General features: G+C 68.9%; 45 protein-coding genes (1 of these 45 running past the window's edge). 22 read left to right on the top strand and 23 right to left on the bottom strand.

Annotated features, from left to right (window positions below; translation table 11 throughout):
• The 3 genes from RJ03_RS13020 to RJ03_RS13010 all read right to left on the bottom strand — a co-directional run.
• Positions 1-1372, bottom strand: partial view of an SEL1-like repeat protein gene (locus RJ03_RS13020; RefSeq protein ID WP_036501641.1) — the 5' portion only. 332 nt of this gene lie to the left of the window's left edge; 1372 of the gene's 1704 nt are visible here — the first part of the coding sequence; its start codon is at positions 1370-1372; its stop codon lies off the left edge, out of view.
• Positions 1373-1907: 535 nt separating this feature from the next.
• Entirely contained in the window at positions 1908-2609 is a 702-nt protein-coding gene (locus tag RJ03_RS13015; RefSeq protein ID WP_036501640.1) for a type 1 glutamine amidotransferase domain-containing protein, read from the bottom strand.
• Between the two features lie 816 nt (positions 2610-3425).
• On the bottom strand, positions 3426-3941 hold the full coding sequence (locus RJ03_RS13010) for a winged helix-turn-helix transcriptional regulator (RefSeq protein WP_036501637.1): 516 nt from the start codon (positions 3939-3941) through the stop codon (positions 3426-3428).
• A gap of 46 nt (positions 3942-3987) precedes the next feature.
• Here RJ03_RS13010 and RJ03_RS13005 point away from each other — a divergent pair, with 46 nt between their 5' ends.
• On the top strand, positions 3988-4425 hold the full coding sequence (locus tag RJ03_RS13005; protein WP_051024635.1) for a nuclear transport factor 2 family protein: 438 nt from the start codon (positions 3988-3990) through the stop codon (positions 4423-4425).
• Between the two features lie 88 nt (positions 4426-4513).
• On the opposite strand, the gene RJ03_RS13000 is transcribed toward RJ03_RS13005, so the two are convergent.
• On the bottom strand, positions 4514-5212 hold the full coding sequence (locus RJ03_RS13000; protein WP_051024634.1) for an Lsr2 family DNA-binding protein: 699 nt from the start codon (positions 5210-5212) through the stop codon (positions 4514-4516).
• A 466-nt stretch (positions 5213-5678) separates the two neighbouring features.
• Here RJ03_RS13000 and RJ03_RS12995 point away from each other — a divergent pair, with 466 nt between their 5' ends.
• On the top strand, positions 5679-6161 hold the full coding sequence (locus RJ03_RS12995; protein ID WP_051024633.1) for an SMI1/KNR4 family protein: 483 nt from the start codon (positions 5679-5681) through the stop codon (positions 6159-6161).
• A gap of 69 nt (positions 6162-6230) precedes the next feature.
• On the opposite strand, the gene RJ03_RS38830 is transcribed toward RJ03_RS12995, so the two are convergent.
• Positions 6231-6359, bottom strand: coding sequence for a hypothetical protein (locus RJ03_RS38830; RefSeq protein ID WP_269750147.1), 129 nt, complete (start codon positions 6357-6359; stop codon positions 6231-6233).
• Positions 6360-6640: 281 nt separating this feature from the next.
• Here RJ03_RS38830 and RJ03_RS12990 point away from each other — a divergent pair, with 281 nt between their 5' ends.
• The 4 genes from RJ03_RS12990 to RJ03_RS39040 all read left to right on the top strand — a co-directional run bounded on the left by RJ03_RS12990 (position 6641) and on the right by RJ03_RS39040 (position 9567).
• Positions 6641-7375, top strand: a complete 735-nt coding sequence (locus tag RJ03_RS12990) for a class I SAM-dependent methyltransferase (RefSeq protein ID WP_051024632.1) — start codon at positions 6641-6643, stop codon at positions 7373-7375.
• 93 nt (positions 7376-7468) lie between these two features.
• A complete protein-coding gene (locus RJ03_RS38825; RefSeq protein WP_281032279.1) occupies positions 7469-7603 on the top strand; it encodes a hypothetical protein in 135 nt (44 codons plus the stop codon).
• Positions 7604-7991: 388 nt separating this feature from the next.
• On the top strand, positions 7992-8381 hold the full coding sequence (locus RJ03_RS35005) for a hypothetical protein (protein WP_157163408.1): 390 nt from the start codon (positions 7992-7994) through the stop codon (positions 8379-8381).
• Positions 8382-9360: 979 nt separating this feature from the next.
• Positions 9361-9567, top strand: a complete 207-nt coding sequence (locus tag RJ03_RS39040; RefSeq protein ID WP_083870794.1) for an ElyC/SanA/YdcF family protein — start codon at positions 9361-9363, stop codon at positions 9565-9567.
• Here the strand turns inward: RJ03_RS39040 and RJ03_RS12970 are convergent.
• The 3 genes from RJ03_RS12970 to RJ03_RS35000 form a co-directional block, all read right to left on the bottom strand.
• Positions 9552-11081 (bottom strand): outer membrane protein assembly factor BamB family protein, encoded by a 1530-nt coding sequence (locus tag RJ03_RS12970; RefSeq protein WP_218000957.1) that lies wholly within the window; start codon positions 11079-11081, stop codon positions 9552-9554. The genes RJ03_RS39040 and RJ03_RS12970 overlap by 16 nt on opposite strands.
• Positions 11082-11182: 101 nt before the next feature.
• Complete coding sequence (locus RJ03_RS37105; protein ID WP_157121567.1) at positions 11183-11344, bottom strand: hypothetical protein; 162 nt, start codon at positions 11342-11344, stop codon at positions 11183-11185.
• Between the two features lie 48 nt (positions 11345-11392).
• Positions 11393-11623: an integrase core domain-containing protein gene (locus tag RJ03_RS35000; RefSeq protein WP_083870792.1), complete on the bottom strand. Its 231-nt coding sequence runs from the start codon at positions 11621-11623 to the stop codon at positions 11393-11395.
• Positions 11624-11963: 340 nt separating this feature from the next.
• On the opposite strand from RJ03_RS35000, the gene RJ03_RS12960 reads away from it, so the two are divergent.
• Complete coding sequence (locus RJ03_RS12960; protein ID WP_036501628.1) at positions 11964-13475, top strand: carboxylesterase/lipase family protein; 1512 nt, start codon at positions 11964-11966, stop codon at positions 13473-13475.
• A gap of 365 nt (positions 13476-13840) precedes the next feature.
• Here the strand turns inward: RJ03_RS12960 and RJ03_RS12955 are convergent, their stop codons facing one another.
• From RJ03_RS12955 to RJ03_RS12920, 8 genes are all read right to left on the bottom strand, one after another.
• The gene (locus RJ03_RS12955; protein WP_036501626.1) at positions 13841-14572 is read right to left on the bottom strand and encodes a cobalt-precorrin-6A reductase; all 732 of its coding nucleotides are present in this window, start codon (positions 14570-14572) and stop codon (positions 13841-13843) included.
• 18 nt (positions 14573-14590) lie between these two features.
• Complete coding sequence (locus RJ03_RS12950) at positions 14591-15199, bottom strand: DUF8020 domain-containing protein (protein ID WP_036501624.1); 609 nt, start codon at positions 15197-15199, stop codon at positions 14591-14593.
• 271 nt (positions 15200-15470) lie between these two features.
• Positions 15471-17063: a precorrin-2 C(20)-methyltransferase gene (locus RJ03_RS12945; protein WP_036501620.1), complete on the bottom strand. Its 1593-nt coding sequence runs from the start codon at positions 17061-17063 to the stop codon at positions 15471-15473.
• Between the two features lie 71 nt (positions 17064-17134).
• Positions 17135-17770: a precorrin-8X methylmutase gene (locus RJ03_RS12940; RefSeq protein WP_036501618.1), complete on the bottom strand. Its 636-nt coding sequence runs from the start codon at positions 17768-17770 to the stop codon at positions 17135-17137.
• A 93-nt stretch (positions 17771-17863) separates the two neighbouring features.
• Positions 17864-18433 (bottom strand): hypothetical protein, encoded by a 570-nt coding sequence (locus RJ03_RS12935; RefSeq protein ID WP_051024636.1) that lies wholly within the window; start codon positions 18431-18433, stop codon positions 17864-17866.
• Between the two features lie 156 nt (positions 18434-18589).
• Positions 18590-19783: a precorrin-3B synthase gene (cobG, locus tag RJ03_RS12930; RefSeq protein ID WP_036501616.1), complete on the bottom strand. Its 1194-nt coding sequence runs from the start codon at positions 19781-19783 to the stop codon at positions 18590-18592.
• Between the two features lie 64 nt (positions 19784-19847).
• Positions 19848-20177: a hypothetical protein gene (locus RJ03_RS37950; protein ID WP_174372296.1), complete on the bottom strand. Its 330-nt coding sequence runs from the start codon at positions 20175-20177 to the stop codon at positions 19848-19850.
• A 4-nt stretch (positions 20178-20181) separates the two neighbouring features.
• Entirely contained in the window at positions 20182-20409 is a 228-nt protein-coding gene (locus RJ03_RS12920; protein ID WP_036501614.1) for a hypothetical protein, read from the bottom strand.
• Between the two features lie 271 nt (positions 20410-20680).
• Here RJ03_RS12920 and cobN point away from each other — a divergent pair, with 271 nt between their 5' ends.
• Entirely contained in the window at positions 20681-24304 is a 3624-nt protein-coding gene (gene cobN / locus RJ03_RS12915) for a cobaltochelatase subunit CobN (RefSeq protein WP_036501612.1), read from the top strand.
• 94 nt (positions 24305-24398) lie between these two features.
• Positions 24399-24788 carry a PPOX class F420-dependent oxidoreductase gene (locus tag RJ03_RS12910; RefSeq protein ID WP_036501611.1) on the top strand — a complete coding sequence of 130 codons (390 nt, stop codon included), beginning with the start codon at positions 24399-24401 and terminating at the stop codon, positions 24786-24788.
• A gap of 11 nt (positions 24789-24799) precedes the next feature.
• Here RJ03_RS12910 and RJ03_RS12905 read toward each other — a convergent pair whose 3' ends face one another.
• Together RJ03_RS12905 and map are read right to left on the bottom strand one after the other, a co-directional pair.
• A complete protein-coding gene (locus tag RJ03_RS12905; protein ID WP_036501609.1) occupies positions 24800-25186 on the bottom strand; it encodes a PPOX class F420-dependent oxidoreductase in 387 nt (128 codons plus the stop codon).
• Positions 25187-25299: 113 nt separating this feature from the next.
• A complete protein-coding gene (gene map / locus RJ03_RS12900; RefSeq protein WP_036501607.1) occupies positions 25300-26067 on the bottom strand; it encodes a type I methionyl aminopeptidase in 768 nt (255 codons plus the stop codon).
• Between the two features lie 77 nt (positions 26068-26144).
• Between map and RJ03_RS12895 the strand changes: the two genes are divergently transcribed.
• On the top strand, positions 26145-26408 hold the full coding sequence (locus tag RJ03_RS12895) for a helix-turn-helix domain-containing protein (RefSeq protein WP_036501604.1): 264 nt from the start codon (positions 26145-26147) through the stop codon (positions 26406-26408).
• A gap of 9 nt (positions 26409-26417) precedes the next feature.
• Here RJ03_RS12895 and RJ03_RS12890 read toward each other — a convergent pair whose 3' ends face one another.
• On the bottom strand, positions 26418-27065 hold the full coding sequence (locus tag RJ03_RS12890) for a TetR/AcrR family transcriptional regulator (protein ID WP_157163407.1): 648 nt from the start codon (positions 27063-27065) through the stop codon (positions 26418-26420).
• Positions 27066-27161: 96 nt separating this feature from the next.
• On the opposite strand from RJ03_RS12890, the gene RJ03_RS12885 reads away from it, so the two are divergent.
• Positions 27162-27668, top strand: coding sequence for a nitroreductase/quinone reductase family protein (locus RJ03_RS12885; protein ID WP_051024627.1), 507 nt, complete (start codon positions 27162-27164; stop codon positions 27666-27668).
• 4 nt (positions 27669-27672) lie between these two features.
• Here RJ03_RS12885 and RJ03_RS12880 read toward each other — a convergent pair whose 3' ends face one another.
• Positions 27673-29058 (bottom strand): metallopeptidase TldD-related protein, encoded by a 1386-nt coding sequence (locus tag RJ03_RS12880; protein ID WP_036501654.1) that lies wholly within the window; start codon positions 29056-29058, stop codon positions 27673-27675.
• Positions 29059-29179: 121 nt separating this feature from the next.
• Positions 29180-30703, bottom strand: a complete 1524-nt coding sequence (locus RJ03_RS12875; RefSeq protein WP_036501602.1) for a TldD/PmbA family protein — start codon at positions 30701-30703, stop codon at positions 29180-29182.
• A 206-nt stretch (positions 30704-30909) separates the two neighbouring features.
• Here RJ03_RS12875 and RJ03_RS12870 point away from each other — a divergent pair, with 206 nt between their 5' ends.
• Positions 30910-31563, top strand: coding sequence for a TetR/AcrR family transcriptional regulator (locus RJ03_RS12870; protein ID WP_083870789.1), 654 nt, complete (start codon positions 30910-30912; stop codon positions 31561-31563).
• Between the two features lie 7 nt (positions 31564-31570).
• Here RJ03_RS12870 and RJ03_RS12865 read toward each other — a convergent pair whose 3' ends face one another.
• Complete coding sequence (locus tag RJ03_RS12865; protein ID WP_036501599.1) at positions 31571-32338, bottom strand: TSUP family transporter; 768 nt, start codon at positions 32336-32338, stop codon at positions 31571-31573.
• An 80-nt stretch (positions 32339-32418) separates the two neighbouring features.
• Here RJ03_RS12865 and RJ03_RS12860 point away from each other — a divergent pair, with 80 nt between their 5' ends.
• From RJ03_RS12860 to RJ03_RS12825, 8 genes are all read left to right on the top strand, one after another.
• Positions 32419-33639, top strand: a complete 1221-nt coding sequence (locus tag RJ03_RS12860; protein ID WP_036501596.1) for a sensor histidine kinase — start codon at positions 32419-32421, stop codon at positions 33637-33639.
• A 31-nt stretch (positions 33640-33670) separates the two neighbouring features.
• Positions 33671-34330: a response regulator gene (locus tag RJ03_RS12855; RefSeq protein WP_036501594.1), complete on the top strand. Its 660-nt coding sequence runs from the start codon at positions 33671-33673 to the stop codon at positions 34328-34330.
• A gap of 85 nt (positions 34331-34415) precedes the next feature.
• Complete coding sequence (locus tag RJ03_RS12850) at positions 34416-34898, top strand: FxsA family protein (protein ID WP_036501592.1); 483 nt, start codon at positions 34416-34418, stop codon at positions 34896-34898.
• 50 nt (positions 34899-34948) lie between these two features.
• Positions 34949-36544: an amidohydrolase gene (locus tag RJ03_RS12845; protein WP_036501590.1), complete on the top strand. Its 1596-nt coding sequence runs from the start codon at positions 34949-34951 to the stop codon at positions 36542-36544.
• A 104-nt stretch (positions 36545-36648) separates the two neighbouring features.
• Positions 36649-38238: an apolipoprotein N-acyltransferase gene (gene lnt, locus RJ03_RS12840; RefSeq protein ID WP_083870796.1), complete on the top strand. Its 1590-nt coding sequence runs from the start codon at positions 36649-36651 to the stop codon at positions 38236-38238.
• A gap of 370 nt (positions 38239-38608) precedes the next feature.
• A complete protein-coding gene (locus RJ03_RS12835) occupies positions 38609-52258 on the top strand; it encodes a non-ribosomal peptide synthetase (RefSeq protein WP_083870788.1) in 13650 nt (4549 codons plus the stop codon).
• Positions 52255-53244, top strand: a complete 990-nt coding sequence (locus RJ03_RS12830; RefSeq protein WP_036501587.1) for a daunorubicin resistance protein DrrA family ABC transporter ATP-binding protein — start codon at positions 52255-52257, stop codon at positions 53242-53244. The genes RJ03_RS12835 and RJ03_RS12830 overlap by 4 nt, the downstream gene beginning before the upstream one ends.
• A 119-nt stretch (positions 53245-53363) precedes the next feature.
• The gene (locus tag RJ03_RS12825; protein WP_036501646.1) at positions 53364-54146 is read left to right on the top strand and encodes an ABC transporter permease; all 783 of its coding nucleotides are present in this window, start codon (positions 53364-53366) and stop codon (positions 54144-54146) included.
• A 63-nt stretch (positions 54147-54209) separates the two neighbouring features.
• Here RJ03_RS12825 and RJ03_RS12820 read toward each other — a convergent pair whose 3' ends face one another.
• Positions 54210-54545 (bottom strand): RNA polymerase-binding protein RbpA, encoded by a 336-nt coding sequence (locus RJ03_RS12820; protein WP_030517018.1) that lies wholly within the window; start codon positions 54543-54545, stop codon positions 54210-54212.
• 205 nt (positions 54546-54750) lie between these two features.
• On the opposite strand from RJ03_RS12820, the gene RJ03_RS38365 reads away from it, so the two are divergent.
• Positions 54751-55077: a hypothetical protein gene (locus RJ03_RS38365; RefSeq protein ID WP_223273776.1), complete on the top strand. Its 327-nt coding sequence runs from the start codon at positions 54751-54753 to the stop codon at positions 55075-55077.
• A gap of 1426 nt (positions 55078-56503) precedes the next feature.
• Positions 56504-57671: prenyltransferase/squalene oxidase repeat-containing protein (locus RJ03_RS12810; protein WP_218000956.1), on the top strand; the 1168-nt coding region annotated here is incomplete at its 3' end.

Genomic DNA, 57671 nt, shown 5'->3' with positions numbered 1-57671 from the left:
GCCAGCGTTTGGACTGCTTCCGATGACCATCCCATTGGCACACGACCCCGAGAGTGAACATCGCGCACGTGTCGCCGGCGTAAGCGGCCCTGCGCAACGCCTCGATCTGGCCGGCGTCGAAGATCTTACGAGGCCCGAGTTCGATACCGGCGGGTTCGATCCCCTGTTCGCGCAGCTTCTGGTACCTGGACTTGGCGTCGGTGTCGCCGGCGTCAGCAGCCCTGCGATACCAGAAGGCCGCCCGGTCCGGCTTATCTTCGTGTTCGTAGAGGTCTGCGAGATTGAACATCGCGCCGCTGTGGAAGTTGTGGGCAGCCTCGAGGTACCAGTGTTCGGCTTGCTGCGAATCGTTATGGGCCCGGAGCAGATTCCCGAGGTTGATCATCGAGCCGGAAAATCCGGCCTCGGCGGCCGTGCGGTACCAGTGCTCGGCCTGTTCGATATCGCCCGCGTGCTCGAACAGGTGGCCCAAGTTGTGCCGCGCGACGGTGCTGCCGGCCTCGACCGCTCGGCGGTACCAGTGCTCGGCCTGGTCGCGGTCGCCGAATCGCGTGAGCAGGGCGCCCAATTCGTTCATCGCGTCGGCGTCGCCGGCCTCGGCCCGCCCACGCAACGCCTCGGCATCGCTGGTTGCCACCTCCGATTGTGCCTGGCCGGCCCCACCATCGTTCTGCGCACGCAGTGCGTTGAGATTCTCCCGAGCCTGCTGGTTCCCGGCGTCGGCGGCCTTACCGAACCAATATGCGGCCTTGTCCCGATCGCCGGCACTCTGGGCCAGGAGCGCAAAGTTGTTCATCGCATCCGGGCCCCCCGTTGCGGCCGCCTTGGCCATCCAGTATTCGAGCTGTTCGCTGTCATCGCCCTGGTACAGGATTGCGAGATTGTTCATCGATGCCCCGTTGCCCGCATCCGCGGCCTGGCGATACCACTTTTTCGCGCGCTCACGATCACCGCGCTGGTCGAACAGCGAACCGAGGCGGTGCATGGCCCAATGGTCGCCATCCTGGGCGGCCACACGATCGCGATATTCCGCCTGTTGCACCTCATCGCCCTGCGCGAGCAGGGGGCCGAGGCGGTCCAAGGCATCGGCACGTCCGGCATCGGCGGCTTCGCGATACCAGTGCTCGGCCTGCTGAGAGTCGTCAGCATCCAGAAACAGCATCCCCAGATTGATCATCGCGCCGGTGTCGCCGGTCTCGTCGACAGCCTTGCGATACCAGTGCTCGGCCTCCGCTCTCTTTCCACCATCGGAGAGCACGACACCGAGATTGGACATCGACCCCGTCCTCCCCGCGTCGACGGCCTTGCGCAACCAGTGCTCGGCCTGGTCGAGGTCACCCTCTGTGCGGAGCAAGATGCCGAGGTGGTTCATGGCATCGGTATCGCCGGTCGCGTCGATGGCCTTGCGATACCAGAACTTCGCCTGTTCCTGATCGCCGTCGACCCGAGGTGGAAGTGCTCCCCGAGATAGAACATCGCATCCACATCCCCGGCCTCGGCCCGAGCGCGCCAACGCTCGACCGCGTCCGAATCACCTTGCGCCACTATCGGGACCTTCCTGCTCACAAACCCAACTCCATCGCACCACCGACTGTTCGGCAGGCGAGTGCCGTCGGCGCATGTTGGCGAACCCGAAAATCCAAGTGCCTACGCACATCTGCTCAGCCAAAATCCCCCCGTTGCAAGTGCCTTCCGAATCCCGACATGCACTATATGACGCGGGCAACCGGGAGCAGAGGGGACCGTACAGACAACGGCGTAACTCCGAATTATGGAGTGGTACTTGATGTCTGACACGACAATGGTCGATGTGGCCGATACCGGGTCGGATTCGGACTGAGCTGCTTGGTCATCGGAGGCAGGATCGGATTGCGCGTTGTGTTTTCGGTCGCGGTGGGTTGGCGTCCCTAATTGAGGATTTCCAGCATCCGCCCTCCCAGAACCGCGGCGGAGTGCGGGTTTTGGCCGGTGACGAGGTTACGGTCCTCGACCATGTAGGGCTCCCAGATGGGGCCACGGCTGTAGTTGACCTTGACCTTCTCTTTCAGGTCCGTTTCCAGCAGCCATGTGGCCCGTGAGGCGAGGCCGACGGCCTCTTCCTCCTCGTTGGAGAAGCCGGTGACGTTGTAGCCCTGGAAGGGCGAGACGCCGTGGATTCTGGTGGCCAGCATCGCGGAGGGCGCGTGGCACACGATGAACAGCGGGTTGCCCGACTCCAGTTGCGCCGTGAGCAGGCGGCCCGCGTCGGCGTCGAACGCCAGGTCGGCCATGGGGCCGTGGCCGCCGGGCAAGTAGACCGCCACGTAGTCCTCCAGGCGTACGTTCGACAGCTGCAGCGGCCGGCGCAGAGCCTCCGCGTCGCGGATGATCGCTTCCAGATCCAGCGCGCCCTGTTCGCCCCCTGCCATCGCGGGGCGCAGGCTCATCATGTCCACGTTCGGCGTGGTGCCGCCGGGAGTGGCGACGACGATTTCGTAGCCCGCGTCGGTGAGCATCTTGTAGGGGTTGGCGAACTCCTCGGCCCAGTAGCCGGTCGCGTACCTCGTTCCGTCCTTGAGCACCCAGTACGTGGCCCCACTCACGATGAACAAGATCTTCGGCTTGGACATGATGCACTCCTCTCGGATCGGCCCCTTCCTTCAGCGTGACACCCGAACCATGGCGGCGCTCGTGCTCGACCGTGAAACGTGGATTCGAGACAGCGACGGGTGCGCGCCTTGCGTTGCCTGTGTGTGAGCCTCCGAGCGGGGTGGCCAGCGGCGTTCGCGGGCGGCCGCGTGGGCATGAGAGCGGCCTGACCGTGTTGTCTCCACACCGGGCCGGACTGCCAGGCGGACAGGGGAGCGGTGAGGCCTGGCTGCCGTTCGATCGTTGCGCCTGTCTGCCATCCACCTGTCGGGAGTGTGGGCTCAGCGTGCTCGTCGAGGACGAGCGCCTGTTTCCAGCCGAGGTTCGCCGCGTCCTGCAGTCGAGGCCCGCTCGGCGAGCACCTGGACAAGCCGTCGCTGTTGCACGGAGTGGTGAACAGTTGGGAGTCAGGCATTGATGTGAGTTCCAAGGGAATCCCGCGAAAGATGGTTTGGTGCGCAATTCCTGACGCCGCCGAAACAGCACCAGTACGAGATTCGTTGCTACATACGCGATCCCGAGGGGCACATCATCGAGGTCGGACAAACGACCGACGCGAGCGGAGACTGGACGCCGTGGTTGCCGTCTTCTCGCAATCATGACGTCGGGCGGTTGTGCTTGCCGGTTGCCGGTGCCCACGGCTCGGCCTCCCGAGCAGGGTATCCGCGGTTGAGTCGAGGCCACGGGACTCGCTTCAACGGGACCTCGTCGGGATGAACCGTTGACCCCGGCTCGTAGCGTGCATCAGCCGCGACCCGTTGTGCGCCAGGAGAAGAACTGCGGCGAACCGACCTCGTTCACGGTGTTGTGCGGTCGCCCGCGGAATTCAGCACGGTCGCGATCAGCGCGGTGCCTTCGCCGGTGCGGCCGCCCGGACCTGGCTGATAGACAACCGATTCCGGCGTCAGCTCGCCGCCGCAGCCGTCGCATGTCACCTTCGCCTCGACTCGATGACCGCACGTGCGATGGTGCAGCACCAGCGGCGGCCCCTCGGTCCCGGACTCCCATTTATCACCCCAAGCCATGAGGGCGAACAGCACCGGAAGCAGTTCCTGACCCTTGTCTGTCAGGTGGTATTCGTATCGGTCGGGCCGCTGCTCGTAGCGGTGACGCCGCAAGACGCCCTGGTCCACCAGCCGCTGCAGTCGCTGGCTCAGCACATTGGTGGCGATACCGAGGTCGCGCTGCAACTCCTCGAAACGCCGCAGGCCCAGTGCCGCATCGCGAAGGATCAGCAGGGTCCACGAGTCTCCGATGATCGACGCCGAACGCGCGATCGAGCACGCGATCTCGTGAAAGTTCGTTCGCCCCATCTTCCAGTCCCTTGCTTTGAGCAAGCTAGCTGCTTACAGTCGTTTTATGTACAACGCCATCGTACGGTTCCTGGTCCGGAGAACGTGGCGCCGCACCGGCTCGGGTGATCACGACGCCGCTGTGGCGATGGCGGCGCCGGACCTGCGATTCCGCTTCCTCGGCGATACCCCGCTCGGTGCCGACCTGCGCGGACCGGAGGCGTTCCGCGATTGGTTTGCCCGCTTCGATCAACTGCTGCCGGGATTGCGCCTGGAATTGGTGGATGTGGTCTCCAGTGGCCCGCCCTGGAGAACGAAGGTCGCGGTCCAGCTGCGGGTGAGTGGAACCCTGGCCGACGGCAGCGGTTACCGCAACACCGCGATGCAGTGGCTCACCCTGCGCTGGGGCAAGCTGGTGGACGATCTGGTCCTGGAAGACACCCTGACTTTGCAACGCGCCCTCGACCGGCAGCAGGCAGACGGGGCGATCGCCCGATCGCTGTGAGGCCGGCGGCAACACGCGATGAACGATCTCTACGCCACCGCCGGCCAGCGGGCGCGGACTCTCGAACTCGAGATCCCCAGGCAGGTGGTCAGTCGGACCGGATGCTCGCGCGCTGCCACGCCTGTGTAATCGCGGTGGGAATGCGCCCTCTGTCGGGTAGGTCGTATCCATTGGCGCGAGCCCACGCACGAATGACGTGGGGATCCACAGTCTGTGCTGCGCCTGAACTATCGAGATCAGTGGCGTGCGAACCTGGCAGCTGCTGCTCGGAATCACGGGAGAAGCTGACACCGTCATCGAGGAGCCCGTCGGGGAACAGTGGCACCTCGATCCGACCGCTGAAGCTGGCGGCGAGGAATGCAACCAAGCTGCCGTCGAAGGTGTACCAGCGCGGCCCGCGGGCTTCGTTGATGGCTACACGCCAGTGGTCGGGATCGTCCGCGGGTTCGGCGATCCAGAAGAGATACTCGCCGTTGTCGGTGACCCCGCAGGCGAACAAGCTGTCCGGGGCGTGCGGCACCGGAAAACGACCAGTGTCACGATCATCGCGCAGTTGCCGGCGCAGAGTTGCCGGCATCGGGCCGAGGAGATTGACCCACTCGGTGGGGCCGTGCGGGTGATAGACCCTCAAGTACTCGCAGAAATTGCCGGGGCCGTACATCGTGGCGAGCTGCTTGTAGTCGGTCGGCAACTTGACACCCAGGGTGCTTTCGACAGCGCCCCAGTCCACTGAGACCGGGTGGGCGGGCGGTGGACAGATCCGCAGCAGGTCCGCGATTGAAGTCATAACGGTTCGACCGTACGGCCAAGCTGTGCGGTCGGCCAGCCGGCTCACAAACTGTCCGAGAAGGCCGTGGGGGCCGACCTGTGAAAAGTCACGTAAAGCGGGCTACTGCAGGCAATTGCTCATCTGCAGCACTTGCTCAGCGCCGGATTCCGCAGAGCTGCCCGGTGGGCTCCGAGCGCGGCCGGACGTACCTTGGCCGCACCCCACCCGGTACCGCGCCCGCGCCCATGATTCGATCGCGGTTCGTGGGGTGCGGGTCGGCTCCGACTCCGAGAAGTTTCCAACCTCGTCCAAACTGACGGCAGCGGCTGGAAGAACCGCGGTCGACGGCAGGACGGGCGTCGACGTTCCCCTCGCGGGAGACTGAGCGTGACCCCCGCATCTCTGAAAGGAATCCGCTGTGTCACATCCCTTGGTGGCCCGCCTGCGTGACGTGCTCCCACCTCCGTCCAGTGGTGGAGACACCGTGGACTGGGAGGAACTCGCCCGGACGGAAGGGCTCGTGCTGCCGTCGGACTACCGGGAGTTCGTCGAGGTGTACGGCGGGGGAGAGATCGACGAGTACCTCGGCATCAGTACTCCTCCGGTGCCCGGGTCGGTGTACGGCGACCTGCTCGACGGGTTCGCGCCGTACCTCCGGCCCGAGGACGAGGCCGAGCTCGCGGTCCACTTCCCCGATGGCGGCCCACTGAAGCTTCTGGTCCTCGGAGGCACGACCGACGGAGATGTGTTGGTCTGGCTGCGCATCGGTGAGCCCGACACGTGGAAGATCGCCGTCTTCCGACGCCAGGCGCTCCATGGAGAAAAGTCCTGGACGGTCTTCGACGGGGGGCTGGTGGAGTTTCTTGTGACGGTTCTCGAGGGGAGAACAACAGCCCCGCTCGAAGCCCGGAAGCTCGCGAGTACGCCCCACCGGTTCCTTGGCTGGCGTGAGGCCGAGAACCCCTGAGCTTGTGTTACTTTCCGCCCTCTGGCCGGTCTGGTGTTCATTACTGCCAACGGCCCTGGATCAGGGACGTCATTTTTCCACCGTCACGTCGAAGCCGAACACATTGCGGGCCAACACGATATTGCGCCGCGTCGCGGCGATCGAGACTTCAGCCGCACCGAACCGCGCTTGCCGCGCCGCTGCACGGGTAGGTGACATGAAGCAGCCCCCTGTGGCGAACTCGGTGGGGAAGGAGGACGGTGGTGCGGACTCTGTGGTCTGGTGGGGCGGAACACGATATCGAGCGGGGCTCGCTCGACACTGTGAACCGTCTCGGGATGGGGACGCTTTCCAGCGTATCCGGGCTCGATGCCCACGCTTCGAGGTCGCCGAAGGCGTACCGCGCGAAGGCATCCCGCAACCGGCCGAGTGAAACCGACGCGGCCGTGCGGTATGCCGGCACAACCCGCGCCGTGCGGTGATTCAGACTGGCCGCCACGATGCTGCCCGCGCCGCTGCGCGCCCTGTTCGGGCTGCGTGTGGTCCGCACCCGGTTCGCTGCGCTGATGGACCGTGACGCGCCCGGGATCTGGAACAGCATCGCCTGCCGCAAGCGGTATCTCGACGATGCCGTCGCGCGGGCGATTGCCGATGGCATCACCCAGATCGTGGTGCTGGGTGCCGGATTCGACACTCGTGCCGCACGGTTCACCGCCTCGTCCGAGGCCACCGCGGTGGAAGTGGACCTGCCCCGTTCCGTCGCGCGTAAGCGGCGCCGGCTCCGCGACAGCCGGGTCGTCCTGGCGCCCATCGACTTCGAGCACGACGACCTGGCCACGGTTCTGACTTCCCGCGGCTACGATCCGGCCCGCCCGGCGATCATCGTCTGGGAGGGCGTCACCCAGTACCTGACGGCCGAGGCGGTGCACGACACCCTGCGGGCCCTCGACAATGCGGCACTCGGCACCCGGCTCGCATTCACCTATGTCCGTCAGGAGTTTCTGGACGGCGCCGAACTCTACGACGCGCCCGGCCTCCGTCGCCGTTTCATCGACACGGGTGTCTGGCGGTTCGGCCTCCGTCCTGCCGAGGTTGCGGAACTGATCTCCCGCTTCGGCTGGCGCGAACACGAGCAGGTCGGTCCGGACGAATACCGCGAGCGTTACCTCGATCCAGCGGGTCGCATCGGACCGGTCTCGCCGGTCGAGCGCTGCGTGGCGGCCGTCAAGAACTGATCGTGTCCGGCAGCGCTGTCCGGAGATGTCAGGAGGCGAGGAGATTCGAATGCCCTAGGGCTTTCTATGCTCAGCAGCCCCAACAGGCATGGGTTGGTTACCGATCTCAGCGATACCGTTGTGCGCGAATTCGGCTTGGCCGCAGGGCTTGTCGACAACAAGACGTGCGCTCTCGATGAGACGTGGTCGGGTCTGCGCTTCGTCGTCCGGCTGGCCGATCGGCACTGAGTCACGGGGACGCTCGAACAGCGCCCCGGTATGAGCTCCCGCCACTGTCGAGGGTCTACCGGCGATCACGACCTGTTGCCGAAGGAACTCGGGCCCTCGGAAACCAAGTAGCGTTGACAGATCGTCTACGTAGATAGATGATACGCGAACGCGTATTAAATCGGTGCTTGCCGATCCCGCGGCCGCCGAAGTGCGCGTGAATCGAGCGAAGGGATCCGGAATGGGCCACTACAACAGCGACGTTCGCGATGTCACCGCTCTCTCTCGAACGGTACGCACGGGCCGGGCAACGTGGGCTCACCACCGTGACTCCGGCCGATCGTTGTCCGCTCTCGTGATCAACAGCCGGTGGAAGCGTGGCCCGGCGTCGAACTCGGGCGGGCCGTTCATGATCAGTCTCACGCAGTACACGCCCCGCTACCTCACGGATGTCGCCGACATCTGGCGCGCTTCGGAAAAGCTCGGTGATCAACTCGCTGAGATCGACGGCGCGGTCGGAGTCATGACATATGTACAACCGGGCCGCCGCCATGTGGGTTCGCTCTCGATCTGGGCCGACGACAACGGGTTGACACAGTTCATCAAGCTGCCGAACCACCTCGAGATCATGAACAAGTACCGGCCGCGGGGTTTGCCGATCAGGTCCGCCAAATGGTGGACGAGCGAATTCCGGATCCACGACGCGCTGAACCACAGTCTGCAGATGCTCGACACGGAGAATGATCGTCGTCGTGTTGTCGGGCCGAAGCTGAAGGATCCGGAGTGCGGCCGCGAGTGACGAAGATCCCCGAGCCTGTCTGCGGCGCAATGGCTCTCGCTGTCCCTGTCCCCAGGTCTTGTGGCGATGCGCAGCGTTCCGGGTGCCCGATCGATACGATCGCAACCGTGGAGCTGATCGGTAAAGTGGAGAGGCGCGAAGTCAAGGTCGTAGCCTCCGCCCCGGCTCGGCCATAGAGATTCACCGGTGAACGCACCCTGATCGCCGCAGCGCTCGGCAACACCGGAGTCGACGCGCCTCCTGCGCAGCGTGGGCGCGGGGGAATGGCGCAACTGATGCAGCGTGTAGAGACCATCGGAGTAGTTCGGCCGCGCGCCGGTACGACAGCCGCGCTCGCCTCGTCGCCGGGGAGATCTCGTTGGTGGCCACCGGCGGCCGGGCTTTACGCGCCAGCCCGGAACCTTGATAGGCCCGCCTGACGGACCGCTCGTCCGAGCGATTCGCCATTGATGGGAAGGGTCGTCGGAGCTGGGCGGCGGTGGTGGGGGATCATCCGTTTCGGATCCTGACCCAGTTTCCTCGGATGGAAAGAGATCGGACATGGACATTCAAAGCATCATCAGCTTGCTGCTCAGTGCGGGCAGCAGTGTTCTCAGCCTCGGAAGCAGCGTGCTGAGCCTCTGACCACTTCGGACGCCCGGCGTTTCCGCGTGCCAGGGCCCGGCCGTGGTGGGAAGCGGGCATTACCGGCGGCCAGACACCGGTTTTCTGGCCATTATGCGAGGCGAGAGAACGACCGATCCGGCGCCAGAGGATGCGGTCGGCCGGCCAGGTCGAGAGGATCAGCCAGCGCCGGCATCGGTTGGACGGCAGTAGCAGATGCAGTCCATCGTTCTGGTCGCTGCGGTCGCGGTCTGTTTCGTGGCGCATCTGATCGCGTTCGGCGGCTACGCACTGATCTACGGCAGCTTGGCGGCTCGTCCCGAAGCCGACGCGGTGGCGCGTTACCTCACCGCGCGCGGCGTCTTCCGGACACGCCATCGTCCGAGAACGGCACTCGCGCAACACCGCCGAGGATCTGCGCAACTGCCTGCGCGAGCTGAACCGGCGCGGTATCGATCCGGAGCAGCTCCGAATCACGGTGGTAACCAGTAACTTTCACGTTCTGCGGACGGCCGGGCTGACCCGCCGCCTCGGTATCGATGCCCAGGTCCTGGTAGGCACGCGCGATCAGGGCAGGCCGTAGGCCAGTAGGACGTTGCCTGGCGCGCCTTGGGTGATCGGGTGCAGGTAGCCGGAGTTTGTGTAGAGCATGCCGTTCGAGATGACCGCGCCGTTGCCGTTGAGCGAGCCGCCGGTGCCTGGCACCAGGTTCACAGTCGTGTAGGCGCCCGACGTGTTGAGGTCCGCGAGGATCGTGCCGGTGTCGGCCGAGAAGACGCGTAGGTGGCCGTCGACACTACCCTCATAGACCAGACCGGGCGTCGCGGATACCGCATTCGGCATGGCCCGACACTGCTGGTCGATCAATTTGATGCCGGGCGGGCACAGGGTGGGCGGGTTCGGGGTGCTCCAGACACGTGAGCCGTCGGCCGGGTTCAGCGCGAACAGAGTGCCCGGACCCGCCTGGTAGGTGGCCACGTACAGGCGTTTGCCGTCGTAGGCTGCGCCCCACTGGATACCTTGCAGCGACTCGGCGCCCTGCACCGGCAGGGGGGTGGATGGAGACGACAGCTGGGATTGCCAGATGATCGCGCCGTTCGTGGCGTCGAGCAGATGGTAGATGCCGCTCTTCTGACCCGCGCCGACGACTCTGCGGCCGTTGATGGTGAAAATGTTCGGCTGAGTGCCGAAGTCGTAGTCGTGACCGGGATTCGGGCAGTTCCCTCCGGCCGGTGGTATCAGGCAGCGGACGTTCCACGTGTCGTTCGGGGTCATCTGATGGTTCCAACGGACCGCCCCGCTCCCCAGGTCCAGCGCGGCGATCGCTTCCGCTCCGTCGGGCGTGCCGGTGTAGGGATTTCCGGAGGTGTAGTACAGCGTGTTGCTCGTCGGGTCGATGGTGGGTGAGGACCAGATCGCCCCACCGCTGGGCGCCAATGCCGGCGTGCCACCGGTCGGCTCTGAGGGCGGAATCGTGTAGTGCTGCCACTTGATAGCGCCGCTCGCGGCATCGACCGCCACCATGCTGCCTCGAAATGAGCAGCACTGGTAGGCGGGGTTGACCGCTTGGCCCTCCTCCTGACTCGAGGTGCCCACGTAGACCGTGCCGTTGTATACCAACGGCGAGCTGGTAATGATCGCCCATGGGTGCTGGTCGAGTTTGGCGCTCCACCGCTTGGCGCCCGTCGCTGCGTCGAGTGCCCACAGGTTGGCCGAGTTGTCACCGAAGTAGACGATGCCGCCCACGACCGCGATCCCGTCGCGCAACCCGTACGTGGGAAGGTTCCCGAGAGTCGTGTGGGCGTCGAACGACCACTTGGACCGACCGGTCTTGGCGTCGAGAGCGTACAGCTTTCCGTCGCGCCCGCCGACGTAGAGGACACCGCCTACTACTGCGGGCTGACTGGATGCGGCGACGGCGCCTGGGAAGGCGAATGCCCACTTGAGTTTCAACGAACCGACATTGGTGGGCGTGAGAGCGGTTTCGTTCGGATTGTATCGGGAACCGGTCGGATCGAATTGCCACATGGGCCAGTCTCCGCCGGCCGCCGGGGACTGCGCGGAGGCGACGGAGGTGAACAACAGAACAACCGCCACGAGTGGAAACCACACGCGGAGTAGTAGCTTTCGGAGCCTGGCTGGGAACGCGGCGTGACTGGTGGCGTCGGCCTTGCTGTTCACGCTCGTACGTATGTTCATCAGCTGAATCCTTTTGACCACAGCGCGATTTCATCGCCGAAGGTGCACGGTGCGCCGATCCGGCCCCGGCCGGTGTTCGGGAGCAGAGCATGGATGTTGCTGCTGTGCGGCACTTTCCCTCGAATTATTGCCGTCTGAACCCGAATCTGTCCCAGTTCCACGAAATCAGACTGATGTTCCCAGTTTTCGTGGGGTCGCGATACTGGACTTCAGGCCACGGGTTGGATGAACGGTTGCATCATTTCGGACTCGATCGGGGTCCGCATTCCCAGGGCGGAGTGACGACATCGGCGGTTGTGGAAGATCTCGAGGTATTCGAAGATCGCGTTTGCCAGCCCGATCCGCGTCTTCCGTCGCTGCCGGTTCAACAGATCGGTTTGCGTTCTGCCCCAAAGGTATTCGATGACGGCGTCGTCGTAGCAGTCGCCGATCGAGCCCATCGAGGGCACCAGCCCGGACTTACGGGGCCCGGTCGGTGAAGGCCCCGGAGGTGAATTGGACCCCGTGATCGGAATGAATGATCGTCCCGGCCTGTGGTGAGCGGTTTGGCGATGGCCATGCCCAGTGCGTTGGTCACCAGCGCGGCGGTTTGTGTTGAGTCGATCGACCAGCCGACGACCCGAGGGGAGATATCCCACCGGGTTCCGAACCCGAGCGAGTGCTTTCGGGTGACCTCGATCCAATTCGACCGGCACGGCAATCGAATCTGGCCTAAATGGTTTGCGCCGGGTCTTGCGCGCGGGGATGCTCAGCCGGACAGCCATAGATAGGACAAACGAAATGGCCGCATCCCGTAACCAGTCCGAGCCGGAGGTCCGCACGGCGGCCGGCGTGCTGCGCGGGCGCCGGGAGGCGGGGCCGGCGGTCTTCCGCGGCGTCCCGTTTGCCGAACCGCCGGTCGGCGACCTGCGTTTCGCCGCGCCGCAGTCGGTGCGCGGCTGGGACGGGGTGCGACCGGCCGTCGACTACGGCCCGCCGCCTCCGCAGTCCGCCGTGCTAGCGGTGCCTCTGGCCACTGCCGGAGGCGACTGGCTGACGGTCAACGTCTGGACGCCGGAACCGGATCCGGTCTCCGAGCTCCCGGTGATGGTGTGGATTCCCGGTGGTGGATATGCCATGGGCAACTCCGGCCTGCCGCAATACGACGCCGGGCACCTGGCCGCGACCGGAACTGTGGTCGTGACCCTCAACTACCGTCTCGGCATCGAGGGGTTCGCCCAGATCGAGGGCGCCCCGGCCAACCGTGGACTACTCGACCAGGTTGCCGCCCTGGAGTGGGTGCGGGACAACATCCGTGGGTTCGGTGGCGACCCTGAGCGAGTGACTGTCTTCGGGCAGTCGGCGGGTGCGGGATCGGTCGCCGCGCTGCTCGCGATGCCGCGCGCCGCCGGGCTGTTCCGCCGGGCGATCGCACAGAGTGTGCCGGGAACGTTCTTCTCTCCCGAACTGGCCGCCGACCTCACCGCGGCCTTCGCCGCCGAGCTCGGGGTGGCGCCCACGGTGTCCGGGCTCTCGGCGGTGGCCCCGGACCTGCTACCCGCCGCCGGCGACGCGGTCTTCGCCAAAATGGGCCGGTGGCGGGAGCGCTGGGGGCGGATCACTCACCGGCCGATACCGTATGCGCCGGTCGTCGACGGTGATGTGCTGCCCACGACCCCCTGGCGGGCCCTGGCCGAGGGCACCGCCCGCGACGTCGAGCTTCTCGTCGGGCACACACGGGACGAGCATCGGCTGTTCAGCCTGATCGATGGAGTGCTCGGCCAGGTCACCAACGAGCAGACCGAGACCGCGCTGCACGTTCTCGCCGGGCCGGACGGTGCGCGCCGGTATCGCGAGGCGTTCCCGACCGCGGACGATGAGGAGCTCTACGAACTGGTCAACGCCGACTGGTTGTTCCGCATACCGAGCGTCCGGCTCGCCGACGCGCAGGTCGCAGGCGGCGGCCGAGCCCACGTCTACGAGCTCACCTGGACTGCCCCGGGCATGGGCGGCGCTCTCGGCGCCTGCCACGGGCTGGACGTGCCGCTCGTTTTCGGCAACCTGGGCAGTGGGGAGACCGCCATGCTGATCGGCGACCCGCCCCCGCCGGCGGCGGCGGAGCTGTCGGCGCGAATGCGCGGGTCATGGACGTCATTCTCGGCGCACGGCGATCCGGGCTGGCCCGCGTACGACGTCGAGCAGCGCCTCACCCAGGTCTTCGATACGCCGTCGACGGTCATCGCCTACCCGGAGGATGTCTCACGGCTGTTGTGGAAAGGCTTCACCTTCCCGGCGCTGCCGCTGCTTCCGTAGTGAAAGTAGCTGCCGCTCGGCCAAGTTCGGACCGCGTCGAGCGCGGCGATCTCGTACCGGTGTTCGGCGCCGAAGCGAGATTGATGCGCGAGACCCGCAGAGAGAATCGGCGGTAACCCATAAGGCGAGAGCCACCAGAATCGTTCGTTTACAGCCGAAGCGGCCGTGGTCGACAACCCTGAGTTCCACCAACTCGCTCAGACAAGGGCTATCCGAATATCTCGCGGCAGGGGGCAGCGGGGGATTTTCGACACCGACGTCGTGTACAGGACGATCGGCAGTCGTGTCAGCCGTGCCTACCGCATGTCCGAGGAATGGATCGATGCCGAACACGAGCACGTGAACAGCCGGCACGGACGACGGCGTCAGCGCGCGTTCAGCCATTCCCACGCCGCCGCAACCGATTCCGCGCACTCGACGCCTTCGGGCACCGGTGGCCGATCGACGACCACGACTGGAATGCCGCACCGACGGGCAGCGGTCAGCTTGGCCGCGGTGAGGTCGCCACCGCTGTCCTTGGTCACCATCACGGAGATGCGATGCTCGCGCAGCAGATCGACCTCCTGTGCCGCGGTGAACGGGCCACGGGCGAGAAGCAGGAGATGTTGCGGCGGAACGGGCCCGGTGGGCGGATCGATGGCCCGGATCAGAAACCACGGCTCACCGAGCGCGGCGAAGGCACCCACGCCCTGGCGGCCGATGGTGAGGAAGACGCGGTCGAAGGCGGTCACGGCGTGGGCGGCGGCGGCCAGATCCGGCACCCGCGACCACCGGTCACCGGGTTGTTCGGACCAGCCCGGCCGGCGCAGGTGCACGATCGGCACCCCGCCCGCTCGTGCCGCATCGGCCGCATGCGAGGAGATGGTGCCGGCGAAGGGATGGGTGGCGTCGACGACCGCGTCGATCGCATTGTCCGCCAGCCATTTCCGTAGCCCCTCGGTGCCACCGAAGCCGCCGATGCGCACCGCGCCGGCAGGCAGGACGGGTTCGCGCACCCGGCCGGCGAGCGAGGAGACGATGTCGAATCCTCGCTCGCCGGAGGCGATATCGGCGAGCTGCCGGGCTTCCCGGGTGCCGCCGAGAATCAGAACCTTCAGTGTCGCAGCACTTCCGGGTCAGTTACCGCTGAAGTAGGCGAAGGCCGAGTCGATCAGCGGCTGGCCGCCCGCGACCAGCAGGCCGATCACACCGCCCAGGACCGCGCCCGGAATCGAGCCGACGCCGATGAAGATCAGGCCGACCAGGAAGCCGATCACCGCGCCGACCGCGGCGCCCAGCGAGGCGTGCTGCAGCTCGGAGAAGAACCAGTCCTGACCGGAGATGTTCTTCACCGACGAGATCGGCTGCCCCTGGGGGGTCAGCGTCAGGCTGGTGCCGTCCTCGTTCACCGCGGCGGCGACGGTGGTGCCGTTGGGCCCCTTGGCCGAGAGCGGGTAGCTCATCACCACGGCGCCCTGGTCGTTGGTCAGGGTGACCGCCGACTTGTCCGAGGTGAGGGCGAACTTGCCACCCGTCACCGTGGTGACGATCTTGTTGCCCATATCGGCGAGTTCGGTGGTGTAGCCGACACCCTGGTCCGTGCCGTGCACGGCCGGGCTCTGCTGGGTCTGAACCTGGCTCGGCGCCGGCGCGGGCGCGGCAGGTTCGGCGTAAGCGGTACCGTAGGCGATGCTCGTCGCCGCGATGGCGATCAGCGAGGTGCCGACAATGTTGGTGAATCTCATCTATTTCCCATCGGATCGATCACCCGACATAACGATCGGATTACGCTGACCCGAAACATTTCCGCAGGTCAGCCGGTTGCCGTCTGTGGGAATCGGATCAGAATCGTTACTCTACCGTCACTTTGGCGATCCAGGTACTCCAGCCACTGGGAGTTGTCGACCGCCTTGCGCCGGAACCCGCGCCCGAAGCTCCCCGCGCCGCTGGAGACGAACGCAGGTCCGCGCGTTCGTGTGCGCTCGGCGTTCGTGGCGGCCGTGTCCGGCTGCCGTCCTACCGGTCGGCCGCGACCGACGCGGTGTTGTCCCGTACTGCCTGCCCGTACCGCCGTGAGGTGAAAACCCGTGTCCCGTGCGGGGTTTCGACGGTGGCGGTGGTGGATGCGCCGATGATGAGCAGCGTGCGCATGTCGACCTCGTCCGGGTTCAGCTCGGCCAGCGTCGTCACGCGCACCGATTCGGTCGGCCCACCGACGTCGCGGCCGAGGACCACCGGTGTGTCCGGGCCGCGGTGTTCGAGGACGAGCTCGCGCAGGGCGCCCACCTGCCACCGTCGCTGGGTGGAGGCCGGGTTGTAGATCGCGATCGCCATATCGGCGGCGGCGACCGCCGAAATGCGTTGTGCCACGGTCTCCCACGGTTTGAGGCGGTCCGAGAGCGAGATCATCGCGAAATCGTGGCCGAGGGGTGCGCCGATGCGGGCGGCGACGGCACTGGCCGCGGTGACGCCGGGCAGCACCCGCACGGGCACGTCACGCCACTGCGGATCCGCGGATTCCTCGACGACCGCGGCGGCCATCGCGAAAACCCCGGGATCGCCGGAGGACACGACCACCACGCGGGCTCCGGATTTCGCCAGATCCAAGGCCATGGCGGCGCGTTCGGATTCGACCCGGTTGTCGCTGAGATGGCGGCGCTGCCCGGGCCGGACCGGCACCCGATTCACGTAGGTGGTGTAGCCGACGATGTCGGTCGCCGCCGCGAGGGCGCGGGTCACCTCGGGCGTGGTCCACTGCGGGGAGCCGGGTCCCAGTCCCACCACCACGACCTCGCCGACCTCGGAGGCGGGGGAGGCGGGCGAATCATCCTGGGCCGCAGCGGGTTCGGCGGTGGTGAACGGTATCTCGGTGGTCGGGGCAGGTCCGGGCACCACGGTGATGGCGAAATACGGCACGTCGGCGTCGGAGACGTCGGCGGCGCGCAGGATCCGCTGCCGCCCGCTGCTGGCGCGTTCCACGTAGTAGGCGTCGTCGAGCCGACCGGCCTTCGACAACGCTTGGCGCACACCGGGATAGGTGCGGCCGAGTTTCATGATCGCCGCGGCGTCGGCGTCGGCGAGGCGTTCGGCGAGCTGATCCGGCGGCATGGTCCCGGGCAGCACCGTCAGCACCTGCTCACCCTCCACCAACGGTGTGCCGAGCGCGGCCGAGGCGGCACTGACCGAGGTGATGCCCGGGATGATCTCCGCGGGGAACCGGTCGGCCAGGCGCCGGTGCATATGCATGTACGAGCTGTAGAACAGTGGATCGCCGGCCGCCAGCAGCGCGACGGTGCGGCCTGCGGACAGGTGGCCGGCCAGCAGGTCGGCGGCGCGTTCGTAGAATTCGTCGATCGCGCCCTGATAGCCGCCCGGATGGTCGGTGGTCTCGGTGGTCACCGGATAGACGAGATGTTCCTCCAGCTGGCCTGGCCGCATATACGGCGCCGCGATCGAGCGCGAGATGCTGCGACCGTGGCGGGCGCTGTGGAAGGCGATGACATCGGCCGATTCGATGATGCGGGCCGCCTTCACCGTCACCAGCTCCGGGTCGCCGGGGCCGAGACCCACACCCCACAGCTTTCCGGGAGCCACACCCTGAGCGCTCATGCCGTGCCCCTCGAGGAATGAGCTGGGGTTCTCCGTGGTTACGCGCGCTGCCTCCTCCGCACCCTGAGCGCTCATTCCTGCTCACTCGCGATCGCGTTGAGGGCGGCGGCGGTGATGGCGCTGCCGCCGCGCCGGCCGTGCACGGTGAGGTATTCGACGCCGCCGTATTCGGCCAGCGCCTGTTTGGATTCGGCGGCGCCGACGAAGCCCACCGGGATTCCCAGCACCGCGGCCGGGCGGGGCGCGCCCGCGTCGAGCATGTCCAGCAGATGGAACAGCGCGGTCGGGGCATTGCCGATCGCGACCACGGCGCCGTCGAGCCGATCGCGCCACAGTTCCAGTGCCGCAGCCGATCTCGTATTGCCCATTTGCTGTGCGAGCTGCGGTACGCGCGGATCGGCGAGCAGGCACAGCACGTCGTTGTCGGCGGGCAGTCGTTTGCGGGTGACGCCGGAGGCGACCATGGTGGCGTCGCACAGGATCGGCGCGCCGGCGCGCAGGGCGGTGCGGGCCGCCGCCACGACCTGCGGGGTGTGGGAGATATCGGTGGTCAGATCGACCTGTCCGCACGCGTGGATCATGCGCACCACCACCTGCGCGACATCGGCCGGGAACGGCGCCAGATCGGCTTCGGCCCGGATCGTCGCGAACGAGCGCCGATAGATCTCGGCCCCGTCGGTGAGGTAGCTGGTACGCACATCGGACATGGGCATCACCCTAGCGGTGGGAATCCGGGCCCCGAGCGGCAGCGTGGGCGAGGCACCGCCGGGTCCGCAACCTCGGGCGCGCGGCCCGCGACCTCAGAACGGCAGCCGGGCCCGCCACGGCGATTGGGCCGGATCGTGCAGGGGATTGGCGAAGACGAGGTAGCGGAACAGGGCCAGCGCCCCGGTGAGCAGTAGCACCGCGAGCGGGACTTCGGCGAGCGCGGCCGTCGCGATCGACACCCGGATGTCGTCGGGTCCGGCGGTCGTCGTGTCGAACCAGGCGTCGGCGAGCAGCAGCACCCCGGTGCCGAAGGCGGGCAGGATGAGCAGTGCCCGACGCCGCCAGCCGAGATAGGCGGTGGTCGTCATCATGACCACCAGCAGAATGTCGAATCCGATCCACACGAGGGACCAGTTGTTCGCGTTGTACTCCGGCGGCAGCGTGAGTCCGAGATAGACCAGCCACGGGATCATCGCGACCGAGCCGCCGACCATCAGCGACAACCGCAGCCCGCGCGCCACGCGCACCCGGCGGGGATTCGGCCGTACCCGGTCCGGCCGCAGGCGCGCGACCAATTCGAGCCGCTGGGCGAGCGAAAGCTCCTCGATCTGCGCATCGGAGAGCAGGGCGGCGGTGGACGGCTGTGGGGCGGACGGGTCCATCGATTCAGTGTGCGCGAACTCCAGGGACGAGGTATAGCGAGTCACCGCGAATCGGAGGGAGTTCGTCCCGATGATCGCACCGTCGGCCGGGGAGGCCGGGCTGCGGGTGGTCGTGGCCGGGCGGGTGCGCGGACGACAGTCGCGGCGGTGTGAGTCTCAGCGATCCGCGCGGGGCCCGGTGATGCGATAACCGCCGGCTTCGGCGACCACCTCGGTCACCGGCCCGGCCGGCCGCCCGCATTGCCGATCGCACCCGGACCAGTGCTGTCGCCCGGCGACGACCACCTGATCGGCCGCGACGCCGGACAGATCCGGGGCCGGGGCGCCGACCGGCAGCACCCGGCCGGTGGCGACGGCGTCGGCCGCATCGGCTCGCACGTCGGTGAGTGATTTCGCGCAGCCCGGCCGCCCGGCGCACGCGGTCACCGCCAGCCACGGCGAGTTCGCGTCGAAGATCAGGCCCATCGGTGCCAGCACCCGAACCACCTGCTCGGCGGTCCACTCGTCCATATCGGCCACGACCAGACTGCGCCAGGGGGTGATCAGAACCGGATGTTCCACCGCCGCGACGAATTCCGCGGTCCGGGCCGGGAGCGCGCCGAGGGGCACCGCCGCCCCGAGCGCGACCCGGTCGTCGGCCTGGGTGAGCCAGCCGATCGGAATATCGTGGCGGGCAACGAAATCCATCGGTTCGGCAATCGGGTCCAGAGCCAGTTCGGCCAGGATCCGAGCCGGGCCGTCGGCAACCTCGCGCAGCCGCCACTGTTCGCCGCGCACCCGCTGGAAGCTGTGTGCGGCCGCCAGCATCGTGTCCACCGCCCGGTCCGCGCCGATGCGCGCGCCCGAATCGCGCCCGGCCAGAACCAGCGCGAACTCGGCCTCATCGGTGGCGTGGACGCCGATATCGCCGCCGAGGCCACTGATGTCGCCGCGGCCGTCGTCGAGGGTGAACAGCACGCGCCCGGGTAGTGCGGCCAATTGCGGGGCCGCCCGCAGCCCCGCGTCGAGTTGCGCGGCCAGCGGATGCACATCGCTCCAGCCGCCCGACCGGCCCGACAGCGGCGAGGCCACGATGTTGCGCACCCGTTCGTGGGTGGGTGCCGGCAGCAGATCGGCGTGCTCGAGGCGCTCGGCCAGTGCTGCGGCGTCGTGCATCTGCCGCAACTGCACATTGCCGCGCGAGGTCAGTTCGATGCTGCCGTTACCGAGCTCGTCGGCCGCCGCGGCCAGCGCGCGCAGTTGGTCGGGGGTGATCGCGCCGCCGGGCAGCCGGATCCGGGCCAGCGGACCGTCGGCGGCCTGATGCAGGCGCAGGACACCGGGGCAGGAGTCGGGAGCGGAGCGCGTCATGATGGTCCCAGCCTACGAGCCGGGCCTGCCCGGGATGCGGCCGGTGCGTCCGAGGCCGGGCTGGTCAATGACCGCGGCGCAGGCGCAGCCGGTGACGCGCGGCGTGCGGCGCGTGGGACGGTTCGAGTGTGACGCCCGGCCAGGAGGAATCCCACAGGAGGCTCGGGCCGGTGTGGTGGGTGGTCCGGTCGTAATAGGCGGTCGCGCCGAACAGGCTGATACCGCCGACGAAGGCGCCCGCGCAGACAGCACCCGCGACGAGGGCCCAGCCGAGATGTCCGCTGCCGGCGGCGGTCAGCCCCATCGCCAGGGTGCCGAAGCCGATCAGAACGCAGAAGTAGCTGGTCCAGGCGACCATACGGTTGCGCCGCACCCAAGGCGGGGTGGCGGGCATGGGATCACCGGTCCTTCGGAGTATCCCTGTCGCGGGCGCTGATCACGGCCTTCCACAGCTGATCGTCGACGTAACTGTCCGACAACAGGTGTGGGTTGTCGTGGCGCTCGAGATGGTCGCGGCGGACAGTGGACTCGAAGACCAGCAGCCCGAAGATCGCGACCGCCGCGCAGGCGCCGGCGGCGACGAGCAACAGCCCGCCGTGGCCGCCCGCTGCAGCGGCCAGAGCCATTGCTAGCAATGCAACAGCAATCATCATGCATGTAATTCCCGACCAGGCGGCAAAGCGGTTCCGCCTGCTCCATCCCGGTGTGTTCGGCATATTCACAGCGTACGCCGCGGAGTTGGATCGGAAAATACCTGTCACAGCAGTGCGATAGCATCCGGAGGCTCGCCGATACGAGGAAAACCGGTGCAATTCCGGTGCGGTCGCGCCACTGTGACAGTCAGACCCTCCGGGCGGGCGGCCGTATCCATCATGGGCGCGTCACCCGAGGAGAACCGTGATCCTGCTGCTGTCCACATCCGACACAGATCTGCTGTCCGCGCGCGCGAGCGGCGCCGAGTACCGGCTCGCCAACCCGGCCCGGTTGCTGGTGGAGGATCTGCCCGGACTGCTCGACGGCGCCGATCTGATCGTGGTCCGCATCCTGGGCGGCCGCCGCGCCTGGGAGGACGGCCTGGACGCGCTGCGTGCCAGCGGGATTCCGCTGGTCGCCCTGGGCGGCGAGATGGCGCCCGATGCCGAGCTGATGGAGTGCTCGACGGTCCCGGGTGGAGTCGCCGCGGACGCGCACAACTATCTCGCCGCGGGCGGGCCGGGCAATCTGCTGCAGCTGCACAACTTCCTGTCCGACACGGTGCTGCTGACCGGTCACGGCTTCGAGCCGCCGGTGCAGCTGCCCTCCTGGGGTGAACTCGACCGGGCCCCGAAGACGTTGTCCGGCAACGATTCCCGCCTCGCCGACGCGCCGACGGTGGCCGTGCTGTACTACCGCGCCCAGCATCTGGCCGGGAATACGGCCTACGTCGAGTCGCTGTGCCGCGCGCTGGAACAGGCCGGCGCCCGTCCGCTGCCGCTGTACTGCGCGTCGCTGCGCAATGCCGAACCGGACCTGCTCGACACGCTGCGTCGCGCCGACGCGCTGGTGGTGACCGTGCTGGCCGCGGGCGGCACCAAACCCGCGACCGCCGCCGCCGGCGGTGACGACGAGGCCTGGGATATCGGCGCGCTCGCCGACCTGGATGTGCCGATCCTGCAGGGCCTGTGCCTGACCAGCGGCCGGGACCAGTGGGCGGACAACGACGACGGGCTCTCGCCACTGGACGTCGCCACCCAGGTCGCGGTGCCGGAATTCGACGGGCGGATCATCACGGTGCCGTTCTCGTTCAAAGAGTTCGACGCCGACGGTCTGTCGACCTATGTGCCCGACCCGGAGCGGGCGGCGCGGGTCGCGGGCATCGCGGTGCGCCACGCGCGGCTGCGGCATCTGCCCGTGGCGCAGCGGCGGATCGCGCTGATGCTGTCGGCGTATCCCACCAAGCATGCCCGCATCGGCAATGCCGTCGGGCTGGACACGCCCGCGAGTGCGATCCGGCTGCTGACCGAGATGCGTACGGCCGGTTACGATCTCGGCGCGGCAGGTGAGGTGCCGGGGCTCGAGGAGCGCGACGGCGACGCGCTCATCCACGCGTTGATCGCCGCCGGTGGCCAGGATCAGGACTGGCTCAGCGCGGAACAGTTGGAGGGCAACCCGATTCGCATCGGCGCCCGGCAGTACACGGCCTGGTTCGACACCCTGCCCGAGGAACTGCGTACCGCGGTCGTGGCGGCGTGGGGGCCGCCGCCGGGCGAGTTGTTCGTCGACCGCTCCGCCGATCCGGACGGTGAAATCGTCATCGCCGCACTGCGTTTCGGCAACATCGTGCTGCTGGTGCAGCCGCCGCGCGGCTTCGGCGAGAATCCGGTCGCGATCTACCACGATCCGGATCTGCCGCCCAGCCACCACTATCTGGCGGTGTACCGGTGGTTGTCCGCGGCGGCCGACGAGGGCGGGTTCGGCGCCGACGCGATGGTGCACCTGGGCAAACACGGCAATCTGGAATGGCTGCCGGGCAAGACGCTGGGCATGTCGGCGGCCTGCGGCACCGATGCCGCCCTCGGCGATCTGCCGCTGATCTATCCGTTCCTGGTCAACGACCCAGGCGAGGGCACCCAGGCCAAGCGCCGCGCCCACGCCACACTGGTCGACCATCTCATTCCCCCGATGGCGCGCGCGGAGACCTACGGCGATATCGCGCGCCTGGAACAACTGCTCGACGAGCACGCCAACATCTCGGCGCTGGATCCGGCCAAACTGCCCGCGATCCGCCAGCAGATCTGGACCCTGATGCGAGCCGCGAAGATGGACCACGACCTGGGCCTGGAAGAGCGGCCGGACGAGGACACCTTCGACGACATGCTGCTGCACGTCGACGGCTGGCTGTGCGAGATCAAGGATGTGCAGATCCGCGACGGCCTGCACATCCTGGGCCAGGCCCCCGCCGGAGAGGGCGAACTGGATCTGGTGCTGGCCATGTTGCGCGCGCGCCAGCTGTGGGGCGGCGAAGTCGCGGTGCCGGGGCTGCGCGAGGCGCTGGGGCTCGACGAATCCGGGGAGGAATCACGCGAGCGCGTCGACGTCGTCGAGCAGCGCGCCCGGCAGCTGCTGGCCGCACTGCAGGCGGCGCAGTGGTCGCCGGAGGCGGTCGGGGAGCTGGTGGCCCGCTACGAACCCGATGCTCCGGACACCCTCGCCGCCGTCTTGCGGTTCGCCGCATCCGAGGTCGTGCCCCGGCTGCGGCAGACCGGAGTCGAGATCGAGCGGATTCTGCACGCCCTGAACGGCGGTTTCATCCCGGCGGGCCCGAGCGGCTCGCCGCTGCGCGGACTGATCAACGTCTTGCCGACCGGGCGGAACTTCTATTCCGTGGATCCGAAGGCGGTGCCGTCGCGGCTGGCGTGGGAGACCGGGCAGGCGATGGCGGATTCGCTGCTGGAGCGCTACCGCGCCGACCACGGCGACTACCCGCGCTCGGTCGGGCTCTCGGTGTGGGGCACCTCGGCCATGCGGACCGCCGGTGACGATATCGCCGAGGTGTTCGCGCTGCTGGGTGTGCGGCCGGTGTGGGACGAGGCGAGCCGCCGCGTCACCCGCCTGGAGGTGATCGACCTGGCCGAACTCGGCCGCCCGCGCATCGACGTCACCGTCCGGATCTCCGGCTTCTTCCGCGACGCTTTCCCGCACGTGCTGGCGCTGCTCGACGACGCGGTGCGGCTGGTCGCCGAGCTGGACGAGCCGGCGGAGTCGAATTACGTTCGCGCGCATACCGATTCGGATCTGGCCGAGCACGGTGACCGCCGTCGTGCCACCACCCGGATCTTCGGCTCCAAACCCGGCACCTACGGCGCCGGCCTGCTGCAGCTGATCGACTCCAAGAGCTGGCGCACCGACGACGATCTGGCCCAGGTGTACACCACCTGGGGCGGCTACGCCTACGGCCGGGATCTGGACGGCGCGCCGGCCGCCGACGATATGCGCGCCGCCTACCGGCGCATCGCGGTCGCGGCCAAGAACACCGACACCCGCGAGCACGACATCGCCGATTCCGACGACTACTTCCAGTACCACGGCGGTATGGTCGCCGCCGTCCGCGCGCTGACCGGCAAGAATCCCGAGGCCTACATCGGCGATTCGACGCGTCCCGACGCGGTGCGCACCCGCACCCTCTCCGAGGAGACCACCCGGGTGTTCCGCTCCCGCGTGGTCAATCCGCGCTGGCTGGAGGCGATGCGCCGCCACGGCTACAAGGGTGCGTTCGAGATGGCCGCGACGGTCGACTACCTGTTCGGCTATGACGCCACCACCAATGTCGTCGCCGACTGGATGTACGAAAAGCTCTCGGAGAGCTACGTATTCGATGATGTGAACCGCAAGTTCATGACCGAGTCGAATCCGTGGGCACTGCACGGTATCGCCGAACGACTGCTCGAGGCCGCCGAACGCAAACTGTGGGAGGCGCCGCAGCCGGAAACGCTCGACCGGCTGCGGCAGATCTACCTCGAAACCGAGGGCGAACTGGAGTAACGCGACCCGGTGCGGCCGCTACGTCGGCGGGCGCACCGGATCCTGCGCCGCGCGGCGGATGTGCGAGGCGCGAGTTCGGCCCTACCGTGGGGATATGACCTGGAACGAACTCGCACAGCAGAAGTACGTCCTGCTCACCACCTACAAGAAGGACGGCACGCCGGTCGGGGCCCCGGTCTGGGTGGCTCCCGACGGCGACCGGCTGGTGGTCTGGACCAATCCGAAGACCTGGAAGGTGAAACGGCTGCGCCGCAATGCCGCGGTGACGGTCCAGGCCTGCGACGCCCGCGGCCGCACATCCGGATCGCCGGTGAGCGCCGGCACGGCGCGCATCCTCGATGCGGACGGGACCGAACGGGTCCGCGATCTCGTGGCCCACAAATACGGCGTGATCGGCACGGTGCTGATCCGCGGGCACAAGCTGATCTTCGGGAAGGATCGCTCGGTCGGGCTGGCGATCACCGCCGAACCGGCGGGGGAGTAATCGTCGCCGAATCAGGCCGGGGCAGCGGTGATTTCGATGCCGATCGTGCCCTTGCGGCCGCGCCGCAGCACGCTGCCGGTGACGATCAGCCAGCCCATGAGCGAGTACTTGCGCTTGATCAGCTGCCGGGTCCGGTCGCTGTCCTGCTCGTCGAGCACGCGGGCGGTGCCGCGCACGATCTCTCCGTGCGGCTTGCCGGATACGCTGCACGGCTGCAGGGTGACGTCCGGATTGCGCCGCACCCGCTTGACCTTCCACGCGGCGGTCTCGGTCCAGACGTACAACTTGGCATCGTCGAGCGCCGCCCACACCGGGGTCGCGACCGGCGTGCCGTCCTTCTTGTAGGTGGTGAGCAGAACGTAGTTCGCGGTACCCGCGGGCCCGAAAGGATTGTCCACGACTGCCGAGCCTAATCGGTCGAGCCCGGAGGCGGCAGCGCAGCGCCACCACGGAGGGCTCCCCGATCGAGCTCCGAACGACACTGCCCGATCGGTCGGAAGACCGATGTGAATCATGCCGTGTGCGTGAGGATTCGAGGGCCCTCGTCGGTGATGGCGACCGTATGTTCGGAATGTGCGGTGCGCGAGCCGTCGGCGGAGCGGATCGTCCACCCGTCCGGATCGGTGATGATGCGGTCGGTGGTGCGGGCGAACCAGGGTTCGATCGCGATGGTCAGGCCGGGAACGAGCCGCATGCCGCGCCCGGCGCGTCCGGCGTTGGGGATGTGCGGATCCTCGTGCATGGTGCGGCCGAGCCCGTGACCGCCGAATTCGGTGTTGACGGGGTAGCCGTACCGCCGCGCGACCGCCGCGATGGCCGCGGAGATGTCGCCGAGCCGCCCACCCGGCCGCGCGACCTCGACGGCGGCGGCCAACGCCTCCTCGGTGGCGGTGACCAGCCGGGCGTCCTCGGGATCGGCGGTGCCGACGATGGTGCTGACCGCGGCGTCGGCGACCCAGCCGTCGACCGAGACCGCCAGATCCATGGTCAGCACATCACCGTCGCGCAGCCGGTAGTCGTAGGGCAGGCCGTGCAGGACCGCGTCGTTGACCGACAGGCAGACGGTGTTGCGGAACGGGCCGCGCCCGAACGAGGGCGCGTAGTCCCAGTAGCACGACACCGCTCCACGTTCCCGGATGCGCTGCCGCACATGCTTTTCCAGATCGAGCAGGTTCACCCCGACCTCGGCTTTCTCCCGCAGCTCCGCGAGCACCTGGGCGACGAAGCGTCCGGCCACGCCCATCCGCTCGATCTCGGCGGCTGTCTTCAGTTCGACCATGAAACCTCCCTGGAATCGGTATTTATATACCGACTCTAACCGTAGCGGTATTTGAATACCAGCTCTATGCTGAGGGCATGGTTCGACTTCCGCTGACCCCGGCCCAGGTGGAGGCCGGTCGCCGCCTGGGTGCGCATCTGCGTGCGGCCCGAGGCGATAGAGACCCCGCGGAGATCGCCCGGGCGGCCGGCATCTCGCCGGAGACACTGCGCAAGATCGAATCCGGCCGGCTGCCCAGCCCGGCGTTCGGCACCGTCGTCGGACTCTCCGGTGCGCTGGGAATTCCGTTGCAGGAGTTGGCCGAGGTCTGGCAGTCCGCACGCCTCAGCGCCTCGGCCTGACGGTCCCGATCAGTTCTCCTCGACGCGGAACAGGGGCAGGGCAGTGTCGGCGATCGCCTCCGGGGAGGGGAGTGCGGCGCGTGCCTCCGGCGGGCTCATTCGCGACTGGAGTGCCCGCTGATGTGCCGCGCCCACCACCAGCAGGGCCGCGGTGCGTGGTTCGGCGACGATGCGGTGGCGGGCCGAGAGGTGTCCGATCACCACATCCAGGGCGCGATGCGGGCCCAGATCGAAGTCGCGGCTGCGTTCGGAGTAGACCGCGCGCAATTCGGCATCGGATTCGATCGCCGCGATGACGGGGAGCGCGGCGCGGAAGAAGTCCTCCAGCACGGTCACCAGGCGCACGAGATCGGTTCGCAGATCGGGCGATTCGGCCTCGTCCACCGAATGTGCGGGATCGGCGAGCATATCCTTCAGCGGCCGCAGGTGATGCTGGATCACCGCTTGGAGCAGACCGGTGCGATCGCCGAAGTGGTAGAAGATGCTCGATTCGGCGACCCCGGCGCGAGTGGCGATCTCCTTGGTGGTGAGCCGCGCGACCCCGGAGTTCGTGAGGACTTCCTGTGCGGCCGCGATCACGGCCTCCCGCACCCCGCTGCGCGGCCGCCCTCGGGTGCGTGCGGGTGGTTCGGTGGGCTCGGTGTGCTGGCGGGGCACCACATCTTCCTTCCGATCGGACGTGCTCTTGCAGTATGCCGCAACCCGTCGTATTTTCTGAGTAGGCACTCGAAAATATTGATCGGAGCTGTCGTCATGTCCACTTCCAGCACACCTCCCTCCGCCGGCACCCCGGCCGCCGAGTCGGCGGGCCGCGGCCGGTTGCGCATGCAGACGGCGGTCGACGCCGCCATGCGCGCGCTGCTGCGGTCGCCCCTGCATCGCCTGCTCAGCGCGAAATTGATGATCGTCACCGTGGTCGGCCGCAAAACCGGCCGTGTCTACGCGAATCCGGTCGGCTATGCCGAATCCGACGGCGCGCTGCTGGTCGGCACGGCGGCGGGCTGGCGGCGCAATCTGCGGCCGGGCGAACCGGTGCGGATCACCTGGCGCGGCCGGGAGCGGCTCGCGGACTGGGAGGTGATCTCCGGCGAAGACGAGATCGCCGAGCCCTACCGCGTCATCCTCACCCAGAACCCGACGCACGGCCGCTTCGCCGGCATCGGCCTCGACGCCGACGGCAATGTCGACCGGGAACAACTGCGCGCCGCGATCGGCCGCGGCACGGTGGTCGTGCGGCTGCGGCCGCAATCGATGCGCTGAGCGCTCAGGTCGCCTGGCTGACCGAGGACATGTGGAAGTCGGGGATACGCATCGGCGGCATGGCCGTGCGGGTGAACCAGTCCTTCCATTCGCGCGGCAGTGTGATCTCGGTGGCGCCGACCTCGGTGGCGCGGCGCAGCAGATCCAGCGGGCTCTCGTTGAAGCGGAAGTTGTTCACCGCGGCGGTGACCGCGCCGTCCTCCACCAGATACACGCCGTCGCGGGTCAGGCCCGTCTGCAAGAGGGTGGCCGGATCGACCTCACGGATGTACCACAGGCAGGTCAGCAGCAGACCGCGCTCGGTGGTGGCGATCATCTGCTCGAGCGTGCGATCCGTCCCGCCGCTGAGCAGCAGATTCTCACCGGCCACCGTGACGGGAGCGTCGTACTGCGCGGCCACGGCGCGTGGATAGATCAGCGACTCGATCACTCCCTCGCGCAGCCAGTCGACGCGACCGGCCGACAGGCCGTTGTCGAAGATCGAGGACGTCTCCGACGAGGCCGCGGTCGCCACGAACGGCCGGTACTCCAATCCGGCGGCGGCCGGGTCCGAGTACAACGTCAGCGGCAGGTCGGTGAGGCGCTCGCCGACGCGGGTGCCGCCGGCCCGGGCGAATGCGGTGTGTCCCTCGTGGGCGCCGCGCCCGTCCATCGACCACAGCATCGGAATGAGCAGATCCGCCACCGCCGAGGGCGGTAGCAGGGTGGGGTAGCGGCCGGCCGGCAGTTCGACCCGGCGGGCGCACCAGTCCAGGCGCCGGCTCAGCTCGGCCAGCAGTGCGGTGACGCCGATATCGGCGAAGTCGGCGGTCGGCGCGCCCACCCAGGCGCTGGCCGGATCGTTGTCGCCGCGTTTGCCGTTGATCTCGATGGATCCGGTGGGCTCGGTCCACCGGCGGCGGATACCGGTCGACGTGCCCAGCCAGGTGGTGTGCAGCTGATGATGGGCGAAACCGTAGAGCCGGTCGGCGCCGGCGAATCCGACCGCGAGCTCACCGGCGAGTCCGGTGAACACCTCGATACCGGTTTCGCGCACCGGGCCCGACCACTCCGAATCCGGTTGCGCGCCCGCGTTTTCCGGGTCCAGCAGCGGCATCGCGTCGGCGGCGGGCTCGGCGGTGCGAGCCGCCTCTTCGGCACTGCGCACCACTGCCTCGATCTCGGCGGGGTCCACGCTCGTGGAACCGACACTGCCCACCCGCGCCGAGCGCGGGCCCTCGCGCAGGATCGACACCACCGCCCAGGACCGCGACACCGACGACCCGTTGGTGGTCATGGAATTACCGGCCCAGCGCAGCGAGGCCTCCGACGCGTCGGTGACGATGACGATCGTCTCGTCCGCGCGTGCGACGGCCAGCGCCCGCTCCACGACCTCCGCGCCGTGCATCATCGTCACCGACCGGCCTCCCGTGTTGTCTGCGAATTCCGAACCGTGGCCGTTCACCCTGCCTCCTGTGTCTTGCGGGACACCCGCACCCGGTCGGCAGGATGAGTGGCTGCGCGAGTGTTACTCACCCTGCCTCCTGGCGGGTGTTGAGGATGTTCACCCCACGCACCAGCACCGACGGGCACCCGTGCGATACCGCCGCGACCTGGCCGGGCTGGGCCTTACCGCAGTTGAACGCCCCGCCCAGGACCCAGGTCGACGGGCCGCCGACGGCTTCCATCGCGCCCCAGAAGTCGGTGGTGGTGGCCTGGTAGGCGACATCGCGCAGCTGTCCGGCCAGCTCCCCGTTGCGGATCCGGAAGAAACGCTGCCCGGTGAACTGGAAGTTGTAGCGCTGCATGTCGATCGACCAGGATCGGTCACCGACGATGTAGATGCCGTCTTCGACGCGCGAGATCAGCTCGGCGGTGCTGGTATCGGTCTGCGGATCGGGCTGCAGCGACACGTTGGCCATGCGCTGAATCGGCACGTGGTGGGCGGAATCGGCGTAGGAGCAGCCGTTGGACCGGGGCACCCCGAGACGTGGCGCGAAGACCCGGTCGAGCTGATAGCCGACCAGGGTGCCGTCTCGCACCAGATCCCAGCGTTGCCCGGCCACCCCCTCGTCGTCGTAGCCGACCGTCGCCAGGCCGTGCTCCTGGGTCCGGTCGCCGGTGACGTGCATGATCGGGGTGCCGTAGCGCAGCGTCCCGAGCTTGTCGGGGGTGGCGAAGGAGGTTCCGGCGTAGGCCGATTCGTAGCCGATCGCGCGATCGTATTCGGTGGCGTGACCGATGGATTCGTGAATCGTCAGCCACAGATTGGTCGGATCGATCACCAGGTCGGTGGGACCCGGCGTCACCGAGGGCGCGGCGACCTTCTCGGCCAGCCACTGCGGTATCCGGGCCAATTCGTCGCCCCAGTCCCAGACTCCGTCGGCGCCGGTGACGTACTCCCATCCGCGCCCTGCGGGGGCGGCGAGCGTTCGCATGGTCTCGAAACCGCCCGTCGCCGCGTCGACGGTGATCGCCTCGAGTTGCGGATGCAGCCGCACCCGCTGCTGAGTGATCGTGGAACCCGCGGTGTCGGCGTAGTAGGTCTGCTCCTTGACCTGCAGCACCGAGGCCGTGACGTGATCGATGCCCGTGGCCGAGGACAGGCGCTGCGAATAGTCCTGCAGCAGCGCGACCTTCTCCGGCGTCGGCACGGTGAACTGGTCCACGTCGTAGGGCGAGACCCAGGTGGCGTCGCGGTAGACCGGTTCGTCGGCGAGTTCGACCCGCTCGCGGTTGAGCGCCCGCACGGTGGCCGCGACCGTGACCGCGCGCTGGGCCACCGCCACGGCGGTCGCGGACGTCAGCTCGCAGTGCGAGGCGAAACCCCAGGTGCCGTCGACGATCACCCGGACCGCGAAGCCCAGGTCGACGGCGTTGTCGACGGACTCGACCCGGCCGTCGCGCAATCGGATCGATTGCGTCACCAGCCGGTGCACCCGCAGATCGGCGTGTTCGGCGCCGGCCGCGCGTGCCGCCGTCAGCGCCGCGTCGGTCAGGGCGGCCAGCGGTAGCGCGCGGAACTGTTCGTCCACGGTCGCGGATGCGATGCTCACCCGGCCTACGCTAATTGCTGACCGCCGACCGGGCCAACAGATTCGCCGACGGGTGCGGCGAAACACTCCGGGCCCCAATGCGACACGCCGTGCAAGTGTGCAGCTGATGCAAACATGCACGAAATGCGGTGTGGCACGGACTGAAACGCGCGCGAAACGCGCAGCCTGCCGCAGGTTGCGGCACCGATGGCGTACTGTCTGCCCGCGTGCCGCCATCCGCACTCCGTGACCGCAAGCGGGAACGCACCCGCCGCTCCCTCCTCGAGGCTGCCGCCGACCTGTTCGAATCGCGCGGCTACGAGGCGACCACCGTCGCCGATATCGCCGCGACCGCCGAGGTGGGTACCAGAACATTCTTCAACTACTTCGAGAGCAAAGAGGAACTGCTCTTCCCCGAACCCGACGAACGCGTGACCGCGGCGGTGGCCGCGATCGCGAGCCGCCGCAGTGACGAACGGCCCGTCGAGGTGCTGCTGCGCGCGCTGCGTGCCGCCGGCGACAATCCCGGTGACCACCTCGGCGACGATCTCGCGGCCCGAATCGCGGTGTTGCGCGCCCAGGTCTCGCGCACCGTTCCCGCCGTGAGCGGCCGGGCCGCACACGCCCAGCTGGCCGCGCAGCAGGAGATCGCGCGGCGGCTGCGCGACGCGTTCCCCGACGAATTGGACGAGGTCGGCGCGGCCGCGCTGGTCGGCGCCGTCGTCGGCGCGGTGTCGGGCGCGCTGACCGTGCTGTTCTCCGGCCGCCACGCGATCGAGGACGGGGAGCGACTGCATCGCACCATTCGCGAGACCACGTCGCGGGTGCTGGCGCCCTGGCTCTCGGCCGGGCGGCATCTGACCGCGGAGGCGCGCTGCTGAGCGCGGCTCAGCCGAACTGCTGCCAGCCGAGGCGAATGACCATCGCGGTCACCACGACCAGCAGCACCGCGCGCACGAACCCGGCGCCGCGGGCGAGCGCCATCCGCGAACCCACCACGGACCCCGCGATATTCGCCACCGCCATGCCCAGGCCCACCGACCAGATGATGTGCCCGGTGGCGGCGAGCAGAATCAGCGCGCCGAGATTGGAACCGCAGTTGATCACCTTCGCCATGGCTGCGGCGCGCACGAACTCGGTACCCAGCAGGGTGGCGAAGGAGATGATCAGGAAGGTGCCGGTGCCGGGACCGACCAGCCCGTCGTAACCGCCGATCAATCCGGCCGACAGGCCCACCACCAGGATCGTGCGGCGCCGGGTCGGCGGGTGGGTGGCCATCGTCACCCCGATCGAGGGCCGTGTCGCCACCACGATCGCAACACCGATCAGCACCGCCATCACGATCGGGATGAAATAGCGCCGGTCGATCAGCGCCACCGCGGCCGAACCGGCGGCCGCCGCGCACGCCGCGATCACCGCTCCCGACAGCATCAGCGGCCGGTTCATCGGCACCCGGCGCGCGAAAGTCAGGGCGGCGGCGCTGGTTCCGGCGAATGCGGCGATCTTGTTCGTGCCCAGGGCGGTCTGGGGGGCCAGCGTCGGCGCCACCAGCAGCAGGGTCGGCAGAATGATCAGCCCGCCGCCGCCCACCACGGCATCCACCCAGCCCGCGACCGTGGCCGCGGGCAGCAGCACCGCCCAATCAGCCACATCCACGTCGGCGACACAATCAGAGTTCGCGACGTGCGGCAAATCGTGGCGCCCGAGACTGCGGTGGGGCCACCTAGGCTGAGCGGGTGCGCCGATTCAGTCTGTGGCTCCGTGGCAAACCCATGGTCGCCGATTCCATCCTCGCGGCCGCACTGGTGCTGCTCGATCTGCTCACGCTCGGCGGCAAGGATCACGCGATCGTCTATCTGATCCTCGGCCTGCTCGTACCGGTGCCGGTGATCTGGCGGCGCAGCTATCCGCGGGCCAGCGCGGTCGCGCTGCTGGTGTTGTCGATCACGACCAGCGCGGTGAGCGTGGTGCTGCACGAGGATCTGCAGCCCCCGGCGCTGCTGGCGGTCGGCGTCGCGCTCTACACGCTCGTCGCGTACGTGGGCCGGCGTGAGGGGCTGCTGTATCTCGTCGGCCTCGCGGTGGACGGGGCGTTCTCCCTGGCCGTGGTCGACCAGTCGGTGCCGATCGTCATCGGCTTCCTCATCATGTTCTACGCGCTGTGCTGGACCCTCGCGGAATTCCTCGGCGCCCGCCACGCCTATGACGCCGAGGTCGCGGCCCGGCTCGCCGTCGCCGACTACGACCGCGAACGCAGCGCCCACGACGCGGTCTCGACCGAACGCACCCGCATCGCCCGCGAACTCCACGATGTGGTCGCGCACGCGGTCAGCGTCATCATCGTGCAGGCCGACGGGGCGAAATACGCGCTGCGCCGCGATCCGGAGATCGCCGAACAGGCATTGGCCACCATCGCCGCGACCGGCCGCGAGGCGCTGCGCGAACTGCGCCGCACCGTCGAACTGTTGCGCACCGAACACGCCCCGGAACAGCTACCGCAGCACGGCACCGCCGGGCTGGCGAAGGTGGTGGAGATGATGCGCAACGCCGGGCTCGCCGTGGAATTGGAACTCACCGGGGAACTCGACGACGTCGCGCCCGAGGTGAGCCTCGGCATGCACCGCATCGTGCAGGAATCGCTGACCAACACCTTCCGCCACGCCGGCCCCGACCCGCAGGCGTGGGTGCGGGTGCGCCGGCGCGATGCGGACGTGCTGGTCGAGGTCCTCGACCGGGGCGATGCCGGACCGGCCGCGACCGGGTCCACCGTGGCGGCGAAGGCGCCTGTCGTGGATGACACCGCACTGCGCAACGGCATCGCCGGCAGCGGCCTCGGACTGGTCGGGATGCGGGAGCGGATCGCGGTGCTCGGCGGCACCCTCGAGGTGGGACGACGCCCCGAGGGCGGCTGGCGCGTCTGCGCCACCATTCCCCTGCAGCGCGAACTACCCGACTGACCGGGGGAGGAGTCCCGGTTAGATTGGTGCGGTGCCGATCACCGTACTCGTCGTCGACGACCAGGAACTCATGCGCGCCGGACTGAAGATGGTGCTGGGCGCGCACCCGGACGTCGACGTGGTCGCCGAGGCCGACAACGGCGCGACCGCCGTGCGCCTGGCCGGTGAACTGGCCCCCGACGTGGTGCTGATGGATGTGCGGATGCCCGTGGTCGACGGCGTCGCCGCGACCGCCCAGATCCTCGAATCGGGTTGCGGCAGCCGGGTTCTGGTGATGACCACCTTCGACCTCGACGAACACGCGCTCGGCGCGCTGCGCGCCGGAGCCAGTGGCTTCCTGCTCAAGGACACCCCGCCCGAGGATCTGATCTCCGCGATCCGCAGCGTCGCGGCCGGCGACGCCGTGGTCTCGCCGAAGGTGACCAAACGGCTGCTGAACCGGTTGATCGCCGCCGACCCCGCCCGCGTGCGCGACCCGTCGGTGCTCGACGTGCTCACCGCGCGCGAACGCGAGGTGCTCGAACAGATCGCCGCCGGGCGCTCCAACGCCGAGATCGCCGCCGAGCTGTATCTGTCGGAGGCCACGGTGAAGACGCACGTCGGCCGGGTGCTGACCAAGCTGGGATTGCGCGACCGGGTGCAGGCGGTCGTGCTGGCCTATGAAACCGGGCTGGTCACACCGGGTACCTGACCCAGGTCTGGGGCGATATGCCCGGATCGGGAGAAAATCGGAGCCGTCGCGCGTTGGGCAGGGTAGATCGTGGAAAGGATCGCCGATGCCCGCCCTGTTGTTCGCCCTCTATCTCGTTGTCGAGATCGCGGCGCTGGTCGTGGTCGGCCACCTCATCGGTGCCGTGCCGACCATTCTGCTGCTCATCGCCGGATCCGCGCTCGGGCTGATCCTGGTGCGTTCTCAGGGCCGCCGGGTCTTCCAGCAGTTCCGCCGGGCCAGGCGCGGCGAAATCGCCCCGAGTACCGCCGTCGCCGACGGCGCGCTGGTCGGGGTGGGCGCGCTGCTGATGTTCGTTCCCGGTCTGGTCACCTCGGTGTTCGGACTGCTGCTGCTCCTGCCCACCCGCGCACTGCTGCGACCGCTGGTCTCGGCCGCGGCGCTGCGGCGCATCGATCGGCTGACCATGGCCACCGGATATCGCGGCGTGGTGGTGGAACCCTCCGGTGAGGTCGTCGACGGCGTGGTCGTCGAGCAGTACTACGACGACGGTCAGGGCCCCGCGCGGCGCATGATCGAGCCCCGCTGACCGACCCGCACTGATCGCATGCCGCCGGCCGTGCGGCACACTGGTCACCCGTGAGTACCCAGTTGCTGGTCGGCGGCCGAATCTACAGTTCCAGTTCCCCCGATGCGACCGCGATGGCGGTCACCGACGGCACCGTGGTCTGGCTGGGCGCCGAACGTCCCGGCCGCGCCCTGCATCCCGACGCCGAAATCATCGATCTGGACGGCGCTTTCGTCGCCCCGGCCTTCGTCGATCCGCACGTGCACGTCACCGCGCTGGGCCTGCAACTGACGGGTCTGGATCTGTCCCAGGCGAATTCGCTCGCCCAGTGCCTGGATCTGGTGCGCGAGTACGCCGCCACGCATTCCGGAACGATCATCGGCGACGGCTGGGACGAGACCCGCTGGCCCGAGGGACGCCCGCCCACGGTCGAGGAGATCGACGCCGCGGCCGGGCCCGGCCGCGCGGTCTATCTGTCCCGTGTGGACGCCCATTCCGCCGTCGCCTCGACCGCGCTGCTCGACGCGGTGGCCGCCGTTCGCGCGGCCGCCGGATACACCGCCGGCGTACCGCTTCGCGCCGACGCGCATCACCTCGTCCGCGAGGCCGCTCTCGACGGTCTCGACGGCGCTCAGCGCGACCGGGCCCGGGCCACCGCACTCGATTACGCGGCCGCGCACGGTGTGGTCGCCGTTCACGAATGCGCGGGCCCGCGGATCTCCGGACGCACCGATGTGCGCGAATTGCTGGAATTCGAGCACGGTGTGCAGGTGCGGGCGTATTGGGGCGAGGCCGTCACCTCCGCCGAGGAGGCGCGGGCGCTGGTCGGCGAACTCGGCGTGCACGGGCTCGCCGGGGACCTGTTCGTCGACGGCTCGTTCGGCTCCCACACCGCCTGGCTGCGCGAACCGTATGCCGACCGCGACACCACCGGCGTCTCCTACCTCGACGCCGCGGCGATCGCCGCCCACGTCCGGGCCTGCACCGAGGCGGGAATCCAGGCCGGATTCCACGCCATCGGCGACGCCGCCGTCGACGCGGTGGTCGAGGGCTTCGCCCGCGTCGCCGGCGAACTCGGCGCACCGGCGGTGGCCACCCGCGGCCACCGCCTCGAACACGCCGAACTGCTCGATGCCGCCCAGATCGCGAAACTGGCCGAATTCGGTGTGATCGCCAGTGTGCAACCGGGATTCGACGCCGCCTGGGGTGGCGCCGAGGGAATGTACGCCAGCCGGCTGGGCGCCGAACGCGCCGCGGCCACCAACCCGTTCGCGGCGATGGCCGCCGCCGGCATCTCCCTGGCCATCAGCTCCGACGCCCCGGTGACGGCGCTGAACCCGTGGGAGGCCGTCCGCGCGGCCGCGAACCACCGCACCCCGGGACACCACATCTCCCCGCGCGCGGCCTTCGCCGCCGCCACCCGTGGCGCGTGGCGAGCAGGCGGCGTGCGCGACGGCATCGCCGGCACGCTGGTGCCCGGCGCTCCGGCCGACTATGCGATATGGGACACAACGGAATTGGTGGTCGCCGCCGCCTCGGACACGGTGCAACGCTGGTCCACCGATCCGCGCTCCCGCGTGCCCGGCCTGCCGTCCTTGGACGCGGGCGCCGAACTCCCGCGTTGCCTGCGCACCGTCCGTGACGGAGTGACCATCTACGCCGCGTGATGCCGGCAGTACCCGTCGGCGGGCATCACGCGACGGGGTGTCGTGGTCTCGGCCCGGAGCCCGGCACGGGCCGGTGCGTGGTATCCCAGTAGGCTGGCGCGGTGCTGGGCGTGACGTGGCGGGTGTGGGGAAGGATCGGGGCCGCTGTCGTCGCCGGGCTGTTGGTCTTCGCGAGTTTTCCGCCCCGCACCTGCTGGTATCTCGCGCCGATCGGCATCGCGATCCTGACCCTGGTCGTGCGCGATGCGACGAGGTTGCGCGGCGGATTCGGCTACGGACTGCTGGCGGGGCTCGCGTTCTTCCTGCCGCTGCTGCCGTGGACCGGCATCTACGTCGGCCCGGTGCCGTGGCTGGCGCTCTCGGCCGCGTGCGCGATCTATGTCGGGCTGTTCGGGCTGCTGTCGCGGCTGGTGGGCGCCCTGCCGGGCTGGCCGGTGTGGGTGGCCTTGATGTGGACGCTCACCGAATGGGGACGCTCCAGCTTTCCGTTCGGCGGATTCCCGTGGGGCCGGCTCGCTTTCGGGCAGGCCGACGGCTGGTATCTGCCGCTGGCCTGGCTCGGCGGTGCGCCGGTGGTGAGCTTCGCGGTCGCCCTGACCGGAACCGTCCTGGCGGCCCTGCTGCTTAGGTTGCGTCCCCGGGCAACCGCACGTCGTACCGTCGTAATTATCACTCTCGCAACGGTTGTGGCTATTATCCCGATTACCGGAGTGATCCTCCGGACCGCGCTGCCCGCCCCGGACGACGGAGACCGGTCGATCACGGTCGCCGCTATCCAGGGCAGCGTGCCGCGGCTGGGCCTGGACTTCAACGCCCAGCGCCGCGCCGTGCTGGACAATCACATTCGCCGTACCGAGGAACTGGCCCGCGCGGTCGCCGCCGGCACCGCCGCTCAGCCGGATGTGGTGATCTGGCCGGAGAATTCCTCCGATATCGACCCGCTGCGCAATTCCGACGCCTACGACGAGATCACCGCGGCCTCCCGCGACATCCACGCCCCGATCCTGGTGGGCGCCGTCCTCGTCAACGACGACCGCACCACCACCAATTCGGTGATCGTGTGGGACGCCGACGGGCCGGGAGAGCGCCACGACAAGAAGATCATCCAGCCCTTCGGCGAATATCTGCCCTACCGCGGCTTCTTCCGCCACTTCTCCAGCTACGCCGACCGCGCCGGCTACTTCGTGCCCGGCCACGGAGACGGTGTCGTGCACGCCCGGCCGGCGAGCGGTGGCCCGATGGTCGCGATCGGCGTGGCGACCTGCTACGAGGTCGCCTTCGACCGGGCTTTCGAGGATTCGCTGCGCGCCGGTGCGCAACTGCTGACCGTTCCCACCAACAACGCCACCTTCGGCGACAGCGATATGACCTATCAGCAGCTGGCCATGTCGCGGGTGCGGGCCGTCGAACACGGCCGGGCACTGGTGGTCGCCGCGACCACCGGGGTGAGTGCCGTCGTCACCGCCGACGGGGTGGTGCGGCAGCACACCGGAAAATTCGTGCCCGCCGCACTCGAGGCGACGCTGCCGTTGCGCAGCGACACGACACCCGCGACCGCGATGGGTCCCCTCCCGGAACGCATGTTGTGTATTCTTGCTGCGGCCGTCGCCCTGGTCGCGGCTATCCGGCGGCGAACGATGCGCTCGGCGCATCGGACCGATGAGGACGTCACCGGCGACCCGGCATTCGACTGACGGCCGCCGCAGTTCTCCCGGACAATCACACATCGCGGGTACCCGCGAATCGAAATTTCTCACACTCCGTCGATTCCGGGCCGCCCATCCGCATTCGCCGCTCGGTTGCACATCCGGTTACCGTGTGCTGCCGATCTTGTCCTCGACGGGCGATCAGCACTGAACGGCTGCGGTTTGCGGTGAAATAGCTATCCAATTGCTTCATCTGCCTGTGGCGTTCGAGGCCGAAGATCACGACATCGTTACCAGTCCGGCCGCAACGGGGCTCCGAATCATAGGGCGTGGATCACGTCCTCCCGCTGGCGCGCGCTTTTCCGCCCGCGGATGGGGACCGGGGAGTTGCGTATACAGCGGCAGAACGGAGTGATGAATGAGTTCATTGGCCACCGATCGTGTCGACCAATGTGCTTCCGGCGAATTCTCAGCACAACCCTTCGCTCTGTCACCGGCGCAAACCGCCCTGTGGTACGCGCAGCGGATTCGACCCGATGTGCCACTGACCATCGCTCAGTATGTGGAAATTCACGGTGATCTCGACGTGGGCCGGCTGCTCTACTCGATCGAGCGGTTCGGCGCGGAAACCCAGGTGGGGCAGTTGCGCGTCGTGGAGATCGACGGTGTGCCGCAGCAGGTGGTGGATTCGGCGCATCGGCCCGGCTGGGCTCGGATCGATCTGCGCAAGGAGCCCGATCCCCGCGCGGCGGCGCTGCGGTGGATGAACGAGCACGCCAGCAGCCCGATCGATATCGAACACGAGCCGCTGACCATCAACGTCGTCCTGCGCGTCGGTGACCAGGACTACATCTGGTATTGCCGCGCCCACCACATCGTCATCGACGGCTACGGCGCCATGAACGCGCTCACCCGCACCGCCGAGATCTACACCGCGCTGGAGAACCACACCGAGCCCTCGGTCTCGCGGGCCACCCCGCTGGCGGAGATCTACGCGGGGGAGTCGCGGTATCGGGAGTCGAGCCGCTTTCGCGCCGATCAGGAGTACTGGCGTGAGCAGCTCGTGGGGGTGGGCGAGCCGCTGACACTGTCGTCGTCGGGGATCGCCTCGTCCATGCCCGATCCGGGCCGGCGCATCGCGGCGGCCGTGCTCGACGCCGACACCGAGACCGAACTCACCACTGCCGCCACCACATTCGACTCGCAGAATTCGGCGCTGGTGGTCGCGGCGCTGGCGGGGTACGTGCGCGCGGTGACCGGCACATCCGATGTGGTGCTGAGCCTGCCGATGTCCGCGCGGACCACGGTCGCGCTGCGCCGTTCCGCGGGCGTCGTGTCCAACGTGGTGCCGATCCGGGTGCGATTCGACGCCGGCACCACGGTCGCCGATGTCGTCAAGGCGACCGAACTGCAGATCACCGGCGCCCTGCGGCACCAGCGCTACCGCCACGACGACATCAGACGTGACTGCGGCTATTCGCGCGATGCCCGCGGCTTCTTCGGGCCGATGGTCAACATCATGCTGTTCCACAGCGAACTGAACTTCGGCAGCTTCGTCGGCTCGCTCAACGTGCTGTCCACCGGCCCGGTCGAGGATCTGTCGATCAACCTCTACAACGGCGAGGGCGGGCGCATCCACGTCGATTTCGAGGCCAATCCGCAGCTCTACGGCGCGGCCGAGCTGACCCGCCACCACGAGCGGTTCCTCGCCTACCTGAACCGCTTCCTCACCGCCGATCCGGCCGAGCCGATCGCGGCGGTACCGGTGATCACCGAGGCCGAACGCGACGAGGTGCTGCGGCAGTGGAATGCGACCGCGGTGCCGGAGCAGCCGGGCACGCTCGCCGATCGTTTCGGTGCCCAGGCGCGGGCCACGCCGAACGCGATCGCACTCGAATACGACGGCGACACACTGACTTACGAACAGCTACGCCGGCGCGCGGACCGGCTGGCGCGCATGCTGATCGCCCGCGGCGCCGGACCCGACACGGTCGTGGGCCTGGCCATGCGGCGCAGTCTCGACCTGGTGGTCGGCATGTACGCGATCGTGCGCGCGGGGGCGGCCTATCTGCCGATCGACCCCGATCATCCGGCCGAGCGCACCGCGCACATCCTCGAACAGGCCGCGCCGCTGTGCGTGCTGACCGCGGCCCGGGACGAGGTCGACCTCCCCGTCGACGTCGCGGTGATCGACGTACAACAGCTCGACCCGGCCGATTCCGGCGCCGAACCACCGATCACCGACGCCGACCGGCGCGCACCGCTGCGCCGCGACCACCTGGCATACGTGATCTTCACCTCCGGCTCGACCGGTAAGCCCAAGGGCGTCGGCATCACCCACGCCGCCATTGTGAACCGCCTGGCGTGGATGCAGCACCGCTATCCGCTCGACGACAGCGACACCGTCCTGCAGAAGACCCCCGCGACCTTCGACGTGTCGGTGTGGGAGTTCTTCTGGCCGTTGCAGATCGGCGCGCGGCTGGTGATCGCCGCACCGGACGGCCACCGCGATCCGGCCTATCTCGCGCGCGTCATCGCCGAAAAGGGTGTGACCACAGCCCATTTCGTGCCGTCGATGCTGTCGGTGTTCGTCACCGACACCGATGTGCGCGACTGCGACGGCCTGCGCCGGGTGTTCTGCAGCGGTGAGGCGCTGCCCGCGGCGACCGTGCGCGATTTCCACGCCGCCGTTCCCGGCGCGCGGCGGGCCGGATCCCCGGCATCGGACGGTGGGGCGCAGCTGCACAACCTGTACGGCCCCACCGAGGCGGCCGTCGACGTCACCTACTGGGCGTGCGCGCCGGAGAACGACGTCGTCCCGATCGGCGCGCCGGTCTGGAACACCCAGGTCTACGTCCTCGACGAGACCCTACGGCCGGTCGCGCCCGGTGTGATCGGCGAACTGTATCTGGCCGGCGTGCAGCTGGCCCGCGGCTACCTGGGCCGCCCCGGCCTGACCGCCGACCGCTTCGTCGCCAATCCGTTCACGCCCGGCGAGCGCATGTATCGCACGGGCGATCTGGTGCGCTGGCGGATGGATCCGATTCCGCCGGCGACCGGCGCCGACCAGCTGCCCGCGGTCCTGGAATACTTGGGACGCAGTGACTTTCAGGTCAAGATCCGCGGCCAGCGCATCGAACTCGGTGAGGTCGAGGCGGCGCTGCTGGCCGACGAGCGGATCGCCCGCGCGGTCTGCGTCGCCCACACCACCCCGGCCGGTGACGAGCTGGTCGGCTATGTGGTCGCCGCGCCGGGGCGCAACGTCGACAGCGTCGCGCTGATCGCCGAGCTGCGCGGTGTGCTGCCCGGGTACATGGTGCCCACCGTGGTCGTCGTGCTCGACGAACTGCCGTTGAGCGCCAACGGAAAAATCGACCGCAAGGCCCTGCCGGCACCGGAGGCGCCCGCGCGCCGCGGCGGCGACAGCATCGTCGAGCCCCGCACGGCCACCGAACGTCAGCTGGCCGCCCTGGTCACCGAGGTCCTCGGCTGCGAGAGTCTGGGTGTCGAGGACAGCTTCTTCGACCTCGGCGGCAATTCCCTGTCCGCCGCACGGGCCGTGGCGCGGATCAACGCCGCCTTCGGCTCCGGGCTGACCATCCGGGATCTGTTCGAATCGCCGACGGTCGCCCAGCTCGCCGAGCGGATCGGCGCGCACGGCGTCGACCGGTCCTCCCCGAAACTGGTGGCAGGCCCACGGCCGCAACACATTCCGCTCTCGCTCGCGCAGCAGCGGCTGTGGATTCTCAACCGTTTCGCCGAACACGCCGGCGCCTACAACATGCCGCTGGCCGTCGAGCTGACCGGACCGCTCGAGGTCGAGGTGCTGCGCGCCGCACTGCTCGACGTGCTCGAACGGCACGAGAGCCTGCGCACCACCTTTCCCGATTCGCCGACCGGCCCGGTCCAGGTGATCCACCCGGCCGACGACATCCCGCTGAACCTCGAGCCGATCGACGCCACCGGTGCCGACGCGCTGGCGCTGGCCACCGAATACGCCGGATACGGCTTCGATCTGCGCAGCCAGGCGCCGATCCGGGTGGCGCTGTACGCCACCGGGCCCGACGAACACGTCTTCCTCGTCGTCCTGCACCACATCTGCGGTGACGGCTGGTCGGTGGCGCCGCTGGCTCGCGATCTGATGGGTGCGGTCGCCGCGCGCACCACCGGACAGGCCCCGCACTGGGCGCCGCTGCCGGTGCAGTACGCCGACTTCGCGCTTTGGCAGCGTGAACTGCTGGGCGACGAGACCGATCCCACCAGCGCGCTGGCGCGGCAGCTGGCCTACTGGCGCACAGCCCTGGCCGAACTGCCCGATCAGCTGGACCTGCCGCTGGATCGCCCGCGCCCGCGTCAGCGCGACACCGCCGGTGGCCGAGTCGAATTCACGATTCCGGCCGAAACCCGGCGCGCGGTGGCCGAGGTGGCCGCCGAACGCGGCGTCAGCACGTTCATGATCATGCACGCCGCCCTGGCGAGCCTGCTCTCGCGTCTGTGCAACACCACCGATATCGCCATCGGCACCCCGATCGCCGGGCGCTCCGATCCGGCGCTCGACGATCTGGTCGGCATGTTCGTCAACACCCTGGTGCTGCGCACCGAGGTCGACCCCGCCACCGGGTTCGACCGCATGCTCGATCGCGTCCGCGAAACCGATCTCGATGCCTTCGCCAATGCCGATGTGCCGTTCGAGCGGCTGGTCGAGGTCGTCAACCCGTCCCGTGACGCCGGCCGCCACCCGCTGTTCCAGGTGATGTTGTCCTACGAGAACTCGCCCGAACTGCGGGTCGACCTGCCCGGTCTCAGTGCCCGGGTGCTGCCGATGGATGTCGGCGTCGCGAAATTCGATCTGCAACTCATCGTCCACGACAGCGATGCCGCCGATGCCGAGGACGGCCCGCTGTGCGCCGAATTCGGTTACGCCGCCGATGTTTTCGACCATGCCACGGTGCAGGCGGTGGCCCGGCGTTTCGTCCGGCTGCTCGACGCCGCGGTCGTCGCGCCGGAGACCGCGGTCGGTGATCTGCCGATACTCGACGCCCGCGAAATCGGCAATCTGGTGCCGATCGCCGGTGCGCCGGGCGTGCCGCCGCTGAGCCTGGCGCGGCTGCTGCACGAGACCGCGGAGCGGGTCCCGGATCTGGTCGCGGTCCGATACCTGGGCCGCGACACCACCTACCGGGAGATCGACGAGGCCTCCAACCGGCTGGCCCGGGTGCTGATCGAACACGGCGCCGGACCGGAGGTGGTGGTCGCGATCGCGCTGCCGCGCAGCCTGGCCTCGATCACCGCGATCTGGGCGGTCGCCAAGACCGGCGCGGCGTATGTGCCGGTCGACCCCGGCTATCCCGCCGAACGCATCGAGCACATGCTCAGCGATTCCGGTGCGATGCTCGGTCTGACCGACGCCCGCAGTCACGCCGACCTGCCGGAACGGCCGATGCACCGCGGCCGGCACCGCAAACAGGGCGCCGACTGGCTGCTGCTGGATTCCCCCGTCCTCACCCATGCCCTGGCGCGGGTCTCGTCCGCGCCGGTCACCGACCGGGATCGTCTTCTGCCGCTGCGCATTTCGCATCCGGCGTATCTGATCTACACCTCCGGTTCGACGGGCAAACCCAAGGCGGTGGTGGTCACCCACGGCGGTATCGCCTCGCTGGCGCACGAGCAGATGCATCTGTTCAAAGTCAACGATATGGCGCGCACGCTGCACTTCTCCTCGCCCTCGTTCGACGCCTCGGTGCTCGAATTGCTGCTGGGCTTCGCCGCGGGTGCCACCATCGTGGTCGCGCCGGCCGGACTGTACGGCGGCGCCGAACTCGCGCGGCTGCTGCGCGACGAGCGGATCACCCACGCGTTCATCACCCCGGCCGCGCTGGCGACCGTATCGCCGGACGGCCTCGACGATCTCGAGGCCGTCATCGTCGGCGGTGACGCGTGCCCCGAGGATCTGGTCCGCACCTGGACCGCCGGACGTCGCATGCACAACATGTACGGGCCGTCCGAGGCGACCGTCGCCGCCACCGCCAGCGACCCGATGGTCGCGGGCCGCCCCGTCCCGATCGGCAAGCCGGTGCGCGGCATGCGGCTGTTCATCCTGGACCACCGGCTGCATCCGGTGCCGCCCGGCGTCGCGGGGGAGTTGTACATCTCCGGACCCGGACTGGCCCGCGGCTACCTCGGCCGCCACGGCCTGACCTCGACCCGGTTCCCGGCGAATCCGCACGGGCGCCGCGGCGAGCGCATGTACCGCACCGGCGATCTCGTGATGACCGACGGGCACGGCGTGCTGCACTTCCTCGGCCGCGCCGACGATCAGGTGAAGATTCGCGGTTTCCGCATCGAACTGCGCGAAATCGACCATGTGCTGCGCGCGCATCCAGGTGTGCGGTTCGCGATGACCGTCGTGCACACCGGGGAGCACGGGGCCGCGCGGCTGGCCTCGTACCTGGCCGCCGACGCCGGCGCCGACATCGACCCGGCCGAGGTGCGCGAGACCGCGCGCCGCCACCTGCCGGCCTATATGGTGCCCGCCGCGATCACGGTGCTGGACCGGGTACCGGTGACTCCGGCCGGCAAGGTCGACCGCAAGGCGCTGCCCGCGCCGGTCTTCACCTCCGCCGGGCCGACCCGCGCACCGGAATCGGAGCTCGAGAAGCGGGTCGCGCAGATCTTCGCGACGGTGCTCGGCCATGCCGTACCGGGCGCCGAGGACAGCTTCTTCGACGCCGGCGGCAACTCGCTGCTCGCGACGCGGCTCACCGCCGCGCTGCACGCCGAATTCGGTGTCGAACTGCCGGTCCGGGCCGTCTTCGAAACGCCCACCGTGGCGGGGGTCGCGGCGCATCTGGAACACGCACCGCGCACGAACCGGGTGGCGCTGACACAGTACGATCCGCGCCCCGCCCGGATTCCGCTGTCGCTGCCGCAGCAGCGCATGTGGTTCCTGAACCGCTACGCACCCGAATCCAGCGCCTACAACATCGCTTTCGCGTTGCGCATCGACGGTGACCCGGATCTGCCCGCGCTGCGTGCCGCATTGGCCGATCTGGTCGATCGGCACGAGGTGCTGCGCACGATCTTCCCCGAGGATCAGGCCGGTCCGTATCAGCTGGTTCTCGACTCCGACCGGTGCCTGCCGGTGCTGGAACCCGTGGTGACCGACGAACGTGGCGCTCAGCCGGCGCTGCGCGACCTGGCCCGGCGCGGATTCGACCTCACCCGGGAGATCCCGTTGCGAATGACGGTGCTGCGCACCGGAATCCGCACCTACCAGCTGGGCGTCGTGGTGCACCACATCGCCGCGGACGGCTGGTCGCTGGGACCGCTCACCACCGATCTGATGGTCGCCTACACCGCGCGCCGCGACGGCGCGGCCCCGGCGTGGGCGCCGCTGCCGGTGCAGTACGCCGATTTCAGTCTGTGGCAACGCGAATGCCTCGGTGACGAATCCGATCCGGCCAGCGCCGCGGCGGTGCAGCTGGGGTTCTGGCGCGACACCCTCGCCGGCCTGCCGGAGGAACTGCCGCTGCCCTACGACCGGCCGCGTCCGGTCGAGCCGACCAACCGTGCGGGCACCGTCCGGATCCGGATGCCGGAGGACCTGCGCGAGCGGCTCGACGAGCTGGCCCGCGCGCAGGGTGTGAGCATGTTCATGGTGCTGCGCTCGGCGCTGGCGGTGGTGCTGCGCATCGTCACCGGCGGCCGCGACATCGTCATCGGCACGCCGGTGGCCGGGCGCGCCGACACCCGCCTCGACGATCTCGTCGGTATGTTCGTCAACACCCTGATGCTGCGCTCGGACGTCGATCCCGACCAGTCCTTCGCCGATCAGCTGCGCGCCGACCGCGACGGTGAACTCTCCGCCATGTCACATGCGGAGCTGCCGTTCGAGCGCATCGTCGAGGAACTCGGCCGCGACAACGGCGGACTCCGGCCGTTGCTGCAGGTCGCGCTCACCGTGCAGGACACCACACCGCCGGCCCTCGAACTGCCGGGGCTGCGGTTGCGGGCCGAGGAGCTCGACATCGCGGTGGCCAAGTTCGATCTCGAACTGCGGGCGCCCGTCGATGCCGGTGACCTCGAAATGATCTACGCCGCAGAGCTTTTCGACGAGGACACGGTGTGCACGCTGGCCGAGCGCCTGCTGCTGGTGCTGGAGTCGGTGAGCGCTGACGCCCACGTCCGGGTGCGCGACATCGATGCGCGCACCGAAATCGAACGCACGCACTTCACCCCGCGCCGCGGCCCGGCCGCCACCCCGCAGTGCAGCCTGGCGAATTACTTCACCGCCACCGCTCACCTGCATCCGCACCGCACCGCGATCCGCAGTGGCGACGACGAGCTCAGCTACGCCGAGCTGGAACGCTGCTCGAATCGGATCGCACGCGCCCTGATCGCCCGCGGCGTCGGCAGCGGCGACCGGGTGGCCGTCGGGCTGACCCGGTCGATCGAATCGGTGGCCGCCGCCCTGGCCGTCACCAAAGCCGGTGCGGCGTTCGTGCCCGTCGATCCGAACTATCCGGCCGACCGCGTCCGGCATATGCTCACCGACTCCGGTTGTGCGCTGGGCATTTCCGTGACCGCCCACAGGGACCGGCTGCGCCGCGCCACCGAGGGCAACGGCGCGGCGCCGGGCACCGAGTGGCTGCTGCTCGATGACGCGGCGCTGCGCTCCGAGCTGGACGCGCAGGACGAGCGCACGATCACCGACGCCGAACGGCGGCGCACGGTGTGGACGACCGACCTGGCCTACCTGATCTACACCTCCGGTTCGACCGGAAAGCCCAAGGGCGTGGCCGTCACGCACGCCGGGCTGTCCAATTTCGCCGACGAGATCCGCGACCGGATGCGCGTCGACCGCGACGCCCGCACCCTGCACTTCGCGAGCCCGAGTTTCGATGCGGCCGTGCTGGATCTGCTGCTGGCGATCGGCGCGGGCGCCACCATGGTGATCTGCCCGCCCGATATCTACGGCGGCGACGAACTGGCCGCGCTGATGGATCGCGAATGCATCAGCCACACCTTCATGACCCCGGCCGCCCTGGCCACCATCGACCATCGGCGCTGGCCGCTGCCACACCTGCGCGCGATCATGGTCGGCGGCGAGGCGCTCGGCACCGATCTGATCGGGCGGTGGGCGCCGGGCCGGTTGCTGTTCAACGGGTACGGCCCGACCGAGACGACCATCGTGGTCACGATCGCCGGACCGATCGCGGTCGGTGACCAGGTGACCATCGGCTCGCTGGTGCGCGGTGTGCATGCCGTGGTGCTCGACGAGCGGCTGCGGCCTGTCCCGGTCGGCGTGCCCGGCGAGTTGTATCTCGGCGGCCAGTCCGTCGCGCGCGGCTACTTCGACCGGCCCGGTCTGAGCGCGGGGCGATTCGTCGCCGACCCGTACGGGCCCGCCGGCGCGCGGATGTATCGCACCGGCGATGTGGTGCGCTGGCGCGCCGACGGCGAGATCGTTTATCTCAGCCGCAGCGACCACCAGGTGAAACTGCGCGGTTTCCGTATCGAGCTCGGCGAGATCACCGAGGTGCTGGCCGCGCACCCGGCGTTGCGCTTCGCCCACACCGAGGTGCGCGAGATCGCCGGTACCCCGCGGATCGTGTCCTACGTCCAGCCCGCCGAGCCCGGCGCCGCCATCGACGTCGAGGCGCTGCGGACCCATGTGGCCGCGCATCTGCCGGCGCATATGGTGCCCGGCAGCGTGACCGTGCTGGACCGGATTCCGCTGACACCGACCGGCAAACTCGACCGCGACGCGCTGCCGGAACCGCAGCAGATCACCACCGCGGCGCGGGAACCGGGCACCGACACCGAACGCCTGGTCGCGCAGGTGATGGCCGATCTGATCGGCGCCGAATCCGTCGGCGCGGACGACAATTTCTTCGAGATCGGCGGAAACTCGCTGCTGGCAACGCAATTGGTGGCCCGGCTGAGCGACGCCACCGGGGTGCGAGTGCAGGTGCGTTCGGTCTTCGGCGCCCCGACCGTGGCCGAGCTCGCCGCCCTGCTCGACGGCGGCACGGGCGACGGCGACCACGGCCCCGCCCTGACCCGGCGCGAGCGCCCGGCCCGGGTGCCGCTGTCCGCGGCGCAGCGGCGGTTGTGGTTCCTCAACCGGTTCAACGCCTCCTCGGCCGAGGACCTGTCCGGCGTCTACAACGTGCCGGTCGCCCTGCGGATGCGTGGCGCGCTGGACGTGGCGGCGCTGCGCGCGGCGCTGCACGCGGTGCAGCGGCGGCACGAAACACTGCGCACGGTCTTCCCGGAAGTCGAGGGCGAGCCGTACCAGCGGGTGCTGGCACCCGGCGAGGCCGCGGTGGCGCTGCCGGTCGTCGATGTCGACGAGGGTGAAATCACCGGCACCGTACGGACTTTCGCGGCCGCCGGATTCGATCTCGCGTCGACCGCACCGCTGCGCGCGCAGCTGCTGCGGATCGCCGCCGACGATCACGTTCTGGTGCTGGTCGTCCATCACATCGCCATGGACGGCTGGTCGCTGGAACCGCTGGCCGCCGATATCGCGGAGGCGTACCGGTCGTATGCGGCCGGGTCGGTGCCGCAATGGACCGAACTTCCCGTCCAGTACGCCGATTACACGCTGTGGCTGCAGGACACGCTGGGCGCGGAGGACGATCCGCAATCGCCGATGAGCCGTCAGCTCGACTACTGGCGCGAGGCGCTGGACGGCATTCCCGAACTGCTGCCGCTGCCCACCGACCGGCGTCGTCCGGCGACGCCGAGCTACCGCGGCGGCACGGTGGATTGTGTGCTCGACGCCGACACCCACCGCGAACTGCAGGTCGTCGCCGCCCGCCACGGCGTCACCATGTTCATGGTCCTGCACGCCGCGCTGGCCTCGCTGCTGCACCGGATCAGCACAGAGCACGACATCACCGTCGGCACGCCGATCGCCGGACGCGGGCAGCAGGCCCTCGACCCGATGGTCGGCATGTTCGTCGGCACCCTGGTCCTGCGCACGCCGGTGAGCGGCGCGCAGACCTTCGCCGATCTGCTGCGCGCCGTCCGCGACACCGACCTCGAGGCCTTCGCGCATGCGGACGTGCCGTTCGAGCGGCTGGTCGAGGTGCTCAATCCGGCGCGCTCGCAGGCGCATCACCCGATGTTCCAGGTCATGCTCTCGGTGCGGAATCAGCCGGTGCGCAGCCTGGAACTGCCGGAGCTGACGATCGAGGCGTGCGACGCCGATCCGGGGATCGCGAAATTCGATCTGCAGTTCACCCTCACCGAATCGTGGACCGAGCAGCGGGAACCGGCCGGGATCACGGTCTCGGTGAATTTCGCCCGCGACCTGTTCGACGACACCAGTGCCGCCCGCCTGGGCGCGCGTTTCGCCCGCTTGCTGGGGGCCGCGGCCGCGAATCCCGAACTGCCGGTGGGTGATCTGGAACTGCTCGACCCCATCGAATGGTCGACGCTGGCGCCGGTGCGGGGTGCGCTCGCCGGCCGGCCGAGGACACTGCCCGAGGTCTTCGCCGCCGCGGTGGCCGTCGATCCGCGGGCGATCGCCCTGCGCACCGAGGACGCCGAGATCAGCTACGGTGCGCTGGACCGGTGGACCAACCGGCTGGCCCGGGTGCTGATCTCGCTCGGTGTCGGACCGGAAATGCTGGTGGCCCTGGGCATTCCGCGATCGATGGAATCGGTGGCGGTGACGCTGGCGGTGGCCAAGACGGGTGCGGCGTTCGTGCCGGTCGACCCGAACTACCCCGAACACCGCATCGCCCACATGCTCACCGATTCCGGTGCCACCCTGGGCATTACGCTCGACGCCCACCGCGATCGGATGCCCGCGGGCGCCGAATGGGCCGTCCTGGACGCACCGGCCCTGCAGGAGCGCGTGCTGCGCGCCTCCGATGCGCCGATCGCGCCGCAGGAGCGGCGGGGCCGGCTGCGCATCGAGAACCCGGCCTACGTCATCTACACCTCCGGTTCGACCGGCACCCCGAAGGGGGTGGTGGTCACCCACGGCGGTCTGTCGAACTTCGCCGCCGAAACCGCCGAACGGTTCGATGTGCGACCGGACAGCCGGGTGCTGCACTTCGCCACCCCGAGTTTCGACGCGGCCATGCTCGATCTGCTGTTCGCCCTGGGCGGGGCGGCGACGCTGGTCATCGCCCCGACCGGGGTGTACGGCGGTCCGGATCTGGCGCGGTTGCTGGCCGAGGAGGACATCACCCACGCGTTCATCACCACCGCCGCGCTCGGCACGGTGGATCCGGCCGGGCTCGACTCGTTCCGGCACGTGCTCGTCGGCGGCGAGGCGCTGCCGCCGGAGCTGGTGGCGCGGTGGGCGCCCGGTCGCAACCTGCACAACGTGTACGGACCGACCGAGACGACCATCGTGACCCTGATGGCCCCGCCGATCGCGCCGGGTGCGCCGATCACCATCGGCGAACCGATCCGCGGCGTGCACGCGGTGGTGCTGGATTCGCGGCTGCATCCGACCCCGGCCGGCGTGGTCGGTGAGCTGTATCTGTCGGGTCCGGCGCTGGCGCGTGGTTACCACAATCGCACCGGGCTCAGTGCCCAGCGGTTCGTGGCCAATCCGTTCGGCAAGCCCGGCGAACGCATGTACCGCACCGGCGATCTGGTGCGCTGGGTACAGCGCGGTGGCCGCGCCGAGGTCGAGTACGTGGGCCGCACCGACCATCAGGTCAAGATCCGCGGTTTCCGGATCGAACTGGGCGAGATCGACGCCGCGCTGCACCGCCACGAGCAGGTCGAATGGGCCACCACGATCGGTCACCGGACCGCCGCGGGCGCCACCGCGCTGGTGTCGTATGTGAAGCCGCGCACCGGCACGACTCCGACGGCGGCGCAGTTGCGCACCCACGTGGCCGGTCTGGTGCCGAGTTATATGGTGCCGCAATCGATCATGCTGCTGGAGTCGGTGCCGCTGAGCCCGGTCGGCAAGCTGGATCGCAAGGCGCTGCCCGAACCGGTCTTCGCCGCCGAGCACGGCTACCGCGCGCCGTCGGGCCCGCTGGAGACGGCAGTCTGCGCCGCCTTCGCCGAGGTGCTGGGGGTCGAGAAGGTCGGTGCCGACGACGGGTTCTTCGATCTGGGCGGCAACTCGCTGCTCGCGACGAAGGTGGTGGCGCACATGCGTTCGGCCGGGATCGAGATGCCGGTGCAGCTGATGTTCGCCGAATCCACCCCGGCCGGCATCGCACGGCAGCTGGCGGCCTCCGGCGAGGATGTGCTGGCGGTCGCGATGCAGCCGCTGCTGCCGATCCGGCCCGCCGGCGAGTCCACGCTGGAGCCGCTGTTCTGCGTGCATCCGGCGATCGGCCTGTCGTGGTGCTACGCGGGCCTGCTGGCGCATCTGCCCGGCGACCGCCCGGTCTACGGGTTGCAGGCCCCGCACATCGCCGGTGAGCAGGAGCACGACTCCATCCGGGCGGCCGCGAAAGACTATGTCGCGCATATGCGTTCGGTGCAGCCGGAGGGGCCGTACCATCTGCTGGGCTGGTCGCTGGGTGGTCTGATCGCGCACGAGATCGCGGTCCAGCTGCAGGAGGCGGGCCAGCAGGTGGCGCTGCTGGCGATGATGGACAGCTACCAGCTCGGCGATCGCTGGCTCGACCAGGCGATGCCGGGCGTGGCCGACATCATCGGCGAGTTCGGCAGCGATCTGCTCGGTGGCGACCACGGTGTGGATCCGGGCCTGACCCTGGACGAGGCGGCCGAGCTGCTGCGCAACCGGCCCGGCCCGTTCGCGGCGCTGACCATGGACCATCTGCAGCGGCTCTACACCGGATACGCCAACGGCACGGTGCAGGCGAACGGATTCCGGCCGCGGGTCTTCGACGGTGATCTGCTGTTCTTCACCGCCGCCGACGACGAGATCAACCTCGCCGACCCGCAGCGCTGCGCCGCGGCGTGGGAACCGTTCGTGACGGGTGTGATCGAGGACCGCAAACTGCGCTGCCGGCATTCCGGCATGACGACGCCGGAAGCGCTGGCCGTCATCGGCCCGGTGCTGCGGCAACAACTCGAGGCCGCCGCCGGCGGCGACACGGAGGAGACGCTGTGAGTTTGGCAGTGGAAGTCACCGATCTGGTCAAGACCTACGGCAAGGCCCGGGTGCTCGACGGTATCGATCTGGAGATCCCCTCGGGCACTGTGATGGGTCTGCTGGGTCCCAACGGCGCCGGGAAGACGACGACGGTCCGGATCGTCACCACCCTGTTGAAACCGACCTCCGGCAATGTCCGGGTCGCCGGGGTCGACGTGGTGCATCATCCGGCGCGGGTGCGCACCCGGATCGGGCTGTCGGGGCAGTACGCCGCGGTCGACGAGAACCTGTCCGGCTTCGAGAACCTGCGGATGGTGGCCCGGCTGTACGGGATGGACCACAAGAAGTCCGCCGAGCGAGCGACCGAACTGCTCTCGGCGCTGGGACTGGAACATGCGGCCGGGCGCCGTGCGGGCACCTACTCCGGCGGTATGGCCCGCCGCCTGGACCTGGCGGGTGCGCTGGTGGCGCGGCCCACGGTGGTGGTGCTCGACGAGCCGACCACCGGCCTGGACCCGCGCGGGCGGCTCGACATGTGGAAGGTGATCGGCGATCTGGTCGACGACGGCACCACCGTGCTGCTGACCACCCAGTATCTGGAGGAGGCCGATCAGCTGGCCGACCGGATCACCGTGATCGACAAGGGCAAGGTGATCGCGCGCGGCTCGGCCGACGAACTGAAGACCTCGATCGGCGGCGACCGCCTCACCGTCACCCTCGCCGAGGGGCAGGACCCGGGCCCGGCCAAGTCCGTGCTGAGCGAGGTCGGTCTCGGCGAGCCGATCCACGAACCGGGCGCCGATCACGTCTCGATCGTGGTCGGCGACGGCACCCGCACCATGGTCGAGGCGTTGCGCCGGCTCGACGACGCGGGGGTGTGCGTGGTGGACGCGGAGGTGACCCGGCCGAGTCTCGACGATGTGTTCCTGTCGCTGACCGGTACGCCCGCGGAGCCGATCGAAGAATCCGAAACCGAAGACGTAGCAGAGGAGATCATGTCGTGAGTACCGTCGAAGCGGCGGTCGCCGAATCGGAGCCGGCGGCAGAGCCCACGCAGACAGACGCGGCGGTGACGCGGCCCGACATCGACAAGGACGTCCATACCATCGCGGCGCCGGTCCGGATCTTCCGCGACAGCGCGATCATCGCCTACCGCAATCTGCTCACCATCCTGCGGGTGCCGACGCTGCTGGTCACCGCGACGGTCCAGCCGTTGATGTTCGTGTTCCTGTTCGCCTACATCTTCGGGGCGTCGCTGGGCGGCGGCCAGTACCGCGAATTCCTGCTGGCCGGCATCTTCACCCAGACGGTCGCCTTCAACGCCGCGTTCACCACCGTGGGCCTGGCCAACGACCTGCAGAAGGGCATCATCGACCGGATGCGCACGCTCCCGATGTCGCGGATGGCGGTGCTGATGGGCCGCACCCTGTCCGACACGATGGTCAACGTGGTGGCGCTGGCCGTCATGGTGGCCTGCGGCTATCTGGTCGGCTGGCGGATCAACGGCTCGGTGGCCGATGCGGCGCTGGGGTTCGCGATCATCCTGCTGTTCGCGTTCGCGATGTCGTGGGTGGGTGCGCTGACCGGGCTGATCGCGCCGAATGTCGAGGTCGCCCAGAGCGCCGGACTGATCTGGCTGTTCCCGGTCACGTTCATCTCCTCGGCCTTCATCTCCGCCGAGACCCTGCCGGGCCCGCTGCGCTCGATCGCGGAGTGGAATCCGATCACCGCGGTCTCGGCATCGGGCCGGAAATTGTTCGCCAACAGCTCACCGCCGACCTTCGCCGCCCCGCACGGCTGGCCGGTCGATCACTGTGTGGAATACGCGGTGGCGTGTTCGGTGGCGATTCTGGTCATCGCGGTGCCGCTGGCGTTGCTGCAGTACCGCAAGGTCGCCAGCCACTGACTGTCCCGACAGCGAAAGTCCCCCCGCACGTGCAGTGCGGGGGGACTTTCGCTGTTGCTCGAATTACCGGCCGCGCCGGGTCTTGAGCAGTTCGAGGCGCTCCTGCAGCAGTTCCTCGAGCTCCTCCTTGGAGCGGCGTTCCAGCAGCATGTCCCAGTGGGTGCGCGGGGGCTTGACCTTCTTGGGTTCCTGGGTGGTGCCCTCGATCAGGATGCCCTCCTGACCGTTACGGCACAGCCAGGTCGGCGGGATTTCGGCGTCGTCGGCGAACGGGACGTCGAACTCCTCACCGTTGTCGGTCCGGTACCGCGCCACTCGACGTGGTGCCAGGTCGTGGTCGCGGTCCGTCTCGTAGCTCACCGCTCCGAGCCGGCTACCTCGGAGTACGCGATCTGCCATGGTGTGCGGTCCTCTCTGGCCTGTCGGCAACGTTCTACTGGACTATCAACGCGCCGGCGGCCCGATCGGTTCCCGCGACGGTCAACCGCAGTATTTTACGGTCTCGGCCGGGCCTCGCCGCCTTCGGCCCGGCCGGTAGCGGTGATTCGCCGGTTCCGGCGAGGCCCGGGCGCGGGTGGCGGGCGGGCGGCTAAGGTGTCGGGTCATGTCGCGCCGTGTGCTGTCGTCGTGCCTGTGGTGCGGCCGGGAAATCGCCGATACCGAGATCGGCCGTCGCCGCCGGTATTGCCGGCAATCCTGCCGCCAGCGCGCCTACGAACATCGAAAGGGGCTGGAGGGGACCGGTATACCGGAGGATTCGGTGGTCCTGAGCGCTCAGGAGGCCGCCGACCTCGCCGACCGCTGGTTCGCCGCCCGATGCGCGGCCGAGGATGTCGCCACCGCCGTCGCCGAGGGCGCCGACCCCTCGGAGCTGGCCGAATTGACCGCCAACCTGGTCGCACTCGCCAAGGACGCCGAACGGCTGCGCTGACCGTGCCGCACGACGGCCGCGCCCGCGCCCAGGGTCACCACGCCGAGCCCGACAAATGCGAGCACGCTGGCGCGATCGGGGTGGATCAGCGGCACCGCCCGCAGCGCCTGCCACAACAGCAGCGCCACCAGCCCGGCGTATCCGAGGCCCAGCACACCGATCAACCGGGCGCGCACCCGTTCGTCGAGCCAGGGCCGCCGGCGTGCGAGCCAGGCCGTGATCGCGACTGCCGCGAGCAGGACCTGGATGCCGTGCAGTCCCGCGAAATGCGGAATCCGCAGATCACCGCCGATCGTGCTCCAATGCGTGATCGGCATGTCGCCGACGCCGTCGCGCACGGGGAGGGCGGTATCGGTCACCGTATGCCCGGCCGCCAGCCGCACCGGACGACCCTGCGCGTCCCGCACGGTCTGCTCGCCGGTGAAGCCCATCAGATATCCGAGCGCCATCCCGGCGACCGCGATGGCGAGCCCGGCGTGCACCGCCCGGCTGGTGGGGCGGTCGAGGACGCGCTGGCGGCACAGGATCACCGCGACGACGAGATTCGCCAGGAACAGGCCCGGCACGCCGGAGGCGAACACCATCTGGCCGATCGAATTGACCGCATCGGTTTCGGTGTCGAAGTGGCTGAAGGTGCCGCGAGCGGCCTGCACCACGATGAAACCCACGTCCACGACGCCGGTGACGGCGAAAACGGTTCCCGCCCACCAGGTCACGCGCGCACCGCGATGCGGCACCGACAGCAGCCACGCCAGGGTCAGCGTGTACAGGCAGAAGGCGATCCCGAACTTGCCGGGTTTGAGCCACACCGACTCACCGAGGATGCGGCGATCGTCGAACGGCATGGCGCACAGGCAGCACAGAGCGAGTGCCGCCATCGCCGCCGAGGTGCACAACAGCGGCCGGTGCCATCGGCGGGCGGGGGAGGTGATCGTGGTCATGACGCGAAGGTAGGAGCGGCGATCCCCGTCGCGCGTCCCCCGGGCGTACTGTTCGGCTCTCATACTCCGGTACCGGTACGTGGCGGCGGAAGGCGAGCTCTGTCACGGGTTTTGCCTCCGGCGGTCTGTCGCCGACCTTATCGGCGCGTCGTGGATTGCAATTCCGAGTCGGACCGGAAGCGGTACGGCCACGGGACGGCTGCCGGTAGATAACAGGCGCATCCGCGGTTGCCGACATCCACGCCGATCCCGCGTGAATTCCGCTCGCGGCCTTGGTGTTTCGCTGCGCAGGCCGCGGCGGCCGGGGCGTCGCGCCTCGAGACGAAACCGAAATATGCTCGCTACCAGGCAATTCGGGCATTGTTCGGCGGCGCGGCTTGTCGGACCATCCGAGTAACTTGGCGGTTATCAGCCCCATCGAAAATCTCCGGGGCTTCGTATCAAGGGGGCGGAGGGCCGTGTCGAACATCGACGAGCGTATCCGGATGGCAGTGGAATGGCTGCGCGGCAGTCAGTTACCGCATCTCGACGGGGGTGCGGGGTGGGGCTGGATCCCCGATGTTCCGCCGAATCCGCAGAACACCGCCGAGGTGGTCTGCATCCTGCATCGGGCCGGGTGCGAAATCCCGCGTGCCGCAAAAGTTGCCATGCTGGTGCGGGCAACGGTCGTGCAACGGCCGATCGGCGACGAATGGTACTTCCGGACCCCGATCGACGTCGCGTGGCGGATCCGCGCCCTGCGTTGTCTCGGAATCGCGGAGACCGACCCCGATCTGGCCGGGGCCGTGCGAAATCTGCTGGACCAACAGGATTCCGAAACCGGCGGCTGGCGCATGTCGGGCTTCCTGGGCCCGGTGTCGATCACCGCGACGGCTGCCGCGGTCGAGGCGCTGATCGGTGGCGGGGCCTTCGACGGTGAACGCCACCAAGCCATCTCGCGGGGCATAGCCTATCTGGTGTCGTCGACGTATCAGGAGCCGCGGACGTTGCCGATGTACGCGGCGGCCCACATCGCCGCCGTGCTCGCCCGGCCGGAGATCGTCCGGATCGGTGACAAACGCGCCGAACGCGCGTGCGAGCTGGCGGTCAAGCGACTGCTGACCGGACTGCGCCGGGGTGAGTGGGATATCGAGACCGAGATCTTCCGCCGTGACGATCTCGTCGACACCTGGCGCCATCTCACTCTGCACCTGGCGGTCGGGGCGGTGATCGCGGCCGACAGCCGCACCATCTTCGACCCGGCCGTGCGGGCGGCGATCGTCGCGCTGCTGGATATGCAGGAGATGGACGCACTGGCCATCTACCGGGGCGGTTTCCGCATCTCGGACGAGGGGCCGGTCACCTCGTATGCCACCACGCAGGCGCTGGAGGCACTGCTGCAGGTGCGCCCGGCGATCAACGAGCGGGTGAATCCGGCGAAGGTGTACGACGAGATCTGCCGGGTCGACGGCGCCCATCGCACCGATCCGCAGGCGATCGCCACCCTGGGCGGGCATCGCCTGCTGATGAATTCGACTGCGGGACAGGCGTTGCTGGTACTGGCGGCGTCCGCCGGTGCGACGGTGTTCGCGTTGGCGGTCGGTTTCGACACCGTATTCGGCACGGTCGGCAGCCGCGCGCTGGTGGTGTGGGGCACGGTACTCATCGCGGTGG

Origin of the sequence: Nocardia aobensis NBRC 100429 (assembly GCF_000308375.1) — a bacterium.
GTDB lineage: Bacteria > Actinomycetota > Actinomycetes > Mycobacteriales > Mycobacteriaceae > Nocardia > Nocardia aobensis.
Note: the sequence above shows the minus strand (reverse complement) of the source record. Positions and strands in the feature narration are given on the sequence as shown.

What these genes read in the sequence shown, in the direction of transcription:
- RJ03_RS13015 (WP_036501640.1), bottom strand. Translation starts at nt 2,609, where the DNA reads ATGTCCAAGCCGAAGATCTTGTTCATCGTGAGTGGGGCCACGTACTGG.
- RJ03_RS13010 (WP_036501637.1), bottom strand. Translation starts at nt 3,941, where the DNA reads ATGGGGCGAACGAACTTTCACGAGATCGCGTGCTCGATCGCGCGTTCG.
- RJ03_RS13005 (WP_051024635.1), top strand. Translation starts at nt 3,988, where the DNA reads ATGTACAACGCCATCGTACGGTTCCTGGTCCGGAGAACGTGGCGCCGC.
- RJ03_RS13000 (WP_051024634.1), bottom strand. Translation starts at nt 5,212, where the DNA reads ATGACTTCAATCGCGGACCTGCTGCGGATCTGTCCACCGCCCGCCCAC.
- RJ03_RS38830 (WP_269750147.1), bottom strand. Translation starts at nt 6,359, where the DNA reads ATGTCACCTACCCGTGCAGCGGCGCGGCAAGCGCGGTTCGGTGCGGCT.
- RJ03_RS12990 (WP_051024632.1), top strand. Translation starts at nt 6,641, where the DNA reads ATGCTGCCCGCGCCGCTGCGCGCCCTGTTCGGGCTGCGTGTGGTCCGC.
- RJ03_RS35005 (WP_157163408.1), top strand. Translation starts at nt 7,992, where the DNA reads ATGATCAGTCTCACGCAGTACACGCCCCGCTACCTCACGGATGTCGCC.
- RJ03_RS35000 (WP_083870792.1), bottom strand. Translation starts at nt 11,623, where the DNA reads ATGGGCTCGATCGGCGACTGCTACGACGACGCCGTCATCGAATACCTT.
- RJ03_RS12960 (WP_036501628.1), top strand. Translation starts at nt 11,964, where the DNA reads ATGGCCGCATCCCGTAACCAGTCCGAGCCGGAGGTCCGCACGGCGGCC.
- RJ03_RS12950 (WP_036501624.1), bottom strand. Translation starts at nt 15,199, where the DNA reads ATGAGATTCACCAACATTGTCGGCACCTCGCTGATCGCCATCGCGGCG.
- RJ03_RS12945 (WP_036501620.1), bottom strand. Translation starts at nt 17,063, where the DNA reads ATGAGCGCTCAGGGTGTGGCTCCCGGAAAGCTGTGGGGTGTGGGTCTC.
- RJ03_RS12940 (WP_036501618.1), bottom strand. Translation starts at nt 17,770, where the DNA reads ATGTCCGATGTGCGTACCAGCTACCTCACCGACGGGGCCGAGATCTAT.
- RJ03_RS12935 (WP_051024636.1), bottom strand. Translation starts at nt 18,433, where the DNA reads ATGGACCCGTCCGCCCCACAGCCGTCCACCGCCGCCCTGCTCTCCGAT.
- cobG (WP_036501616.1), bottom strand. Translation starts at nt 19,783, where the DNA reads ATGACGCGCTCCGCTCCCGACTCCTGCCCCGGTGTCCTGCGCCTGCAT.
- RJ03_RS37950 (WP_174372296.1), bottom strand. Translation starts at nt 20,177, where the DNA reads ATGCCCGCCACCCCGCCTTGGGTGCGGCGCAACCGTATGGTCGCCTGG.
- RJ03_RS12920 (WP_036501614.1), bottom strand. Translation starts at nt 20,409, where the DNA reads ATGGCTCTGGCCGCTGCAGCGGGCGGCCACGGCGGGCTGTTGCTCGTC.
- RJ03_RS12910 (WP_036501611.1), top strand. Translation starts at nt 24,399, where the DNA reads ATGACCTGGAACGAACTCGCACAGCAGAAGTACGTCCTGCTCACCACC.
- map (WP_036501607.1), bottom strand. Translation starts at nt 26,067, where the DNA reads ATGGTCGAACTGAAGACAGCCGCCGAGATCGAGCGGATGGGCGTGGCC.
- RJ03_RS12895 (WP_036501604.1), top strand. Translation starts at nt 26,145, where the DNA reads ATGGTTCGACTTCCGCTGACCCCGGCCCAGGTGGAGGCCGGTCGCCGC.
- RJ03_RS12885 (WP_051024627.1), top strand. Translation starts at nt 27,162, where the DNA reads ATGTCCACTTCCAGCACACCTCCCTCCGCCGGCACCCCGGCCGCCGAG.
- RJ03_RS12880 (WP_036501654.1), bottom strand. Translation starts at nt 29,058, where the DNA reads ATGATGCACGGCGCGGAGGTCGTGGAGCGGGCGCTGGCCGTCGCACGC.
- RJ03_RS12850 (WP_036501592.1), top strand. Translation starts at nt 34,416, where the DNA reads ATGCCCGCCCTGTTGTTCGCCCTCTATCTCGTTGTCGAGATCGCGGCG.
- RJ03_RS12835 (WP_083870788.1), top strand. Translation starts at nt 38,609, where the DNA reads ATGAGTTCATTGGCCACCGATCGTGTCGACCAATGTGCTTCCGGCGAA.
- RJ03_RS12820 (WP_030517018.1), bottom strand. Translation starts at nt 54,545, where the DNA reads ATGGCAGATCGCGTACTCCGAGGTAGCCGGCTCGGAGCGGTGAGCTAC.
- RJ03_RS38365 (WP_223273776.1), top strand. Translation starts at nt 54,751, where the DNA reads ATGTCGCGCCGTGTGCTGTCGTCGTGCCTGTGGTGCGGCCGGGAAATC.